Raw genomic sequence first — 42697 nt, 5'->3', positions numbered from 1 at the left:
GAGTTTCTTTAGAACGAAAGACTTCGTCGCCAGCAGCGCCGCCGCCCTCGTTCAGTGAGTGGGCTTATAGAACTAACCCTCCCAAACAGTCAACAGGCCATTTCGAAAAAACTGATTTTTCTTTTATGCAATTGTTTTCAAATGATAATTTTCCAACGACTGGGAAATGCGGTAGTTTCCCGGATTCCGACCGGCCTGACATGGCTCGAAAAATGAACCTTCTTCGACTTTTCCGGGGAAGAATGCTCTTTCGTCTCCTCGGCGCCCCGACATCATCACAATCTGCTGGTCTTAAGAGACACATGATTCACACAGGCAAATGCAGGCAGACTGCCTTTCCCTGGGCGATTTGACTTCCATGCCCAAAATATGCACATCTTTCGCCCCAGCCAGGATGGCCGAGAAATGCTTCCAGAGACGTCGAATGTAAGGACGCGGACCCGACTGCCATGATGACGGAGAAAATGATGATCCGCTCGTTAGGCAACGAGCCTCCGCTTCTGGCCGACGGCAGGCGTGCGCCCGACCGCCGTGAAGTGTCTCTCCGCTGGCTCTCGGGTACGTTCCTCACCGGCATTACATCCTCGGTCCTGATGGGCGTCGCGCTTTTTGCCGCCCTTGACGGCCGCCAGCAACTGGCAATCCCCGCCGAAGCCTATGCAAGTGCTGCGGCAGACGCGCACGAAGATACGACGGTGGTGCGCGGCGGAAGGCTGATCGCGCCTGCCATCGCCGCAAAACCGTCCGACCGGGCCATCATGGAAGTTTCCACAGTCGTCCACGACGGCGAAAAGGAAGTCGTACGCCGCCAGCCCTTCGCGCATGTGAAGATGACGCTGGCCGCCAACCACGTGGCGACCGAGGACTATCCCGACTTCGATCCCCTGGCGATCTTTTCCGCCGACGAACCGCAGCCCGCCCCGCAAAGCCGCACCGGCGCGATTTACGGCTCCGATGTCGAATCCGAAGTCAGCCTGAAAACCGTTTCCTTCCCGACCGGCAAGACGAGCATGAAGATGGCGTCCGGCCTGTCGCTCGAGGAGGTCGAAGAGAATGTGCGCTCCAATGGCTCGGTGCTGACGGACGGCAACACCCAGCTTGCGGCCCTCTATTACGTCGATCCGCGCCGTTTCTCCAACGAGGATGCCGATGTCGATCTGACCGCCGGTCTCTCCGCCCGTGTGCTCGAACAGAACATGACCGTCTCCGCATCGGAATCGATCACGCCGCAGACCGAGGAATTCGCCGACGACATCCTGCCGGTCCGCGCCGACACGCCGATCGCCAAGGCGCTGACGGATTCAGGCTATCCGCAGCAATATGCCGACGGCATTGCCGGTTTTATCTCGCAACAACTGGGTTCCACCGATCTCGACAAGGGCGACGTGCTGCGTATCGGCATCATTCAGAAGGGCGAACAGGCAAAGATCATCCGGGCCAGTGTCTATCGCGGCACCCGCCATCTCGTTACCGTCGCCGTCGACGACAAGGGCAGATACGTGCCCGGCAGCGAACCGCCGATGCTGGATGCCATCGCCACCGCCTTCGATGACAATTCCTTCGCGCCGCCGCCGGGCCAGAACCTGCCGCGCGTCTATGACGGCATCTATCGCGCTGCCCTTTCCTACGGCATGACCAAGGATATGACGGCGCTGATTATCAAGCTGCTTGCCAGCAATGTCGATTTCCAGGCGCAGTTGAGGCCTACCGACAGTCTCGAAGCCTTCTTCTCCGTCGCCGACAGCGCCGGCCAGGCGACCGAGGATTCCGAGCTGCTCTACGTTAACGCCCGTTTCGGCGATACGCAGACACGCTTCTACCGCTTCCAGGATCCGGAGGACGGCACGGTCGATTATTTCGACGAGAACGGTAAAAGCATCCGCCAGTTCCTGCTGCGCAACCCGGTCCCGAACGGCATTTTCAAATCCGGCTTCGGCATGCGCCGTCACCCGATCCTCGGTTTCGCCCGCATGCACACCGGCGTCGATTGGGCGGCACCCCGCGGCACCGCAATCATCGCTGCCGGCAACGGCACTGTGGAAAAAGCCGGCTGGGATTCTGGCGGTTACGGCAATCAGACGATTATCCGTCACGCCAACGGCTATGAATCCTCCTACAATCACCAGAGCGCCATCGCCAAGGGCGTTACCCCCGGCGCCAAGATCCGCCAGGGCCAGGTGATCGGCTGGGTCGGCACGACGGGCGAGTCCACCGGACCGCATCTGCATTACGAGCTGATCGTCAACGGCACCAAGGTCGATCCCCTGCGCATCCGCCTGCCGGGCGGCAAATCGCTGCAAGGTGAGGCGCTGGCGAAATTCGAGGACGAGCGCAAGCGTATCGATACGCTGCTGAACAACCAGACGTCCGACCAGGTGGCGAGCAAATAATCGCTAAAGCGCGTGGCGATCTTTCAGATTCGCTCCGTACACTTTGGCTCTTTGTTTTTACGCATGACGTTGCCGCAAAAAGCGCTGCACACTTTTGCGCGACATGCTTTAACCCTTGCGTGGTTTCGCACCCGCCAGACAAAAATGGCGGCCGAAGCCGCCATTTCTCATTCATCCGGCAAAATCGGCCTATGCCGCTTCGCTCACCGTCTGACCAGTCCTGAACTGCAGCCGGTCGGAACCATTCGTCACCTTCACCGTCGATCCGTCCGGCACCTGGCCGGACAGGATCTGCTCGGCGAGGGGATCCTGCACGAATTTCTGGATAACCCGCTTCAGCGGCCTTGCGCCGTAGACCGGATCGTAACCCTTGTTCGCCAGCCAATGGCGGGCGTCCTCGTCGAGGTCGATGACGATCTTGCGCTCGGAGAGCAGCGCCACCAGACGTTTCAGCTGGATATCGACGATCGCGCCCATCTCCTCGCGCTTCAGGCGGTGGAAGAGGATGATCTCGTCGATGCGGTTCAGGAATTCCGGCCGGAAATGCCCGCGCACGACCTCCATCACCTGCTCGCGAACCGTATCGCTGTCGTCACCGTCGGCGAGCTGCGTCAGATATTCGGCGCCGAGGTTCGAGGTCATGATGATCATCGTGTTGCGGAAATCGACAGTTCGGCCCTGGCCATCCGTCAGGCGTCCGTCGTCCAGCACCTGCAGCAGGATGTTGAAGACATCGGGGTGGGCCTTTTCGATCTCGTCGAACAGCACGACCTGATAGGGCCTGCGGCGCACGGCTTCCGTCAGCGCTCCACCTTCGTCGTAACCGACATAGCCGGGAGGCGCACCGATCAGCCGGGCCACGGAGTGTTTCTCCATGTATTCCGACATGTCCATGCGCACCATCGCCGCTTCATCGTCGAAGAGAAAGCGGGCGAGCGCCTTGGTAAGCTCTGTCTTGCCGACGCCGGTCGGGCCGAGGAAGATGAACGAACCGATCGGCCGGTTCGGATCCTGCAGGCCGGCACGCGCACGGCGCACCGCACGCGACACGGCCTGAACCGCATCACCCTGGCCGATCACCGATTTCGCCAGTTCGTCTTCCATCCGGAGCAGCTTGTCGCGCTCACCTTCCAGCATCCTGTCGACCGGAATGCCGGTCCAGCGGGAAACGACGTGGGCGATGTTGTCGGGGATCACCACCTCCTGCACCATCGCGCCGCGTTCGCCATCCTGCTTTTCGGCGTCGACCAGCTGCTTTTCCAGATCGGGAATGACGCCATAGGTCAGCTCGCCGGCCCGTTGGAATTCACCCTTGCGCTGGGCGATCGCCAGTTCGTTGCGGGCATCGTCGAGCTGCTTCTTGAGATCGGCGGCAAGGCCGAGCTTCTGCTTTTCCGCCTGCCAGCGGGCCGTCAGCGCATCGGCCTCCTCTTCGAGGCCGGTCAATTCGGTGTCCAGCCGCTTCAGCCGGTCGGCCGAGGCGACGTCGGTTTCCTTCTTCAGCGCCTCGCGCTCGATCTTCAGCTGAATGATGCGGCGATCGAGTTCGTCGAGTTCTTCCGGTTTGGAATCCACCTGCATGCGCAGCCGCGCCGCCGCCTCATCCATCAGGTCGATCGCCTTGTCGGGCAGGAAACGGTCGGTGATATAGCGGTTGGAAAGCGTCGCCGCCGCCACCAGCGCCGCATCGGCGATGCGCACCTTGTGATGCTGCTCGTATTTTTCCTTGAGGCCGCGCAGAATCGAGATCGTGTCTTCGACCGTCGGCTCGTCGACGACGACCGGTTGAAAGCGGCGGGCAAGCGCCGGATCCTTCTCGACATGTTTGCGATATTCATCGAGCGTGGTCGCGCCAACGCAATGCAGCTCGCCGCGGGCAAGTGCGGGCTTCAGAAGGTTGGAGGCGTCCATCGCCCCATCCGCCTTGCCGGCACCGACCAGCGTGTGCATCTCATCGATGAACAAGATGATCTCACCGTTCTCAGCCTGAACCTCATTGAGCACGGCCTTCAGCCGCTCCTCGAATTCGCCGCGGTATTTGGCACCGGCAATCAGCGCGCCCATGTCGAGCGCCATCAGCTTCTTGTCCTTGAGCGATTCCGGCACGTCACCGTTGACGATGCGCAGCGCCAGTCCCTCGACGATGGCCGTCTTGCCGACACCGGGCTCGCCGATCAGCACCGGATTGTTCTTGGTGCGACGCGAAAGCACCTGGATGGTGCGGCGGATTTCGTCGTCGCGGCCAATCACCGGGTCGAGCTTGCCCTCGCGGGCCTCGGCGGTGAGATCGCGTGCGAACTTCTTCAGTGAATCGAAACCCTGCTCGGCATTGGACGAATCCGCCGTCCTGCCCTTGCGAATGTCGTTGATGACCTGGTTCAGACCCTGCGCCGTCACGCCTGAATTCTTCAGCGTCGAAAAAGTCGAAGCCGAGGATTCGATTGCCAGCGCTTGCAGCAGGCGCTCGACAGTGACGAAGCTGTCGCCGGCCTTCTTTGCCGCCTCTTCAGCGGTCGAAAGCACTTTGGCGAGTGGCTGAGCCAGGTAGATGTTGCCGTTGCCGCCGGAAATTTTCGGCAGCTTGGCCAGCGCCGCGTCATTGGCAAGGCGGGCAGCCTTGGCATCACCGCCGGCGCGATCGATTAGCGAGGCGGCCATGCCCTGATCGTCGTCAAGCAGGACTTTCAGCACATGTTCGGGCGTAAATTGCTGGTGACCCTGCGCCAGCGCATAAGTCTGCGCCGACTGGATGAAGCCGCGCACCCGTTCGGAATATTTCTCGATATTCATATTCTACCTCCATGGATCGCTCTGCCCTGATGAGGCGCAGACCGATGATTGAGATCGACCCCCTGAAAAGGCAGGCCGCGCTTCACCCATCTCTGATTTGGGCGAAGCAGTCGAGGAGAATATGGTACCCTGTTCTGCGAGTTTAAAGAGCCGACAAAACGAAAATCCCCGACACGAGGCCGGGGATTTTCGTTGCAATTCTAACAGATGGCATGAACCTCGCGCCTCCCTCGAAGGAGAAGCGAAATCCTCATTCCGATGCGGCGTCGGCCAGAACCGGCGCCTCGCCGGAGGCACCCTCGCCCTCGGCGGCGGCTTCGCCCTCAGCGCCGCGACGCGGGCGACGGGGACGGCTGCCGGTGCTGCGGCGGCGGGGCTGGCGCGGCTGGCCGGCGGAGCCTTCCTCGTCCATGGCGACCTCGGCCGGAATGCCTTCGATCTCCGGCTGCGGGCCGGTTCCGTCGATCACCTCGGGCTGGGGCGCCGGTGCAGCCGCCGGAGCAGGCGCCGGTTGCGGCTGCGCCTGCGGCCGATGCTGCTGCCTGTTCTGCGGCGGCTGGACGATAACGACATCGTCGCCGTCATTGTCGTTGTTATCCATATCGTCGCCGTCGCGATCCGCACCGTCGCGGTCTGCACCATCGCGATCATACTCGCCGCGATCGTCGCGCTGGAAGCGTTCCTGCATCTGCGCCTGGGCGCTGGCAATGATACGATTATAATGCTCAGCGTGCTGGAGATAGTTCTCGGCAATCACGCGGTCGCCGGAGCTTTGAGCATCGCGGGCAAGCTGGGCGTATTTTTCGGCGATATGCTGGGCAGTCCCGCGAATTTTCACATCGGGGCCGGAGCTGTCATAAGTCCGGGTCAGCGGATTGCCGCCCTTGCGGTTGAAATTGTTGTTATTGTTATTTCCACCGCCGCCGTTGTTATTATTGTTGTTACCACGCCCTCGACCGCGCTTGTTCTGCTGTCCTGGCCTCATAGATCGTTCACCTGAATTCTCTGTTTGTGATGGATACATGGCACCAACCGCCATGACCGGAAAACCGGGTCAGGACCTTTGTGCCGCGAGCATACTGCGCCTTTGCGCCGACCTGCCGCTTGGTTCTCAAGTCAGTTTGACTGATTCACGCGTTGGGTCGTGTTCAACCGTTGAAACTCTCGTTTAAAAGAGCGGACCCCCGAGGCAAACCAAGTACCGAACGAATCTCGTTCATTCCTATCTGCCCAACACGTGACCGCAACCTATATTGCTTCCCTGGGAAATCCAAGCCTTTTCTTCGCAATAACAAGAATGTCCCGCTCAATGCAGCGATTATCGCCTGTCACGCGAGCGCAAACACGAGCACTCTATCGTTCTGACCATAATCTTTTACGGATTTGAGGCACTTGAAGCCTTTCGCTTCAAAGATCGCCATCACATCGTTGCGCTGATCGTAGCCGATTTCCAGCCCGACGACCCCACCGGGCCTCATGAACCTTGCCGCATCCTTGGCGATGGCGTGGTAGGCGTCAAGCCCATCCGGGCCGCCATCCAGCGCTGCGACCGGATCAAATTTCGTCACTTCGGGAGCGAGATCGTGAATGACATTGGAAGCAATATAGGGCGGATTTGAGACAATCGCGTGAAACGAACCCTGGATGCTCTCGAACCATCTCGACTGCACGGCCTGAAAACGATCCTGCAACTCGTTTTTTTCTGCATTCGATCTTGCTGTGCGAAGTGCATCCGCCGATATGTCGCTTCCGACACCCGACGCATCGGGACATTCGCTCAAAAGCGCAAGGCATATCGCCCCGGTCCCGGTTCCCATGTCAAGGATATGGAGATGGCCTTGTGTCTTTGCAAGGTCCTTGAGATAGGCAAGCACCGTATCGACCAGGATTTCCGTATCCGGCCGGGGTTCCAGCGTTTCCACCGAAAGGACAAGCGGCAGGCCGTAGAATTCCCGCTCGCCGAGAATGCGGTGCACCGGCTCATGGCCGAGCCGCCGCTCGACCGCCTTGGACATCACCTCCGCCTGCTCAGACGAAAGCCTCTCGGCCGATCGCGTCAAAAGCTCGGTCGGCGATAGTTTCAGAAGGCCCGCGACAAGCAAGCGCGCATCGGTTGCCGGGTCGGCGATACCCGCCTCGGTGAAGCGGCGGCGTGCTTCGGCGAGCGTATCGGCAACCGTCGAGCTCATTGCTGCTCGCCGAGCTGCGCCAGCTGGCTTGCCTGGTAATCGGCCATCAGCGCATCGACGACCTCCTCGATTTCGCCTTCCATCATCCGATCGAGCTTGTAGAGCGTCAGATTGATGCGATGATCGGTTATGCGCCCCTGCGGGAAATTATAGGTGCGAATGCGTTCGGAGCGGTCGCCGGAACCGACCTGGCTCTTGCGGTCGGCCGACCGCTCGCTGTCGGCCCTCTGCCGCTCGGCATCGTAGAGCCTGGAGCGCAGCACCTGCATCGCCTTGGCGCGGTTCTGGTGCTGCGATTTTTCCGAGCTGGTGACAACGATGCCGCTCGGCAGATGGGTGATGCGCACCGCCGAGTCCGTCGTATTGACGTGCTGGCCGCCCGCACCCGAAGAGCGCATCGTGTCGATGCGGATATCCTCCGGCCGGATCTCGATGTCGATCTCCTCGGCCTCGGGCAGCACCGCAACCGTTGCCGCCGACGTGTGGATGCGCCCGCCTGCCTCGGTCTCAGGCACGCGCTGCACGCGATGCACGCCGGATTCGAATTTCAGCTTGGCAAAGACCCCGCGGCCGGTGATCGTCGCGATGATTTCCTTGTAACCGCCGGCTTCGCCCTCGCTTGCCGAGAGCACTTCCACCTTCCAGCCTTTCTCCGCCGAAAAACGCTCATACATGCGGAAGAGATCGCCGGCAAAAAGGGCTGCTTCCGATCCGCCCGTGCCGGCGCGGATTTCGAGGATCGCGCTCTTTTCGTCCGCTGCGTCCTTCGGCAGAAGCAGGATCTGCATCTCCTGCTCGAGCGCCTCGATCTGCTCTTTCACCTCGGGCATCTCCAGCTCGGCTAGGTCGCGCATCTCGCGGTCGACCGACTTGTCCTCGAGCAGCGTTTCGAGATCGGCAAGCTCGGCATTCGCCTTCTCATAGGCGCGGATCTTCGTCACGACGGGCTGCAGCTCGGAATATTCGGATGCGAGCTTCACATAGACGTCGGCAGCCGGGCCGGCCGACATGCGCGCTTCGATCTCGCCAAAACGGCGTTCCAGCTCGCGCATCTTTTCAACGGGAAGCTTCGCCACCCTTCACTCCGATTCTTCTTAACGTCTGCCTAAAGGGGAATATTGTGGCTCTCGGCGAAGCGGGCAAGCACCTCGCGCATCGGCGTCGTGGCGTGGACATCGTCCAGCACCTCGGCCATCGCCGTTGCCAGCGCCCCGACATCGAGCCCGAGCAGCATCGCCTTCACCGGTCCGATCGAGGCCGGCGACATCGAGATCGAGCGGAAGCCGATGCCGAGCAGCGCCATTGCCGAGATGGGCTTGCTGGCGAGTTCGCCGCAAAGCGTCACCGGCGTCCTGTTCCGATCGGCGCCGCGCACGATGTCGCGCAGAATGCGCAAAAACGGTTTGCCGAGCGGGTCGAACCGGTCCGAGACCCGCGCATTGCCGCGATCGACCGCCATCGAGAACTGGAAAAGGTCGTTCGAACCGACCGAAACGAAATCCACCGCCTCCATCAGCTCGTCGAGCTGCCAAAGCAGTGCAGGCACCTCCAGCATCGCTCCGAATTGCAGCTTGCGCGGCAGCCCGTGGCCGAAACGCGACAGATGCTGCACTTCCTTCTGCAGCAGCTCGCGCACCACCTTCAGCTCGGAAACCTCGGTCACCATCGGCACCATCAGCTTCAGCTCGGTATCGGCCGAAGCCTTCAGGAGGGCGCGCAGCTGGGTGCGCAATAGCCCCGGCCGGTCGAGCGACAGCCGGATGGCGCGCCAGCCGAGTGCGGGATTTTCTTCCTCGTGACCGCGGAAATAGGGCACGACCTTGTCGCCGCCGATATCGAGCGTGCGGAAGGTGACGGGGCGGCCCGCCGCCTGTTTTATCACATTGCGATAGAACTGCTCCTGCTCGTCCGCCTTCGGCATGGTGGAGGCGATCATGAACTGCAGTTCGGTGCGGAAGAGGCCAATGCCCTCGGCACCCGATTCCGAAAGCTGCGGCAGGTCGACCAGCAGCCCGGCATTCATCATCAGCGCGATCCGCTGCCCATCCTTGGTCACCGGCTCGACGGCGCGCAGCGCCCGGAACTGCTCCTGCCGCCTGGCGCGGAAGCGAACCTTTTCCTCGTAGGAACGTCGGTGATCGGCCATCGGCCTGAGATGCACATGCCCCTCGTCGGCGTCGATGATCACGGCATCGCCGTTCTCGGCGAGCGCCACGACACCGGCCGCCTGGCCGATGACCGGAATACCCATGGCCCGCGCAACGATCACCACGTGGCTCGTCACCGCGCCTTCTTCCAGCACCAGCCCGCGCACATTGGCGCGCGGATAATCGAGCAGTTCGGCCGCCCCCATGGCGCGCGCCAGGATGACCGCGTCGTTGGGGAAACCTTCGGCGGTCGTCCGCCCGGTATACCCGGTCAATTGTCTGAGCAGCCGGTTCGCCAGATCCTCGAAATCATGCATGCGTTCGCGCAGATAGGGGTCGGTCAACCGCATCATCCGCGCCTTGGTGTCGCTCTGCACCTTCTCGACCGCCGCTTCCGCCGTCAGGCCGTTGCGGATCGCCTCCTCGAGCTTGCGGACCCAGCCCTGGTCATGCGCGAACATGCGATAGGTTTCGAGCACCTCGCGGTGCTCGCCTTCCATCGACACGTCGCGGCGCGACAGCATGTCGTCGATCGAGATCCTGAGCGAGCCCATGGCTTCGGCGAGCCGCCGGATTTCCTTCTCCGCATCTTCGTTGAGCAGGTTGGTGACGACGATGCGCGGCTCGTGCAGCACGACGTAACCGAGGCCGATGCCGTCATTATACGTGTCGCCGTCGACGGTTACCGAACGCGTCAGGTCGAGTTCGAGGCCCGGCTTGGTGATCTTTTTCAGCTCGCCGGTGGCGATCATCTCGGCGAGCACCATCGCCGTCGTCTCGAGCGCTTCCAGCTCTTCCTCGCGATAGGTACGGCTCGCCTTGTTCTGCACGACGAGAACGCCGAGCGAGCGCCCGGTCCGAAGGATCGGCACGCCGAGGAAGGAATGGTAGATCTCTTCGCCGGTTTCCGGCAGGTAGCGGAACGCAGGATGCGACTGTGCGTCGGAAAGGTTCAGCGGCTGGGCCGAGGCAGCAATCGTGCCGACCAGGCCCTGCCCCATCTTCAATTGCGCCAGGTGCACGGCTTCGCGGTTGAGGCCTTCGGTGGCATAGAGTTCGAGCACGCCATCGGCGCGCAGCACGTAAACCGAGCAGACCTCGGCCACCATGTTACCGGCGATCTGGCGGACGATCCGGTCAAGACGATCCTGCGGCTCCAGCGGCTCCGCCATCAACTCGCGCAACCGCCTGAGCAGCACGCGCGGACCGCCGGAAAGGTCTCTCATGGCGTCTCAAGCTCCCGAAACAAAGCACTCAGTCCCGGCGGGCCGGCCCTCGTCTCCTCAACCTGAAGGGGCAGGCCGCCCACTGGGAATCAATTCTTATCCAGACCGTAGCAGGAATGCAAAGTCCTGACAGCGAGTTCTGCATAAGGACCGTCGATCAGGATGGAAATCTTGATCTCGGAGGTGGTGATCGCCTTGATGTTGATGCCTTTTTCGGCAAGTGCACGAAATGCGGTAGCAGCAACGCCGGCGTGGCTGCGCATGCCGATGCCGATGACCGAGACTTTCACCAGCCCCGATTCGTTCTGCACGACATCGTAGCCGATCTTCTCCTTATGGTCGCTAAGCACCTTGATCGCCTTCTCGACGTCGCCCGATGGCACCGTGAAGGTCATGTCGGTCTTCGACCCATCCTCGGAGATATTCTGGACGATCATGTCGACATTGATATGGGATTCGGCGAGCGGCCCGAAGATCGCCGCGGAGACGCCCGGCCGGTCGGCAAGACGGCGAAGCGAGATCTGAGCCTCATCCTTGGCATAGGCGATGCCGGTGACTACTTCCTGTTCCACGATTTCATCCTCGTCACAAATCAGCGTTCCGGGCGGGTTTAGCAGATCGCCCATGCCCGGAGCATCGGGATCTTCGAATGACGAGCGCACGAAGGTGCGCACCTTGTGCACCATGGCGAGCTCGACCGAGCGCACCTGCAGCACCTTGGCACCGAGCGAGGCCATTTCGAGCATTTCCTCGAAGGCGATCTTCTTCAGCCTGCGCGCCTTCGGCACGATGCGCGGATCGGTTGTGTAGACGCCGTCGACATCTGTATAGATATCGCAGCGATCCGCCTTGACAGCCGCCGCGATCGCGACGGCCGAGGTGTCCGATCCGCCGCGGCCAAGCGTCGCGAGCCGGTTGTCGGGTCCCAGTCCCTGGAAGCCGGCGATGACGGCAACCTGCCCCTCGCCCATCCGCTTGACGATGTCGGAACCGTCGATCTCCATGATCCGCGCCGCGCCATGGGCGTTATCGGTGCGGATCGGGATCTGCCATCCCTGCCAAGAGCGCGCATTGATATCCATCGCCTGCAAAGCGATCGCCAGCAGTCCCGAGGTTACCTGCTCGCCGGAAGCGACCACCGCGTCATATTCGCGCGCATCGTAAAACGGCGAATTGGCGCCGATCACCTTCGGCATGCCCTGCACCCAGCCGACCAGCTCATTGGTCTTGCCGGACATGGCCGACACCACCACCGCCACCTCGTGGCCGGCGTCGACTTCGCGTTTGACATGGCGGGCGACGTTCTTGATGCGGTCCAGGTCAGCGACGGACGTGCCGCCGAATTTCATTACGATGCGTGCCATATGCCTCTACCACGACTGGCGCCGGGAAAGCGGAAAACCGGACCCGGCATCACGAAAGCTCTGGGGCGGACCGCTTGGCCGGAGAGCCGGCTCCCGACTTCTGGAACCGCTCTAAAAGCCCGGGTCCCCAAGGCCCCAAGTTGCGGCGTCTCTTAGCGAGTTTGGCGGGGGGAGGCAAGCGCGCACGACAAAAGCGGTTGGCGAGCAGCTCCGCGCTCCTCAGTCCTCTGGTCCGCGCCCCTTGACTTATGCCTCCGATCGTCCGACTTCACATCCTGCGAACGAAGGAGTGGACGATGACGGAAGGCGCCAGAAGCACGATCGACCAGGGCGAAGTGGACCGCTTCTCGGCGATGGCAGCGGAATGGTGGAGCCCGACCGGCAAGTTCAAACCGCTGCACAAATTCAATCCCGTCCGCCTCGCCTATATAAGAGACAAGGCCTGCGAGAATTTCGGCCGTGATCCGAAGAGCGCGCGTCCGCTGGAAGGTCTGCGCGTGCTTGATATCGGCTGCGGCGGCGGCCTGTTGTCCGAACCTGTCGCCCGCATGGGCGCTTCCGTCACCGGCGCCGATCCGTCCGAGAAGAATATCGGCATCGCCTCGACCCATGCCAAGGCCTCCGGCGTTTCGGTCGACTATCGCGCCGTCACCGCCGAGGAGCTCGCCGACGCCGGCGAAACCTTTGATATCGTTCTGAACATGGAAGTGGTCGAGCACGTCGCCGACGTCGAATTCTTCATGACGACCTGCGCAAAAATGGTCCGCCCCGGTGGCCTGATCTTCGTTGCGACCATCAACCGCACGATGAAGGCGGCAGCCCTTGCCATCTTCGCCGCCGAGAATATTCTGCGCTGGCTGCCGCGCGGCACCCACCAATATGAGAAGCTGGTGCGCCCAGAAGAGCTGGAAAGGCCATTGACGGCAAGCGGCATCGAGATCACCGACCGCACCGGTGTCTTCTTCAATCCGCTGTCGAACCAATGGAACCTGTCCAAAGATATGGACGTGAATTATATGCTGTTGGCCAAGCGGTCTGCATAACTCCACCGGAAGGCCAGACGCGCGGACGTCAGTTCACATCCTCGGGCAACACGGGAATGGCAGCAATCTCGATGCCCTCTTCGAGCAGCGCCTGCGCCTCGTCGACCGTCGCCTGGCCGATAATGCCGCGGGCATCCGCCTCGCCATAATGGATCTTGCGGGCTTCCTCGGGAAACTGCGTGCCGACATCCTCGGAATTGGCCTTGACCGCCGCGACCGCTTGCTTGAGCTTTTGCAGTGCCTCCTGGCGCATGGCATCCATCGCCAGCGTCTGCCTCTCGTCCTTCCTGCGTGCCGTCGATACCGAAGGTGCCATCAACAGCTTAGAGACGGCGGCGGAATGACAGACCGGGCAGGTCAAGAAACCGGTCGCGACCTGGCGGTCGAAATCGGCGCTTTCAGAAAACCAGCCTTCGAATTCATGGGCATTGTCGCAAGTGAGGGAATAGCGGATCAAGCGGCGACGCCTCCGGCGATTGCTCCCGCAATCTTTTCGACCGAGAATTCCCGGCCGTTCCTGAGGTTCGGGATCTTGTCATGCGCGGCCTTGACGGCGCTGGGGTCGATCTCGGCAATGATGACCGCCTCGCCGGTGGGGCCGGCCGAGGCCAGCACCGTGCCCCAGGGATCGACGATCATCGAATGGCCGAAAGTCTCGCGCCCGTCCTCGTGCCGGCCGGCCTGCGCGGCGGCAATGACAAAGACGCCGTTCTCGATCGCGCGCGCCCTGAGGAGGATCTCCCAGTGCGCCTCGCCGGTCTGCTTTGTGAAGGCAGCCGGAACCGTCATCACCTCGGCACCGGCAACCGCCTGAGCGCGGAAGAGCGCCGGAAAACGCACGTCGTAGCAGATCGCAAAGCCCATTTCGGCAAAAGGCAGCGACAAGACGCGCGCCTCCGAGCCGGCCGTATAGGCGGCACTTTCACGCCAGCTCTCGCCATTGTCGAGGTCGACATCGAACATGTGGATCTTGTCGTAGCGATTGAGGATCCTGCCGTCGGGGCCGAACAGGAAGCCGCGATTGGCGATCTTACCGTCGGCAAGGGCGATCGCGGTCGAGCCGACATGCATATGGATGCCGAGTTCCCGGGCGAGTTCGGAGCCGGTCTTGACGATGATGTCATGCGTCTCGTCTGTGAGCACCGCACGCGCCGCCGCGCGGTCGCGCTGCAGCATGCCGGTCATCTCAGGCGTCTGCACATAGGTCGCGCCCTGGGCGACAGCCTCGCGCACCAGCCGCGCCATGGCGGCGGCGTTCTTAAGCGGGTCGACCCCGGAGCACATCTGGACGGCGGCGGCCTTGAAGCTCATCGGTTCGTCCTCAGGCCGCCAGCATTGGATCGAGCTTGCCGGCCCGATCGAGCGCAAACAGATCGTCGCAGCCGCCGATATGATCGGCGCCGATGAAGATCTGCGGAAAGGTGGTGCGGCCGTTCGACTTGCCGATCATTTCCTGGCGAAGGTCCGGTGAATATGTCGCATCGTGCTCGACGTAATCTACGCCCTTTTCTTCGAGAAGGGACTTGGCGCGGGTGCAATAGCCGCAGAACTGCCGCGTATAGATGGTGACGGGTACCATAATCTCTCCAGACGGATGCCGGGTATTTCTGTCATATAGGCTCGGAGAGAGCCCTTGCAAAGGTCAAAACCGTTATGTCGGCCGCACCTGCCTTGCGCAGCGTCCGGCTTGCCGCGGCGACCGTCGCTCCAGTCGTGTAGACGTCGTCGACGAGGACGATGCGCTTGCCGAAAATGTCGTTTTCGCAACCCTTGGCAATCGCGAAAGCGCTCCTGACATTATCCTCGCGCGCCTTCGCGCCGAGGCCGACCTGCTGGCTGGTGCGCTTGACGCGAATAAGCGTGGCGGCCAGCAGCGGCTTGCCTGACAGCCTTGCCATGTGACGGGCAAGTTCGGCTGCCTGGTTGAATTTGCGCGCCAGCATCCGGGTACGGTGCAGCGGCACCGGGATTAGCGTGTCGCAGCTTTCAACCGTCCCGTCGGAGGCGCGCAGCATCCAGGCGGCCATCATCGGCGCCAGATCGGTGCGATCGCGATATTTGAGCCCATGAACGAGATCACGCACCGCACGGTCGTGCGTTGCCGCCGACCGCAGCCGGTCGAAGGGCGGCGGGCTAGCGATCGCCTCGGCGCTGAGGATGCCGGCGCCGAGATCGTGCGAGAAGGGAATGCCGAGCACCTCGCAATAGGGTCGTTCGATGAAGCGGATGCCGGACCAGCATTTCGCGCAGAGCCCGCGATGGCCGCCGGTGGAAATGCCGCAGACGGAACAGGCTGGCGGATAGAGAAAATCGGCAAGCGCCGAAAACGGCCGCAAGAGCTGCGCCCGCAAGAACTCCACCCGTGTTTCGCCATCGATCGGCCCCATGCGGCAGAGAGTAGCCTGTTCTCCGCGAAAGGAAATCGCCTTGCCGCTGCTACAGAGCGGGATTAAGGACATCGTTATGGAAACGATCTTCGATAAAACCCTGATCGCCGCGCATCGCCATCGCGCGCTTGCCAATAACGACCCGAAAGCCGCCTTCCTGCTCGATATCGCCGCCGAGGAAATGGCCGAGAGGCTTGCTGTGGTCGAGCGGACCTTCGAAACCGGCGTCGAACTGCATGGCACGACCGGAGCCGCCGCCCGTGCCGCGTTGGCGACCGGCAAGATCGGCAGTATGATCCGTGTCGAAAGCGAGAAGGCCTATGCGACCCAAGGCGAAACCTTGACCGAGGCGCCGCTCGAAGATGTGCCGCTCGAGCCGCAATCGACCAATCTCGTCCTTGCGCCACTTAGCCTGCACCTGACCAACGACACGCCTGGTGTTTTCATCCAGATCCGCCGCGCCCTTAAGCCGGACGGCCTGTTCCTGGCTGCGATCCCCGGTGCCGGCACGCTGCAGGAACTGCGCGACGTGCTGCTCGCCGCCGAGGTCGAGATGACAGGCGGCGCAAGCCCGCGCGTTATTCCCTTCGCCGATGTGCGCGATATCGGCAGCCTGATGCAGCGCGCCGGCTTCACGCTGCCGGTGATCGACGCGGAAAACTACACGGTACGCTATGATTCGCTCTTTCCGCTGATGCGGGATCTCCGAGCCATGGGCATGAGCAATCCGCTTGCCGCCCGCAGCCGCATACCGCTAACGCGTGCCTTCTTTCTGCGCGCGGCAGAGATCTACGCCGAGCGCTATTCAGATCCCGACGGACGTATTCGCGCGACCTTTTCGATCATCTATGTCTCCGGGTGGGCTCCCCACGAGAGCCAGCAGAAGCCACTTCAGCCGGGTTCGGCCAAGGCACGCCTTGCCGATGCGCTCAACGTGGACGAGCACAAGCTCAGGCAATAGGGCGCGACGCCGAAAACTGTGAGCGGTTTCGGACAACATCACGCTGCAACAGTTGAGCCAACTGCTGCTTCAGTTGACGGTCATATTGTTGTTGATCACGTTGAAGACGTTCTGCAAGGCGCCGGTGAAGAAGCCAAGGCCGGAGACGAGCGCGGTGCAAATGATAGCGGCGATCAAGCCGTATTCGACCGCCGTCGCACCTGCGTCGTCCGCAAGAAATGCTTTAAAAATACGCATTACCCCAACCCTTAGCGCAAACTGAAAGCAAACGAGCATTCCACGACCATCACGTGATGGCCGGCATTTTCAGCAACCGGCGCCGACGCCGTAGCCCTGGACCACACAGACAGAGCCGGGCGTATCCTGGAGGACGCTGCGGCGGATCGTATAACGCTTGCCGCTTTCGCTCTTCGGGATCGATCCCGTCGTCATCGTATCGAATTCCGCCGGTGCGCTGGCAAAGACGCTCTTCTTCGAGGAATCCGCAAGCATCGGTGTCAGGATAAGCGTCAGGGCGACCACCGCCGTGCCGAACAAAAGGGCGATATTGAGCGCACCCGTCCTGCGCGAGGCAGACGAAACCCGTTCCTTTTCCCGGACAGCTTTCCAGAAATCATCGTCCATGACGTCAAGCCTTTTAATACACGCACGCCAGATGCTTGATTGAGGCCGATCTTTGGCAGAAGGTGTTAAACGATCCATTAATATCCACAGCCGAAAACGCCGTGGCGTGATAATAATCAGGTAACGCTAATGGATGTCGTCCGGAAGTGGGCCGCGGCTCCAGGATAACGACATGCCATGCAATTAAATTTGAACCGCGTCGCGCGAATCAAGTTCAACGAGACGCGGTTTAAAGTAGATCTTGCAGCATCGGGATCAACGGCTCGTCAGCCGGCGGCATCGGGTAATCGCGCAGCGCCTGCGGGCGCACCCATTTCAATGCCTGGCCCTCTTGACCCTGCGGAATGCCTTCATAACGCCGGCAGATATAAAGCGGCATCAAGAGATGGAAGGTTTCGTAGGAATGGCTCGCAAAGGTCAGCGGTGCCAGGCAGGCAATCTTGGTCTTGATGCCGAGCTCTTCCTCAAGCTCGCGCACCAGAGTTTCCTCCGGCGTCTCGCCGGGCTCGACCTTGCCGCCGGGAAACTCCCACAATCCAGCAAGCGACTTTCCCTCGGGACGCTGTGCCAAGAGGATACGCCCATCGGCATCGATCAGCGCACAGGCGGCGACCAGCAATATCTTCCGGCCTGCCTCGCTCATCGCGGCTCCTGCTGCCAATAGCAATAGTGATAGGCGTCGCGAAAACCGAGCCGTTCATAGAGTGTGATGGCCGGACGGTTGGACAGTTTCACCTGCAGCCAGGCCGATCGCGCGCTGCGCATGCGCGCCCAGCGCAGCGCCGAGGTTAGGATCTCGGTGCCGAGCCCCTCGCGCCGCCGCGTTTCGGAGACCGAAAGCGACATGATGCCGGCAAGATCGTTGTCCTGGACGCAGAGCACGGTCGCCAGCGGCCCGTCCGCCGCATTCTCGATCATGAACAGGCCCGATGGCGGCTTGATCGCCGAAATGATTTCGGCAAGCGCCGGCTTCAAACTCAGTGGCGCCCGGTCGACGGCAAGATTGGCGTCAACGAAACGTCCGACATCATGGGTCGGCAGGTGATCGAGCGTATCTGGCAGCTCGGCCTCGGCCAGGTCGCAGGTCATCACCACCGTCTCGTCGAATTGCTTCCAGTTCTGCGCGCGGAGAAGATCGATCAGCACCGGCGAGGCAAGCGGCGTCTGGCGGACCACGGCGGTGCGGCCATAGGCTTCGAATTTCCGGCTTGCCTTTTCCAGGCGGATTTCGACGTCGCGATAGTCCGAGGGATCGAGCGGCACGATCGAATTCAGCCGGTTGGACGGGTGGCCGGCCGTCAGCCGCACCTGCCAGCTGCCGTCATATTGGACGGATGCCGCCGGCCAGGCACGAAAGCCGACGGCCTCCAGCCTGCGCACCAACGGCAGATTCTGAGAAGAGATGGATGTCTGCACCAACGAACGATCAGCTCCGATAGTCGCCATTGATCGCAACATATTCCTTGGTGAGGTCGCAGGTCCAGACGGTTGCCGTGCCGGTGCCGAGACCGATATCGACTTTGACGGGGATATCCTGCGCTTTCATGACATTAGTGGCCGCAGCCTCGGAATAATCCGGGTCACGCTCGCCATTGACGGCGACCCTGACATCGCCGAACCAGATGGCGAGCCGGTCGCGGTCGGCCATCTCGCCGGATTTGCCGACGGCCATCACGATGCGGCCCCAATTGGCGTCTTCGCCGGCGGCCGCCGTCTTGACCAGTGGCGAGTTGGCGATCGACAGCCCGATGCGCTTGGCGGCGGCATCGCTCTCGGCGCCCGTCACGGTGATTTCGAGCATCTTGGTGGCGCCCTCGCCGTCGCGCACCACCTGCAGCGACAGATCCTTCAGCACTTCGTTGAGCGCGGCGCGAAAAGCGGCAAGGCGCGGATCGTCGGCGCGTTCGATACGGGCTTGGCCGTCCTCGGCCGCAGCCCCCGTCGCAAACAGCATCAGCGTATCGGATGTGGAGGTATCACTGTCGACGGTCATGGAATTGAAGGTCGGCCCGACGCCATCCGACAGCAGCACCTGCAGCGCGGCGGGCGCAATATCGGCATCGGTGACGACGAAGGACAGCATCGTCGCCATATCGGGCGCGATCATGCCGGCACCCTTGGCAATGCCGTTGATCGTCACTGCAACGCCGCCGATCTCGGCGCTGCGGGTCGAAACCTTGGGATAGGTGTCGGTCGTCATGATCGCCTTGGCGGCCTCGAACCAGAAGTCGCCGGTGGCTTCGGTCTGCATCCGGTCGAGCACGCCGGCGAATTTTGTGGCGTCGAGCGGCTCGCCGATGACGCCGGTCGAGGCCAGGTAGACCTCGTTTTCGCCGCAGCCGACAGCTGATGCTGCCGACTTCGCCGTCAGTGCAGTCGCCTGGCGGCCCTTCAGGCCGGTGAAGGCATTGGCATTGCCTGAGTTGACGACCACCGCACGTGCACTGCCATGCGGCAGGTTGGCGCGGCAGAAATCCACCGGCGCCGACGGGCACTTCGAGCGGGTGAAGACGCCCGCAACGGCCGCCGGCTTGTCGAAGACCATCAGCAGCACATCGGTGCGGTTCTTGTACTTGATGCCGGCGGAAGCCGTTGCCATGCGCACGCCGCGCAGCGGCGGCATCGAGACGAAGGATTTCGGGGCGAGCGGAGAGACGGAACCGGACATGATGAAACCTGCCAATGGGCATTTCCAGGCGGAATCGAAAACGGTTCGCCGTCCGGAAATGCGACAACAACAACGATATTAAAGGGCCCGGAAAAACCGGGCCCTGATGCGACTATTACTGCTTCGGCGCCGGCGCGACGGGCTCACTGCCCGGTTCCGGCTGTTTGTTGGCCTGGTCGTAACCCTTGCGCAGCGTCTCGTCGCTGATTTCGATCTTGGCCGAGGCCTTCGCCTTATTCAGAAGCTCAAGATACTTGTCGCGCATGACGAGCTGACGAACCTGGTCCTGCACCTGCTCGAAGGGCGGCGGCGGGGCGTCGCGCTTATCCTCGACCTTGATGACATGATAACCGAAATCGGTTTTAACAGGAGTCTTGGAATAGGTACCCTTCTCAAGCGCGAAGGCTGCGTCCTCGAATTCCTTGACCATGCGGCCGCGCGAGAAATAGCCGAGGTCGCCGCCTTCCGACTTGTTCGGGTCGGTGGACTTTTCCTTGGCGAGTTCGGCGAAATCCTTGCCGGCGTCGAGCTGCTTGATGATGTCCTTGGCTTCGTCCTCGGTCTTGACGAGGATATGTCGGGCGTGGACTTCCTCCTGCTTCGGCAGGGCGGCGACTTCCTTGTCGTAGCGAGCCTTGACTTCTTCAGGCGTCACGATGTCGACGACATGCTTCTTGAAGTAGGCGTTGTGCAGCTCGCGGTCCGTGAGATACTGCATGCGCTTCTTGAATTCGTCGGTCTGATCGAGCTTCTCGGCCGCAGCGTCGGCGGCGAGCAGCTTCACGTCGATGGCGGCGGAAAGGGCTGCGACTTTCTTCTGGTCGTCGGGCAGCTGCGCCAGCTGCGGATCGAGATTAGCGACGGCAAGGTCGAGTTCCGACTGGTGAATCTCCAGATTGCCGACCTTAGCGATGACGGCGTCATCGGCATAGGCCGGGGCCTGGAACGCAACAACAGTTGCGAAAGCCAGAACGGCAAGTTTGTTGGTGCTCAACATGAAATACCCTTCACAGTTACATCGCCGGTTTCAGCATCGCCTGAATCGGCCCAAAATAGCCATCAACACCGGATTGTGGCCTTTCTGTATCCGCCAAATCCGTTGACATCATTCGACCCCCCTCTTATCTGTCACGCAACCTCGCGTCCAGAACAGTTTCCGGGCGTTTTAAGTCGCGCGCCTGATTTTCGGCTGGGCAGCGAACAACAAACGCCGGGGATGAATATTGAGAAAGGACCAGTCATATGGTCAGCTTTGGCGGTATAGCCCGCAAGTTATTTGGGTCCTCCAATGACCGCCGCGTGCGGTCTTTCCAGCCGAACGTCGCTGCCATCAACTCTATCGAAGAGAAGACCAAGGCCCTGACGGACGAGCAGCTGGCGGCAAAGACCGTCGAGTTTCGCGCTCTGCTCGCCGAGGGCAAGACGCTCGACGACATCCTGATCCCGGCCTTCGCGGTCGTGCGCGAAGCCTCCCGCCGCGTTCTCGGCCTGCGGCCTTTTGACGTACAGCTGGTCGGCGGCATGATCCTGCATTCGAATGCGATCGCCGAGATGAAGACCGGCGAAGGCAAGACCCTCGTCGCCACCCTGCCGGTCTATCTGAACGCGCTGTCCGGCAAAGGCGTGCACGTCGTCACCGTCAACGATTACCTCGCCCAGCGCGATGCCGCGACGATGGGCCGCGTCTACAGTTTCCTCGGCATGACCACCGGCGTCATCGTCCACGGCCTGTCCGACGAGGAACGCCACGCGGCCTATGCCTGCGACATCACCTACGCCACCAACAACGAACTCGGCTTCGATTATCTGCGCGATAACATGAAGTACGAGAAGAACCAGATGGTCCAGCGCGGCCACAACTTCGCGATTGTAGACGAAGTGGACTCGATCCTCGTCGACGAAGCGCGCACGCCGCTGATCATCTCCGGTCCGCTCGACGACCGCTCCGAACTCTATAATACGATCGACGCCTTCATTCCGCTGCTCGTCCCCAGCGACTACGAGATCGACGAGAAGCAGCGCTCGGCCAACTTCTCCGAAGAGGGCACCGAGAAGCTGGAGGACCTGCTCCGCCAGGCCGGCCTCTTGAAGGGCAACGCGCTCTACGACATCGAGAACGTCGCGATCGTCCACCACGTCAACAACGCGCTGAAGGCCCACAAGCTCTTCCAGCGCGACAAGGACTATATCGTCCGCAACGACGAAGTCGTCATCATCGACGAATTCACCGGCCGCATGATGCCCGGCCGCCGTTATTCCGAAGGCCAGCACCAGGCGCTCGAAGCCAAGGAAAAGGTGCAGATCCAGCCGGAAAACCAGACGCTGGCCTCGATCACCTTCCAGAACTATTTCCGCATGTACGCCAAGCTCGCCGGCATGACCGGCACGGCACAGACGGAAGCGGAAGAATTCGGGAATATCTACAACCTCGACGTCATCGAGGTCCCGACCAACCTGCCGATCAAGCGTATCGACGAGGACGACGAGGTTTACCGGACCTTCGACGAGAAGTTCAAGGCGATCATCGAGGAGATTCTCGACGCCCATAAGCGCGGCCAGCCGGTGCTGGTCGGCACCACGTCGATCGAGAAATCGGAACTGCTCGCAGAGCGCCTGCGCAAACAGGGCTTCGACGACTTCCAGGTGCTGAACGCCCGCTACCACGAGCAGGAAGCCTATATCGTCGCCCAGGCCGGTGTGCCCGGCGCCATCACGATCGCCACTAATATGGCCGGCCGCGGTACCGACATCCAGCTCGGCGGCAACCTCGAGATGCGCATCGAGCGCGAACTCGGCGAAGTCGAAGCCGGTCCGGAGCGTGAAGCCCGGATCCAGGCAATCGTCGAGGAGATCAAGGAACTCAAGCAGAAGGCGCTGGAAGCCGGCGGTCTCTACGTCATCGCCACCGAACGCCATGAAAGCCGCCGCATCGACAACCAGCTGCGCGGCCGCTCCGGCCGTCAGGGCGACCCCGGCCGCTCGAAATTCTACCTCTCGCTTCAGGACGACCTGATGCGCATTTTCGGCTCCGACCGTATGGACAGCATGCTGACCAAGCTCGGCCTCAAGGAGGGCGAGGCGATCGTCCACCCTTGGATCAACAAGGCTCTGGAGCGCGCGCAGAAGAAGGTCGAAGCCCGCAACTTCGATATCCGCAAGAACCTCTTGAAGTATGACGACGTTCTCAACGATCAGCGCAAGGTGATCTTCGAGCAGCGCCTCGAACTGATGGAATCGACCAATATTTCCGAAACCGTTTCCGACATGCGCCGTGAGGTGATCGAGGATCTGGTCGACAAGCATATCCCCGAGCGCGCCTACGCCGAGCAATGGGATGCCGCCGGCCTGAAGACCGGTGCTCTGAACATTCTCAATCTCGACCTGCCGATCGAAGACTGGGTGAAGGAAGAAGGCATTGGCGAAGACGACATCCGCGAGCGCCTGACGCAAGCCACCAACGCCGCCTTCACCGAAAAGGCCGAGCGTTTCGGCGACGACATTATGCATTATGTCGAACGCTCGATCGTTATGCAGACGCTCGATCATCTCTGGCGCGAGCACATCGTCAATCTCGACCATCTGCGCTCCGTCATCGGCTTCCGCGGCTATGCCCAGCGCGATCCGCTGCAGGAATACAAGTCGGAAGCCTTCGAGCTGTTCACGAGCCTCCTTAACAATCTGCGCGAGGCCGTGACCGCCCAGCTGATGCGCGTCGAGCTGGTGCAGCAGGCCCCTGCCGAACCCGAACCGCCGCTGATGCAGGCCCATCACCTCGATCCGACCACAGGCGAGGACGATTTCGCCCCGGCGATCTACCAGGCATCGGAAGTCATCGTTTCGCCGGAGAACCGCAATCCGGACGACCCGGCTACCTGGGGCAAGGTCGGCCGCAACGAGACCTGCCCCTGCGGTTCCGGCAAGAAATACAAGCATTGCCACGGCGCCTTCGAGCAGGTCTGAGGCAAGCCCCAAAGATCGTGAAAATGCCGCCTTCGGGCGGCATTTTCTTTTCCGCGGCCGCGCAGGAAAACCGCGATTTCAGCATCGGTGACAAGCCCGATCCGGAACCGTTTCTTAACCCTGTTCTGTCAAGACTTCGGGACGATTTGCCTGACCTTCAGAGTTTTGCGTGTTCATCATGGCGGTCATAGAAACAGCGGAAAAGATGCTGCCCGCGGGTCTGCGCCCGATCGGCGGCCGTGCGCTGCGCATGCTTGCGGCCGTGCTCACCGAACGTGGTGAGAAGGCGGCCGCTCAGCGCATGGCGCTGACGGCCTTTTCGATCCGAATCCTCAGCGCAGCCCTCGCCTTCATCTCCCAGATCGTGCTTGCCCGGCTGATGGGCGAATATGAATATGGCATTTTCGTTTTCGTCTGGGTGCTGGTCGTCGTCTTCGGCGATCTCTCGTGTCTTGGGTTCCACACGGCGATCATCCGCTTTCTGCCGCAATACAGGGCGGCCGGCGCTTTCGAGGAAATCCGCGGCCTCACCGGCACGGCGCGCATCTTCGCGCTGCTTTCAGGCACCGCGGTGCTCGCCGCCGGCATGCTCGGGCTGCATTTATTCGGCCATATGATCCAAGTCTATTATCTCGTCCCGATATTCCTCGGCCTGCTTGCCATGCCGATGATCGCGCTCGGCGACATTCTGGAAGGCACGTCGCGAGCGAACCATTGGCCGGTCATGGCGCTTAGCCCGGTCTATATCGTCCGTCCGATCCTGATCATCGCCTTCATGCTCATCGCCATTGCCATCGGCGCCGAGCATACGGCCGTCACCGCGATGCAGGCGGCGCTCGTCGCGACCTTCGTCACCGCGCTCGGCCAGTATGCTGCAACGCTCTATCGCCTTCGCCGGCATTATGACGAAGGCCCGCGCAAAATCGATTTCCTCGCCTGGTTCAGCGTCGCTTTTCCGATTTTCCTGATCGAGGGCGTGAGCTTCCTGCTCACCAATTCCGATGTCGTCGTCGTCGGCATCTTCCTCGAGCCGCACGATGTCGCCATCTATTTCGCCGCCGCCAAGACGATGGCGCTGGTGCATTTCATCAATTTCTCGGTCAAGGCAGCCTCCGGCCCGCGCTTTTCCTCGATCATCGCCGAAGGCGACCACGCCCAGCTGGCGACCGCCGCCATCGACGCCGCCCGCTGGACTTTCTGGCCGGCACTCGGCGTCGGCCTTGTGGTACTTGCCGCCGGCCATCTTCTGCTGTCGCTCTTCGGCGGCGTCTTCACATCAGGTTATCTGGTCATGGCGATCCTGCTTGCCGGCATCCTCGCCAAGTCTTTGGTCGGCCCGGCCGAAACGCTGTTGATGATGGCTGGCAAGCAGAACCTCTGCGTCGCGCTCTACGCCGGCGCTCTGACCGCCAATGTCGGTCTCAACCTCGCTTTGATCCCGCATTACGGCATAGAGGGCACCGCGATCGCCACGGCTTCTGCCATGGCGGTCGAGGCAATCCTGCTGCATCTTGCCGTGCGCCGCACACTCGGCATCGTCCTTTTCGCCTTTGCCAGCCCCTCCGCCGCAACGCCAGAAATGAGAGTTCGATAGATGGTGCGTATTCCTCCCGTTACCGAAAGCACCGATAGCATTGCCAACCGCATGGTGCATGATCTCGCCGCGCTGCATTTCGAAGCGCCGCGGGCTGAGGCCCGCGCCGAGATCGGCCGGCCGGGGCGCGAACTCTGCCTCTATCCCGGCAAGCTCGGCTATGAACTGCAGGAAGAACTCGACTTCCTCTCCAACCGGGCGATGGAGCCGAACGTCTTCTTCTCCGGCCGCTTCCTCGCGCCCGCCATGCCGCGGCTCGAAGACCGGCAGGTGAACTTCGCCCTGATCCGCGACCACAATGCCGGCCGCAGCCGCATGCGTTTTCTAATGCCGTTTTCGGTCGACAAGCCGGGGTTTGCCGTCGGCCCATCGATCATCCGCGGCTGGTCGAACAGCTTCGGCCCGCTCGGCACGCCGCTGGTCGACAGCGAGGATGCTGCCGAGACTCTCGACAATCTCTTCGAGGGACTGACCGCGCGCGACCTCAATCTGCCCGGAATCGTGGTCCTGCCCGATCTCAGGCTGAACGGTATCTTCGTGCGGATGATCAAGGCCGTGGCGCTCAGCCGCAATCTTCCCGTCACCGTCACCAATCCCTATTTGCGCCCGATGCTGCAGAGCGAGGAAGAGGCGCCGGCCTATCTCGGCAAAACCATCTCCTCCTCGCATATGCGCGAGATGCGCCGCCAGTGGCGCCTGCTGGAGGAGTTGGGAACAGCGGTCTATGCCGTCGCCCGGCAACCGCGCGAAATCCATATCCGCTTCGAGGAATTCCTGGCAATGGAAGCCGGTGGCTGGAAGGGCAAGCGCCGAAGCGCTCTCGTCACCGATCGTTATCACACGGCCTTCGCCCGCGAGGCGGTGTCGAACCTTGCCGCCGTCGATGCCGTGCGTATTCACACGATCGATCTCAACGGCAAGGCGATCGCCGCCATCGTCGTGCTGATGATGGGTGGCGAGGCCTATACCTGGAAGACCGCCTATGACGAGAACTATGCGCGCTTTTCGCCGGGCAAGCTGCTGATGAGCGAACTCACCGAATGGCATCTCGACGACGCCAATATCGTCCGCTCCGATTCCTGCGCCGTCTCGGACCATCCGATCATGAGCCGCTTCTGGCAGGAGCGCGAGGAAATGGGAACGCTGGTGATCGGCCTGACGCAGAACAGCGACCGCGACATGCGTCAGGTCTCAGCCCAGCTCCACATGTACCGCAGCACCCGCAACATGGCAAAAATGCTGCGCGAGAAGATCATGTCGCTCGCCGGCCGGGGCTAGCACGGCTGACCTTCGGCCGCCGCCCTCTCGCGCAGCAGCCGGCGGATCACCTTGCCGGTGGTCGTCAGCGGCAAGGCATCGATGAATTCCACCTCACGCGGATATTCATGCATTGAAAGCCGCGTCTTCACCCATTCCCTGATATCGGCGGCCAGCGCCTCGCTTGGCTGATGGCCCAGCGACAGAACGATATAGGCCTTGACGATCTCGGTGCGCACCGCATCGGGTTTGCCGACGGCGGCGGCAAGCTGCACGGCGGGATGGCCGATCAGGCAATCCTCGATTTCGGCCGGGCCGATGCGATATCCCGACGAGGTGATGACATCGTCGTCGCGGCCCTCGAAGGCGACGTAGCCATCGGCATCCTGCCGGCCGACATCGCCGGTGAGCAGCCAGTTCTTTGCGAATTTTCGTTTCGTCGCCGCCGCATCGTCCCAGTAGCCGAGGAACATCACGGGATCGGGACTGGCGATGGCGATCTGGCCCGGTTCGCCCGTCGGCAATTCGTCACCGGCTTCGCTGACGATTGCGACGCGGTGTCCGGGTACCGCGCGGCCAATGGCGCCGGCCCTGGTCACGCCATGGGCAGCGCTCGACGAGAGCACGAAATTGCACTCCGTCTGGCCGTAGAATTCGTTGACGGTGATGCCGAGCGTCCTTTGCGCCCATTCATAGGTCTCACGGCCGAGCGCCTCTCCGGCCGAGCCGATGGTGCGCAGCACCAGATCGTATTTCGAGCGCGGATCGGCAACGGATCTCATCAACCTCAGCGCCGTCGGCGGAATGAAGGCGTTGCGCACCCCCATCTCGGCCATGATGCGATAGGCCATGTCGGCGTCGAATTTCTGCGCCGGCGACGAGACGACGGGAACGCCGAGCAGAAGGCTCGGCAGCAGCGCGTTGAGCAGCCCGCCCGCCCAGGCCCAGTCGGACGGCGTCCAGACCTTGTCGCCCGCTTTCGGAAAACCCTCATGAGCAAACTGCATGCCGGGAATATGGCCGGGTAGGACGCGGTGGCCATGCAGCGCGCCCTTCGGCGGCCCTGTCGTTCCCGAGGTGAAAATCATCAACGCCGGATCGTCCGGACCGGTCTTGACGACATCAAAGACGGGAGAATGGCCATCCACCAGTTCGCCGAAGTCGGCCGCATCGGCAGTCGCCCCGTCGATGCTGACGATATGTTTCAGCATCGGCAGGCGCTCCCGGATCTGCCGGATGCGCTCGAGACCGAAGCCATTGGTGACGACGGCCGCCACCCCTGCCGCCTTCAGCCGGTATTCCAGCGCCTCGACGCCGAAGAGCAGCGCCAGCGGCAAGGCGATCGCGCCAGTCTTGTAGATCGACACATGCGCGATCACCGTCTCGAAGGATTGCGGCAGGAGCAGCGCGACGCGATCGCCGCGTTTTATGCCAAGTGAAACCAGCGCATTTGCAAAGGCCGAGGAACGGTCGGCGAGCGCGCGATAGGTCAAACTGCGGTGATGCCCGTCCGGGCTGAAATGTTCGAGGCAGACGCGCTCCGGCGCCCTCGCCGCCCAGTCGTCGCTGACGGCGCGGCCGATATTGAAATCTTCGGGAATCCGCCACGAAAAATCGCGATAGAGATCGTCGTAGCGATTGTGGGACGGCAGTAGCATAGGCGAAATCCAGTGAATGCTGCACCAGCTAACACCTTGTGCTGCAATTGCGCAAGCGACCGGTCCGGACGGCGATGACCGCCCCCTGCTTCAAAGCCCATCACGCATTGTTGTGCGCATCGCCGGACGGATTCTTCGCCCGGCGCCCTGCGACTTTGCCGGTTTCCGCACTAGATCATACAAGGCGGTCCAACGACATCGGATTTGGGGCATCGGATTTGGATCAGCAAATTCATCACGGAGTCGTTTCATGGAATATGCAAAATTTGGGAAAACCGGCCTGGAAGTCTCGAAAATCTGCCTGGGCTGCATGACCTTCGGCGATCCCGGCCGCGGCAATCATGCCTGGAGCCTGCGGGAGGAAGAAAGCCGGGCGTTGATCCGGCAGGCGATTGACCTCGGCATCAACTTCCTCGACACCGCCAACACCTATTCCAACGGCTCCTCCGAGGAGATCGTCGGCCGCGCCATAAAGGATTTCGCCAAGCGCGAGGACATCGTGCTGGCGACCAAGGTGTTCAACCGCATGCGGCCGGGCCCTAACGGCGCCGGCCTGTCGCGCAAGGCGATCTTCGACGAGATCGACAACAGCCTGCGCCGCCTCGGCACAGACTATGTCGACCTCTACCAGATCCACCGCTTCGACTATACGACGCCGATCGAGGAAACGCTGGAGGCGCTGCACGACGTCGTCAAGGCAGGCAAGGCGCGGTATATCGGCGCCTCCTCCATGTATGCCTGGCAATTTGCCAAGGCGCTCTACGTCTCGAGGCTGAACGGCTGGACCGAATTCGTCAGCATGCAGGACCACCTGAACCTGCTCTACCGTGAGGAAGAGCGCGAAATGCTGCCGCTCTGCGAGGATCAGAAGATCGCCGTCATCCCCTGGAGCCCGCTTGCCCGCGGCCGCCTGACCCGCGACTGGGACGAGGCGACAGCGCGCAGCGAAACCGACGAATTCGGCAAGACGCTTTACACGCAGTCCATCGATGCCGATCGCAAGATCGTCGAGGCGGTGGCAGAGATCGCCAAGGCTCGCGGCGTCTCCCGCGCCCAGGTCGCAACCGCCTGGATCCTGCAGAAGAGTGCGGTGACCGCCCCGATCATCGGCGCTTCCAAACCGAACCACCTGACCGACGCCGTTGCCTCGCTCTCGGTCAAGCTCACCAATGAGGAAATCGCCGCATTGGAAGCACCCTATATCCCACACGCCGTCGCCGGCTTCAAATAGCCGCTGGCCGCCTGAGGCATCGGTAAGACAGATCACACTCCCTCTATGGGCAGAAGAGGGAGAGCGAAACATTGTCTTTCCAGATTAAAAACTACTGCTGGGATCGAGCTGCCGGCGCATCGTCACCAGAAACTGCTCTGCAAGCGCCCGGTCTTCCACCGCGCGGGCAAGAATGACGGCGCCCATCATCGAGGAGAGCGTGGTAGCGGCATTGGCGCGGCGTTCCTCTTCGCTCTTTCCGGGAACGATATCGGCGAGCGTGTCGACCAGCACGGAGAGCCCGTCGCTGAAGACGGCGCGCACCGCACCGCGGCTGCGGCTGACCTCCTGGATCAGAGTCGCGAAGACGCAGCTGCCGCCCGGATCGTCGACCGTTCGCCAGTGGATATAGTGGTCGAGAAGCGATTCCAGCGGCCGGTCCGGAGAATCGGCGATATGCTCCTTCCAGCGCGTTTCGACCTTGTCGATCAGCTTGCGGCTGACCTCCAGCGCCAGGTCGTCCTTCGACGCGAAGTGACCGTAGAAACCGCCATGCGTCAGCCCGGCCGCCTTCATGATGTCGGCGACGCCGACGCCGTCGAAACCGTTCTCTCGAAAGAGCACGCCGGCAACGCTCAGGATTTTCTCTCGGTTTTCGGCAAATTTCTCGCGGCTGACCCGCATTTTTAAACTCCAGAAATAGTCGCTTGACAAAATATATGACGTCCATCATCAATAGGCAAGAAATATGATGGCCATCATGTAAAGCATTCCCGTATCTTCCCGAAGCTGAATCCGAACGGAATCTCGCCTATGGTTTCCACAGCCCTTGCCTCCACCCTTGCCCGGCGCAACATCCACTACGGCTGGGTCGTCGTCGCCGCCACCTTCCTCACCATGTTGGTCACGGCCGGCGCCATGGGCGCACCCGGCGTTCTCATCAAGCCGCTGCAGGACGAGTTCGGCTGGGAGACCTCGCAGATTTCCTCGGCCCTTGCGATCCGCCTGATCCTTTTCGGCTTCATGGGACCGTTCGCCGCCGCCTTCATGAATTATTTCGGCGTGCGCAAGGTCATCGTTTTCGCCCTGGCCCTGATCGGCGCCGGTTTCATCGGTTCGCTGTTCATGACCAAGCTCTGGCATCTGTTGGCGCTTTGGGGCGTCGTCGTCGGCTTCGGCACGGGTCTGACGGCTATGGTGCTCGCGGCCACCGTCTCAACCCGCTGGTTCACCAAGCATCGCGGCCTCGTCGTCGGCATGCTTTCGGCGAGCTCGGCTACCGGCCAGCTCGTCTTTCTGCCGCTAATGGCGGAGCTGACGGAACGCTACGGCTGGCGATCGACGGTGTTTTTCGTCTGCGCCATGATCATGGTCGCAGCTCTGGCCGTGCTGGCTTTCATGCGAGACCGGCCGGCCGACCTGAACCTGCCGTCCGTCGGCGAAACGCAGGTGACACCGCCGCCGGCGGGAACCTCTCTCGGCGTTGCGCTGATGACGCCGATCACCGTGCTCAGGGAAATCTCCAAGACCTCGACCTTCTGGATCCTGTTTGCCACCTTCTTCATCTGCGGGCTCAGCACCAATGGCCTGATCCAGACCCATTTCGTCACTCTCTGCGGCGATTTCGGCATCGTGCCGGTGGCTGCTGCCAGTGTGCTCGCCGTCATGGGCATCTTCGATTTCTTCGGCACCATCGGCTCGGGCTGGCTGTCCGACCGCTTCGACAATCGCTGGCTGCTGTTCTTCTACTACGGCTTTCGCGGCCTCTCGCTGCTCTATCTGCCCTTCAGCGATTTCAGCTTCTACGGCCTCTCCATCTTTGCCATCTTCTACGGCCTCGACTGGATCGCCACCGTGCCGCCGACCGTCAAGATCGCCGCCGACCGCTTCGGCCGCGAAAAGGCCGGCCTGGTCTTCGGCTGGGTCTTTGCCGGCCATCAGTTGGGCGCCGCTACCGCCGCCTATGGCGCCGGCCTGTCGCGCACGGAGCTGTCGAGCTACCTGCCCGCCTTCTTCGTCGCCGGCGCTTTCTGCCTGCTGGCCTCGATCCTGGCGATCACGCTGAAGAAGTCCGGCCTGACCAGCCCGGCGCCCGCCGCCGCCCATTAATGCATGTCGCCCGGAAGTGTGCCAGCGGTTCGGGGATAACGACATGCATAAAAATAGAGAGCTTTGATATCGCAAGCATCCGGCCTCGAAACGAGGCCGGATGTCTCTACCGGATCAGTCCGATAACTTCGCTTGCCCGTCTTGCGCGTGCGGGCGCTCGCATGTTAGACAGCCGCCCGTTCACTCCGTTGCCCCATTGGCGGAATTGGTAGACGCGCTCGACTCAAAATCGAGTTTCGAAAGAAGTGCTGGTTCGACCCCGGCATGGGGCACCAGCCTTCGCTCTATGAGCTTCGGCTCAGCAAGCCGAAGCTCATAGAGCGAAGGCTGTCGCGCCGCAGTTCCGTTAGGAAGGATGGCTGACCGGTTTAGACAGTGCTCCGGCCACTAAAACCGTCATCCCGATACGTTCGTCCGCGCCTCCGCATCGACAAGCTGACGCGGAAGCACGAACCGTATTCACATCCGAAACTACTTGTTCTTCAGCAGCCACATCTTGCCGGCCATGGTAATGCCGTAGACGTCTTTCGTGACATCGTCATCGAGGTGCCGCCGCTCGAGGAAACCTGGTTCCTTCAACTCGCCCAGCGTCTTGGCAGTGACCGATTTTATTTTCTGCGGCCGCTCTTTCCAGCGGTCGTTTTTCGCGTAGGTCACCGTTGCGTTCTGATGCGTCCATTTATTGGCCGGCTGAGGGTAAAGGTCTCCATCCCTGGCGAGTTTCAGCGCGGCGATCTGGGACGGCGTAAGTTCAATCATACTCGAAATCCTGTGCAGGCGGTGTTTGCGCTGGGAATGCGCTTCTACCAAAGGCGTGCTCATAACACCGACGGACGAGTTTCACCACTGGATTGCGATATCAGCGCCACGAAAGGCGAAAACCCGGCTCTTCGAACCGGGCTTCGTCATTGTCGCGTAGTTCCAGTTAATTGCAACGCCGGACCGTTTTGGTCACTTCGCCGTCGTCGGTCTGACGGGTGACACTTCTGGTTTCGCAGCCGTTGTCGCGATAGCGGCGGTGTTCACGTTCGCGCACCGCACCGAAAGTGACGCCACGCTCGCTGATGGTTATGCCGGGTCTCACCCGTTCATGACGATAACCGTCATCATAGGTACGTTCCCTAACATAGACGCTGTCGGCGAGAACAGGCGCTGCAAACGAGCAGGCGGCAAGGGCCGCTATAGTACAATTCAGGATGATCTTCCGCATGTCGTTTCTCCTTTCTGGATGAAAGGGCAACGAGATAAGACGCAACTGGTTCCAAGATCGCCGCCCGCCCGGGCTTGGTGCAGACGACAGCAGACCAGTTCTACGCCTGATCGCAAGGATTGCGAACAAGGGCCGCTACCCGCCAAATCAACTGTTTAATTTTGCTTGCACTTCGTACAGAGTGGCCGCCGCCATCACAGGAAGGGTCGGACGTGCATCAGGAAGTAGGGCTTATCGCAACGGTCGCCGTCAGTTTCGTTTTCGCGGCGATCCTGGGTTATGGCGCCGACCGGCTGCGGCTGCCGCCGCTCGTTGGCTATCTCCTCGCCGGCATTCTGATGGGGCCGTTTACGCCGGGTTTCGTCGCCGATACCGCCCTTGCCGGGCAGCTCGCCGAAATGGGCGTCATCCTTCTGATGTTCGGCGTCGGCCTGCATTTTTCCGCCTCGGACCTGCTCGCCGTCCGAGGGATCGCCGTGCCGGGCGCGATCGGGCGCATCATCCTCGCCACCCTGTTGGGCATCGGCCTTTGCAAACTCTGGGGCTGGAGCTTGGGCGCCGGCATCGTCTTGGGCCTCAGCCTGTCTGTGGCCAGCACTGTCGTTCTGCTGAAGGCGCTGGAGGAGCGCAATCTCGTCAACGCGCCAAGCGGGCGCGTCGCCGTCGGCTGGCTGATCGTCGAGGATCTGGTGATGGTGCTGGCGCTGGTGCTGCTGCCGGCGCTCGCAGAGCTTCTTGGCGGCAACGCCGCCGCGACCACCAACCACGGCCTCGGCGAGCTTTCCCTGGCGCTGACGATCGGCCTGACGCTGGCGAAGGTGGCCGGCTTCGCCGCCATGGCGATCTTCCTCGGCCCGCGCATCGTGCCCTGGCTGCTGACGATGATCGCCCGCACCGGTTCGCGTGAACTCTTCACGCTGACGGTCCTGGCGATCGCGCTGGGCATCGCCTTCGGCTCGGCGGCGATCTTCGGCGTCTCCTTTGCGCTCGGCGCCTTTTTTGCCGGCGTCGTCATGAGCGAATCCCAGCTCAGCCACAGGGCGGCCGCCGACTCGCTGCCGCTGCAGAACGCCTTCTCCGTGCTGTTTTTCGTCTCCGTCGGCATGCTCTTCGATCCATCGATCCTGGTCAGCCAGCCGCTGGCGGTGATCGGCGCGCTGGCGCTTGTCATCCTCGGCAAGGCCATCATCACCTTCTTCATCGTCTTACTGCTGCGATATCCGATCGGCCTGGGGCTGACATTGGCCGGCGGCCTTGCCCAGATCGGCGAATTCTCCTTCATCCTCGCCGGCCTCGGCGTCTCGCTCGGGCTGCTGCCGCACGAGGGCCAGGATCTGATCCTTGCCGCTGCAATCCTGTCGATCACGCTCAACCCGATCGTGATCCTGGCGACCGACGGGTTGAAGAAATTTGCCCATTCGAAATGGCCCTCCCTTTGGGAAAGCTACGGCAGGGCGAGGCAGAAGGCGCTCAGCAAGGAACTGGAAAAGATCAGGGCGCTCGGCGAGGAGCGCGAACGCGAGCATCAGCTGAAAATGCAGCAGCTGATCGAGACTTTTCCTTTGTTCTCCGAGGTTAACGAAGACGCGCAGGAGGAACTGCTGCTGCTCTTCAAGGCAAAATCCGCTCCACCCGGCGAACGCGTCATCCGCCGCGGCGACCGCGGCGACGGCATGTATTTCATTTCTTCGGGGGCGGTGGAAGTCCGGCTCGCAAGCGGCGCGATCCGCCTTGAGCCTGGCGCCTTCTTCGGCGAAATGGCGCTTCTGACCGGCGGACGGCGCACGGCCGATGTCATCGCCGTCGATTTCTGCCAGTTCGAAGTGCTCGAACGGCGCGACTTCAACATGTTCATGTCGCGTCATCCCAATCTGCGCGCCGCCGTCAGCGAAATGGCGCAGAAACGCACGGAGATGAACGACCTGCGTCAGCAATGGGAAAAGTCGATGGACCTCTCCTGAGGCAATACCGACGCATGTCTGCGAATGCGATATGCGATTGCCTCAGCCAGCCGGCCAATAGCCGTCGGCGCGGAAATCCTCCGGGATCGGGTCGAGCCGCGACAATGTCTCGGCTGCGAAATCGATCTGCAGCGACAAATATTTAAGCGACGCCAGCATTGGCACGCCGGTCGCAAATTCCCGGATGCGCGACGGATGATAGCCGCTTTCGCTCAGCCGTCGCGCCGCTTCCCGGCGCACATCGTCCCGGCTCGGTCTGCCGCCCTCTTCGGGCCGGTCGGCCATATGCACGGCCTGCCCGCGGCCGCCTTCGATCACTTTGAACATTCTGATGCCACCCTGCACGTCGCCCAATTCAGCTCGAGCTTGATGCCGTCCCAAAACCGCCCACACTTTTCGGCATCACGCTTTGAGACAGCTTGCCGCAGAATGGCCGATTCGCCATCACGTGAAATCTTGGGAGGGCGGCGGGGCCTGTATCACGAAATTTTTAGGCGGCGGGTGGCACGAAGGACACGGGCGGGCATTTACAGCGTCGCGCACGGCCCCTAAAGCTTTTTTGCACCGCAACAGGAAGGGTTCGGAATGCTCCGCAGACTTTACGACTGGACCATGTCTCTGGCCGCGCGCAAATCGGCCGAAGTCTGGCTCGCCGTCATCGCCTTCGTCGAAAGCTCCGTCTTTCTCGTCCCCGCCGATGTGCTGTTCCTGCCGATGGCGCTTTCCAAGCCGGAACGCTCCTATCGCTACGCGGTGATCGCGACCATTGCTTCCGTGCTCGGGGGTATCGCCGGCTGGGCGCTCGGCTATTTCGCCTATGAGACGGTGGCGCGGCCGGTTCTCGAATTCTACGGCAAGCTCGACGCCTTCGAGCAGATGAAGGCCTATGTCACCTACGAGACGATCCTGTTGCTGCTCGTCACTTCGGGACTTGCGCATCTGCCGCCAATCAAGATCGTCACGATCCTCTCCGGCGTCATCCACGTCAATCTGGGGCTTTTTATTGTTTCGGCGATCATCGCCCGCGGCGCGCGTTTCCTCTTCCTCGCCTGGTTGCTGCGCCGCTACGGTGAGCCGATCCGTGACTTCATCGAGAAGCGCCTCGGCCAGATCGTCGGCATCGGTGCAACTGCGGTGATCGTGCTATATGTCGGCTACCGCTCTTTCGCTCACTAAATCTCGCGGAGTTCCGCCATGACTGCCACTTCCTCGCCGCTCGCCCGTCCCGGCTTCGTCTATTCCATATTGCTCGCCATCGGCATGGCGGCCGCGGTCGGCACGGCGCTTGGTTTCCAATATATCGGCGGCTATATTCCCTGCGCGCTCTGCCTGCTGCAGCGGCAGCCCTACTATTACGCCATCCCGATCGCCGTCCTCGCCGCGGTTTCGGAACTCGTCGGCCTGCCGAACTGGATCACCCGCGCGCTCATTCTCGCCGCCGGCATGCTGATGCTGGTCACGGCCGGCATGGGCGTCTATCACGCCGGAGTCGAATGGCATTTCTGGCCGGGCCCGGCCACTTGCTCGACAACGGCAAGCAGCATGACCACCAATGCCGGCGATCTGCTCGGTGAGCTCAACACGATCAAGGGCCCGTCCTGCACCGATGCGGCGCTCCGGGTGCTCGGCCTGTCTTTTGCGGGCTGGAACGTGATTGCCGGAATCCTGCTGGCCGCCTTCGCTTTCGTTGGCGTTCGCAAGACGGCCTGATCAGGGCTGCAGTTCGGTATCCCAGTAGAGATAGTCGAGCCAGCTGTCGTGCAGATAGTTCGGCGGGAACAGCCGGCCGTTATTGTGCAGATCCTGCACCGTCGGCTGATAGGGTTTCTGCGCCGGGAACATGCTCGCCTGCTTGGGAAGCTTGCTGCCCTTGCGCAGATTGCAAGGCGAACAGGCGGCCACGACATTCTCCCAGGTCGTCTCGCCGCCATGGGCGCGCGGGATGACGTGATCGAAAGTCAGATCGTCATGGGCGCCGCAATACTGGCACTCGAACCGGTCGCGCAGGAAGACGTTGAACCGGGTGAAGGCGGGATTGCGGGACGGCTGGACGTAGGTCTTGAGGCACACGACACTCGGAAGCCGCATCGAAAAACTCGGCGAGGAAACCGAATGTTCATATTCTGCGATGATGTTCACACGGTCGAGAAATACCGCCTTGATCGCGTCCTGCCAGGACCACAGCGACAAGGGGTAATAACTCAGTGGCCGGTAGTCAGCGTTCAGGACGAGCGCTGGCAGGGCCTGGGGGGAGACTGCAATCGTCAAGGGACTCTCCTGATCGATTCGGCATCTGCACCTGTATATTAGGCCGGTTGTTACAGGATTGTGAAGTCCAATAAATTCAGAGGATAAAGGCAATTTGAAGAGTGTTGCCGATCAGCCGGTCGGCACCATGTCACGCCGTGTTTTCGTAGCGTAATAGGCCCAGAAAAGCCGTGCCGCCACCGAGCGCCACGGCGACCAGGCTTCCGCCAGCGCCGTTAGCGCCTTTGCCTGAGGCCATGCCGCGAGACCGAATGCCGCACCGACGGCGTTCTGCAGCGCGACATCGCCGGCCGGAAACACATCGGCATGGCCGCCGCAGAACATCAGATAGACTTCTGCCGTCCACGGACCGACGCCCTTCAGCGCGGTGAGTTCTCCAAGCGCTTCACCAGGCGGCATCAGGCAGAGCCCGGAAAGATCGAGGCGGCCGGAGGCAACGGCTTCGGCGATCCGCGACAAGGTCTCGGCCTTGGCGCGCGACAGGCCGAAGTCGCGCCAGGCCTCGGCGTGAAGCAGCGTATAGCCTTCCGCGGTCAGGAGACCGTCCGCCGGCTGCATGCGCCGCCAGATCGCTTCGGCGCTGGCGCGCGACACCATCTGCGAGACGATGATATGGGCAAGGCCGGCAAAACCCGGTTCACGCAGCCGCAGCGGCACAGGCCCGGCATCCGCCGCGATCGGCACAAGGCGCGGATCGAGGCGAAGCAGCGCTTCGAGCCCTTGCCTGACGTCGTCTTCGTTGCGGATGATCTGCACATCGCCTCGCAGTGGTTCGAAACCTAAATCCATGGCAGAAGAAAGCATGACCACGAGCGAGCGTCAAAAACCTGTCTTTCGTTTTGCGCCGAGCCCCAACGGTGAGCTGCATCTCGGTCATGCCCTCTCGGCCCTCTTGAATCACGACATGGCGGAGGCCGAACATGGCCGCCTGCTGCTGCGCATCGAGGATATCGACCAGACGCGCTGCACGCCCGAGTTCGAGGCCGGCATCCTCAGGGAGCTCGACTGGCTTGGGGTCGGCTGGGAAAGCCCGGTGCGGCGGCAGTCGGAACATTTCCCCGAATATCGGGCGGCACTGCACGCACTGATCGAACGCGGCCTGGTCTATCCGGCCTTCCTGACGCGCGGCGAGGTGAAGACGCGCGTCACCGCCTATGAGGCCGCTGGCAAGTCCTGGCCGCGCGATCCCGACGGCACGCCACTTTACCCCGCAACCGATCGCGAGCGCCCGGAAGACGAACGGCAGGAGATGCTGACCTCGGGGAAGAAACATGCCTGGCGGCTCGATATGCGCAAGGCACTCGACCTGATCGGCGAGCTGCTGTTCTGGACGGAAACCGGCGACGGCAGATCGGGCGAGATCGCCGCCGAGCCGGAAGTCTGGGGCGATGTCATCCTGTCGCGCTCGGACGCTCCGTCGAGCTATCATCTTTCGGTGGTGGTCGACGATGCGCTCCAGGGTGTCACCCATGTGGTGCGCGGGCTCGACCTCTTCCCGGCCACCTCGGTGCACCGGCTGCTGCAGGTGCTGCTCGGCCTGCCGCAGCCGGTTTATCACCATCATCGTCTCATTCTCGACAATGCCGGCCGCAAGCTTTCGAAAAGCCAGGGCGACAGCGGGATTGGCGAGTTGCGCGCCAGCGGCATGTCAGGGGCCGACATTCGCCGCCTTGTCGGGCTCTGATGGCCTTTCGACACGCTCCCTGCCGACAATCGAAAGGGTGTGGGAGAACATCCGGAAGACGCGGAATTTGATCAGCGCCGCATTGATCTCGGCGCCGATGATGAAAATGACGCCGACCATATAGAGGAAGATCAGCACGATCATGACCGAGGCGAGACCGGCATAGGTTGCGGTGTAGTTGGCGAAGGTCGCGAGGTAATAGGCAAAGATCAGCGCTCCGGCAAGCCAGAGCAGCAGCGTCAGCAGCACGCCCGGAATGACGTCGAAGACCCGCCGTTTGCCGGCCGGCAGCCAGAGATGCATGACCAGCAGCCCGACGGTCAGCACGACAAGCGTGCCGTAAATGCGCCAGCTGAAGACGATGTCGAGCGTATCGGCAAACAGCGGAAACCAATTCCTGGCATAGTCGAGCGCCAGCGGTACGGCGACCAGCAGGATGCTGATCGCCGCAAAGATGATCACCGCGATCAGCACATAGCCGAGGCTGGCGAGGCGGGTGAAATACCACGGCCGCGTTTCCTGCACCCGGTAGGCGCGGTTGAGCGAGATGCGCAGCGCCTCGACGCCGTTCGAAGCAAAATAGGCAGCCGCCAGCACCGAGATCGTCAGCAGCCCGCCGCGCGGAATGGTCAGTACTTGCAGCACCTGGTCGGCGAGCGGCTTGGCGATCGCCTCGGGCCAGGTGTCGAAGATCAGATGGATGGCGGTCGAGGAAAACTGATCGGCGCCGAGGAAGCTTGCGAGCGCCGTGCCAAAGATCAGGAAGGGGAAAACCGCAAGCAGGCTCGACAGCGCCACATGGCTTGCCATGGCGAAGCCGTCATCCTCGACCATGTGACAGATCGCGTCGTAGACCACGTCGTAGATCGTGCGCAGCGCCTTCGGCATTCCGTCTCCGGCTTTCCAGATTGTATCCTCTGGCCGAATATGGGAAACGAGTCCCATTTTGTACAGGAATCATTCCATGGCGGCAGAGCGCAGCATCGTCGTGACTGGATGCTCGTCCGGTATAGGCGCTCATTGCGCGCGGGCGCTGAAAGCCGATGGCTGGCGCGTCTTCGCGACGGTGCGCAAACCGGAAGATCTGCCGGGCTTGGAAACCGACGGCATCGAAGCCTTCCTGATGGATTATGCCAGGCCCGAGACGATTTCCGAGCTGGTCGACACCGTCTTGCAACGTAGCGGCGGCCGCATCGACGCGCTCTTCAACAATGGCGCCTATGGCCAGCCGGGCGCCGTCGAGGATCTTTCGACGGCAGCGCTGCGCGCCCAGTTCGAGGCGAATTTCTTCGGCTGGCACGAATTGACGCGGCAGGTGATCCCGGCGATGCGCAAATGCGGTCAGGGTCGGATCGTGCAATGCTCGTCCATTCTCGGTGTCGTGCCCTATCGCTATCGCGGCGCCTATACCGCCTCCAAATTTGCGCTCGAAGGCCTCAGCATCACCCTGCGCATGGAACTGCAGGGCAGCGGCATCCATGTAAGTCTGATCGAGCCCGGCCCGATTGCCACCCGTTTCACCACCAACGCGCTCGCCAAGATCCACGAACATATCGACGTCGAGAACTCGCCGCACGCAGCCGACTATGTCAGGCAACTGGCAAGACTCGACGGATCCGGCCCGGTCAACCGCCACAAGCTTGGCCCGGAGGCGGTCTATTCCGTGTTGAAACACGCATTGAACTCGAAAAATCCGAGGCCACATTATCCTGTAACGACACCGGCCAAGCAGGGCATGTTCCTGAAGCGGCTGCTTCCGGCAGACCTCTTCTACCGCCTGATGCGCTGGACGGACTGAGAAAGCTGAATGCCATGTCCACCGTCACCTATATCCTCGCGATCATCGTCATGGGCTGCGTCGCCCTCGTCTTGATCCGCGGCCTCTTCAACATGATGAAGGGCGGCGACGCCAATCGCTCCAACAAGCTGATGCAGCTGCGCGTCCTCTTGCAGGCCATCGCCGTCTTCCTGATCATGCTAACACTCTGGTTCACCGGCGGCGGCCGGCCGACGTGAGAAGACCGTGGGGGCATTTTTGATGATGAACGCCGAAACATCCTCCCTCATTCCTGTGCTCGTAACAGGAATGAGGGAGGTGAGGTAAGCGGCTTGAGGAAACACCCCAACGCGGTGTGTGTCAGTATGACTGCGCGAGTTTGGCAACAATGCCAACCCCACTCTCCGTCATCCTCGGGCTTGACCCGAGGATCCATCCCCCTAGCCGCTGCTGGATGCGGTCTGGATGCCCGGGTCGAGCCCGAGCATGACGGAGGGTGGGGTGGTTCAACCCTCCCCCTATCAGGCGGTGCAACATGGTGAAACTCAACAAGATCTACACCAAAACCGGCGACGACGGCACGACCGGGCTGGTGTCCGGCCCGCGCCGGGCAAAGGACGATCTGCGCGTCGAGGCCTATGGCACGATCGACGAGGCCAATTCCGCGATCGGGCTGGCGCGGCTGCACACATCAGGCCTGCCCGAACTCGACGCTATGTTGATGTCGATCCAGAACGATCTCTTCGATCTCGGCGCCGATCTCGCCACCCCCGATACCGGCGAGCCACCGGCCTATGAGCCGCTGCGGATCGTCGAGGCGCAGGTCGCCCGCGTGGAGCGCGACATCGACCAGTTGAACGCCGGCCTGGAGCCCCTGACGTCCTTCGTCCTGCCGGGCGGCAGCCCGGCCGCCGCGCAGTTGCATCTGGCCCGCACGATCGCGCGCCGCGCCGAGCGTTTGATGGTGGCGCTTGCCCGCACCGACGGCGAGATCGTCAGCGAGCCGGCGAGGAAATATGTCAACCGGCTCTCCGATTTCCTCTTCGTCGCCGCACGTCATGCAAATGACCGCGGCCATGCGGATGTGCTTTGGGTTCCGGGAAAAAACAGATAGGCTTGCCGCGATCACGATTGCCGGGGGGCTTGATGTTCATACCTTTTCATGACGCCAACACGCTGAAATATATCAAGGTCCAGTGGGTGACGCTCTTACTGATCGCATTGAATGTCGCCGTCTGGCTTTTCACCAGCCTGGAGAGCGAGCAGGCAGCGCAGGCAACGACCGTCGGGCTCGGCTATATCCCGGCGATCGCCTTTGGCGACGCGGTGCTGGCCCAGGGGCTGGAAATCGTGCCGGAGCCGCTGACTTACCTCACCTATGCCTTCGTCCATTCCGGCTTCTGGCATCTGGCCTCCAACATGATCTTCCTCTGGGTCTTCGGCGACAATGTCGAGGATGCCATGGGACATCTGCGTTTCCTGATTTTCTATCTGCTGTGCGCGGCCGCCGGCGCGCTCTGCCACGGTCTGCTGAGCATGACGTCGCAAGCGCCGCTGGTCGGCGCCTCGGGGGCGATTTCCGGTGTGATTGCCGCCTATGTCTTGCTGCATCCGCGCGTCAAGGTCTGGGTTCTGGTCTTCTTCCGCGTGCCGCTGCCGCTGCCGGCCTTCGTGCCGCTGCTTTTGTGGATCGGCCAGCAATTCTTCATGCTGGCGGTCGCACCCGACGGCGACGTTTCCTGGGGCGCGCATGTCGGCGGCATTCTTGCCGGTGCCCTTTCGATCCTGGTGTTGCGCCGGCCGGGTGTGCCGCTCTTCGACCGAGAGATCGTCACGCCCCGGGCTGTGAGAAGCGATCCCGGCACCGGTCCGGCCATCACTGTCGACGCGGCCGGGCGCAAGGTTCAACGCCTTCCTTGGGGTCGACGCCGACAAGAATATTGACGTGAACGTAAACGTCAATATATTGCCCGGCAAATCGCCCGCCGCTAGCATGGAAGCGTTGTAATTGGAGGAAAAGCGCGTATCCATGTCGCCATTCGACAATCGAAATGGCGCGCGAGCGCGCATTTTCGCTGAAGCCAATTTCCCCTGAAGGAAGGACACCATGAAGATTCTCGTGCCCGTCAAGCGCGTCGTCGATTACAACGTGAAGATCCGGGTGAAGCCGGATGGTTCCGGTGTCGAGCTTGCCAATGTGAAGATGTCGATGAACCCGTT

40 protein-coding genes, 1 tRNA gene and 1 pseudogene are annotated in these 42697 nt (G+C 61.8%); 18 read left to right on the top strand and 24 right to left on the bottom strand.

Features of this window, described 5'->3' with window-relative positions:
- Window positions 1-449: 449 nt before the first annotated feature.
- Complete coding sequence (locus FHX03_RS33830; protein ID WP_097629789.1) at window positions 450-2390, top strand: M23 family metallopeptidase; 1941 nt, start codon at window positions 450-452, stop codon at window positions 2388-2390.
- Between the two features lie 189 nt (window positions 2391-2579).
- Here the strand turns inward: FHX03_RS33830 and clpB are convergent, their stop codons facing one another.
- From clpB to FHX03_RS33800, 6 genes are all read right to left on the bottom strand, one after another.
- Window positions 2580-5180: an ATP-dependent chaperone ClpB gene (clpB, locus tag FHX03_RS33825; RefSeq protein ID WP_097629790.1), complete on the bottom strand. Its 2601-nt coding sequence runs from the start codon at window positions 5178-5180 to the stop codon at window positions 2580-2582.
- A 250-nt stretch (window positions 5181-5430) separates the two neighbouring features.
- A complete protein-coding gene (locus FHX03_RS33820) occupies window positions 5431-6165 on the bottom strand; it encodes a DUF4167 domain-containing protein (RefSeq protein WP_183857512.1) in 735 nt (244 codons plus the stop codon).
- Window positions 6166-6508: 343 nt separating this feature from the next.
- A complete protein-coding gene (gene prmC / locus FHX03_RS33815; protein WP_183857510.1) occupies window positions 6509-7369 on the bottom strand; it encodes a peptide chain release factor N(5)-glutamine methyltransferase in 861 nt (286 codons plus the stop codon).
- Window positions 7366-8445 (bottom strand): peptide chain release factor 1, encoded by a 1080-nt coding sequence (gene prfA / locus FHX03_RS33810; protein WP_183857508.1) that lies wholly within the window; start codon window positions 8443-8445, stop codon window positions 7366-7368. The genes prmC and prfA overlap by 4 nt, the downstream gene beginning before the upstream one ends.
- Window positions 8446-8474: 29 nt before the next feature.
- Window positions 8475-10742 carry a phosphoenolpyruvate--protein phosphotransferase gene (ptsP, locus tag FHX03_RS33805; protein WP_097629794.1) on the bottom strand — a complete coding sequence of 756 codons (2268 nt, stop codon included), beginning with the start codon at window positions 10740-10742 and terminating at the stop codon, window positions 8475-8477.
- A gap of 89 nt (window positions 10743-10831) precedes the next feature.
- Window positions 10832-12106, bottom strand: a complete 1275-nt coding sequence (locus FHX03_RS33800) for an aspartate kinase (protein WP_012559094.1) — start codon at window positions 12104-12106, stop codon at window positions 10832-10834.
- A 296-nt stretch (window positions 12107-12402) separates the two neighbouring features.
- On the opposite strand from FHX03_RS33800, the gene ubiG reads away from it, so the two are divergent.
- Window positions 12403-13149: a bifunctional 2-polyprenyl-6-hydroxyphenol methylase/3-demethylubiquinol 3-O-methyltransferase UbiG gene (gene ubiG / locus FHX03_RS33795; RefSeq protein ID WP_097629795.1), complete on the top strand. Its 747-nt coding sequence runs from the start codon at window positions 12403-12405 to the stop codon at window positions 13147-13149.
- A gap of 28 nt (window positions 13150-13177) precedes the next feature.
- On the opposite strand, the gene FHX03_RS33790 is transcribed toward ubiG, so the two are convergent.
- From FHX03_RS33790 to FHX03_RS33775, 4 genes are read right to left on the bottom strand one after another with little or no spacing between them, the layout of a single operon-like run.
- Complete coding sequence (locus tag FHX03_RS33790) at window positions 13178-13606, bottom strand: DUF1178 family protein (protein ID WP_097629796.1); 429 nt, start codon at window positions 13604-13606, stop codon at window positions 13178-13180.
- Window positions 13603-14460, bottom strand: a complete 858-nt coding sequence (locus FHX03_RS33785; RefSeq protein ID WP_183857507.1) for a carbon-nitrogen hydrolase family protein — start codon at window positions 14458-14460, stop codon at window positions 13603-13605. The genes FHX03_RS33790 and FHX03_RS33785 overlap by 4 nt, the downstream gene beginning before the upstream one ends.
- 10 nt (window positions 14461-14470) lie before the next feature.
- A complete protein-coding gene (gene grxC, locus FHX03_RS33780) occupies window positions 14471-14728 on the bottom strand; it encodes a glutaredoxin 3 (RefSeq protein WP_097629798.1) in 258 nt (85 codons plus the stop codon).
- Window positions 14729-14759: 31 nt separating this feature from the next.
- Window positions 14760-15536: a ComF family protein gene (locus FHX03_RS33775; protein ID WP_183782372.1), complete on the bottom strand. Its 777-nt coding sequence runs from the start codon at window positions 15534-15536 to the stop codon at window positions 14760-14762.
- A 76-nt stretch (window positions 15537-15612) separates the two neighbouring features.
- On the opposite strand from FHX03_RS33775, the gene FHX03_RS33770 reads away from it, so the two are divergent.
- Window positions 15613-16497 (top strand): methyltransferase domain-containing protein, encoded by an 885-nt coding sequence (locus FHX03_RS33770; RefSeq protein ID WP_097629820.1) that lies wholly within the window; start codon window positions 15613-15615, stop codon window positions 16495-16497.
- Between the two features lie 69 nt (window positions 16498-16566).
- Here the strand turns inward: FHX03_RS33770 and FHX03_RS33765 are convergent, their stop codons facing one another.
- The 6 genes from FHX03_RS33765 to FHX03_RS33740 form a co-directional block, all read right to left on the bottom strand.
- Window positions 16567-16734: a Flp family type IVb pilin gene (locus tag FHX03_RS33765; protein WP_003590018.1), complete on the bottom strand. Its 168-nt coding sequence runs from the start codon at window positions 16732-16734 to the stop codon at window positions 16567-16569.
- Window positions 16735-16803: 69 nt separating this feature from the next.
- Entirely contained in the window at window positions 16804-17121 is a 318-nt protein-coding gene (locus FHX03_RS33760) for a hypothetical protein (protein WP_003582564.1), read from the bottom strand.
- 229 nt (window positions 17122-17350) lie between these two features.
- Entirely contained in the window at window positions 17351-17764 is a 414-nt protein-coding gene (mutT, locus tag FHX03_RS33755) for an 8-oxo-dGTP diphosphatase MutT (RefSeq protein WP_064840864.1), read from the bottom strand.
- Window positions 17761-18567, bottom strand: a complete 807-nt coding sequence (locus FHX03_RS33750; protein ID WP_097629801.1) for a GNAT family N-acetyltransferase — start codon at window positions 18565-18567, stop codon at window positions 17761-17763. The genes mutT and FHX03_RS33750 overlap by 4 nt, the downstream gene beginning before the upstream one ends.
- Entirely contained in the window at window positions 18548-19789 is a 1242-nt protein-coding gene (gene argJ / locus FHX03_RS33745) for a bifunctional glutamate N-acetyltransferase/amino-acid acetyltransferase ArgJ (protein ID WP_183857514.1), read from the bottom strand. Before argJ ends, FHX03_RS33750 begins: the two co-directional genes overlap by 20 nt.
- A gap of 115 nt (window positions 19790-19904) precedes the next feature.
- Window positions 19905-20786: a peptidylprolyl isomerase gene (locus FHX03_RS33740; RefSeq protein WP_097629802.1), complete on the bottom strand. Its 882-nt coding sequence runs from the start codon at window positions 20784-20786 to the stop codon at window positions 19905-19907.
- 245 nt (window positions 20787-21031) lie between these two features.
- Between FHX03_RS33740 and secA the strand changes: the two genes are divergently transcribed.
- The 3 genes from secA to FHX03_RS33725 all read left to right on the top strand — a co-directional run bounded on the left by secA (window position 21032) and on the right by FHX03_RS33725 (window position 26621).
- On the top strand, window positions 21032-23749 hold the full coding sequence (secA, locus tag FHX03_RS33735; RefSeq protein WP_097629803.1) for a preprotein translocase subunit SecA: 2718 nt from the start codon (window positions 21032-21034) through the stop codon (window positions 23747-23749).
- A 178-nt stretch (window positions 23750-23927) separates the two neighbouring features.
- Complete coding sequence (locus FHX03_RS33730) at window positions 23928-25343, top strand: lipopolysaccharide biosynthesis protein (RefSeq protein WP_097629822.1); 1416 nt, start codon at window positions 23928-23930, stop codon at window positions 25341-25343.
- Window positions 25344-26621, top strand: coding sequence for a GNAT family N-acetyltransferase (locus FHX03_RS33725; protein WP_097629804.1), 1278 nt, complete (start codon window positions 25344-25346; stop codon window positions 26619-26621).
- Here the strand turns inward: FHX03_RS33725 and FHX03_RS33720 are convergent.
- Window positions 26618-28258 (bottom strand): AMP-binding protein, encoded by a 1641-nt coding sequence (locus FHX03_RS33720; RefSeq protein ID WP_097629805.1) that lies wholly within the window; start codon window positions 28256-28258, stop codon window positions 26618-26620. The genes FHX03_RS33725 and FHX03_RS33720 overlap by 4 nt on opposite strands.
- Window positions 28259-28508: 250 nt before the next feature.
- On the opposite strand from FHX03_RS33720, the gene FHX03_RS33715 reads away from it, so the two are divergent.
- The gene (locus FHX03_RS33715; protein ID WP_183857505.1) at window positions 28509-29489 is read left to right on the top strand and encodes an aldo/keto reductase; all 981 of its coding nucleotides are present in this window, start codon (window positions 28509-28511) and stop codon (window positions 29487-29489) included.
- An 84-nt stretch (window positions 29490-29573) separates the two neighbouring features.
- On the opposite strand, the gene FHX03_RS33710 is transcribed toward FHX03_RS33715, so the two are convergent.
- Window positions 29574-30152 carry a TetR/AcrR family transcriptional regulator gene (locus FHX03_RS33710; protein WP_097629807.1) on the bottom strand — a complete coding sequence of 193 codons (579 nt, stop codon included), beginning with the start codon at window positions 30150-30152 and terminating at the stop codon, window positions 29574-29576.
- Between the two features lie 129 nt (window positions 30153-30281).
- Between FHX03_RS33710 and FHX03_RS33705 the strand changes: the two genes are divergently transcribed.
- Window positions 30282-31577, top strand: coding sequence for an MFS transporter (locus tag FHX03_RS33705; RefSeq protein ID WP_097629808.1), 1296 nt, complete (start codon window positions 30282-30284; stop codon window positions 31575-31577).
- A gap of 190 nt (window positions 31578-31767) precedes the next feature.
- Window positions 31768-31852, top strand: a tRNA-Leu gene (locus FHX03_RS33700).
- Between the two features lie 196 nt (window positions 31853-32048).
- Here FHX03_RS33700 and FHX03_RS33695 read toward each other — a convergent pair.
- A complete protein-coding gene (locus FHX03_RS33695) occupies window positions 32049-32336 on the bottom strand; it encodes a hypothetical protein (protein WP_049732769.1) in 288 nt (95 codons plus the stop codon).
- Between the two features lie 166 nt (window positions 32337-32502).
- Complete coding sequence (locus FHX03_RS33690; protein ID WP_097629809.1) at window positions 32503-32787, bottom strand: hypothetical protein; 285 nt, start codon at window positions 32785-32787, stop codon at window positions 32503-32505.
- Between the two features lie 212 nt (window positions 32788-32999).
- On the opposite strand from FHX03_RS33690, the gene FHX03_RS33685 reads away from it, so the two are divergent.
- Window positions 33000-34748 carry a cation:proton antiporter gene (locus FHX03_RS33685; RefSeq protein WP_183857503.1) on the top strand — a complete coding sequence of 583 codons (1749 nt, stop codon included), beginning with the start codon at window positions 33000-33002 and terminating at the stop codon, window positions 34746-34748.
- Window positions 34749-34790: 42 nt separating this feature from the next.
- Here the strand turns inward: FHX03_RS33685 and FHX03_RS33680 are convergent, their stop codons facing one another.
- A complete protein-coding gene (locus FHX03_RS33680; RefSeq protein ID WP_097629811.1) occupies window positions 34791-35075 on the bottom strand; it encodes a hypothetical protein in 285 nt (94 codons plus the stop codon).
- A gap of 258 nt (window positions 35076-35333) precedes the next feature.
- Here FHX03_RS33680 and FHX03_RS33675 point away from each other — a divergent pair, with 258 nt between their 5' ends.
- Window positions 35334-35924 (top strand): YqaA family protein, encoded by a 591-nt coding sequence (locus tag FHX03_RS33675; RefSeq protein WP_097629812.1) that lies wholly within the window; start codon window positions 35334-35336, stop codon window positions 35922-35924.
- A gap of 18 nt (window positions 35925-35942) precedes the next feature.
- The gene (locus tag FHX03_RS33670) at window positions 35943-36458 is read left to right on the top strand and encodes a disulfide bond formation protein B (RefSeq protein WP_097629813.1); all 516 of its coding nucleotides are present in this window, start codon (window positions 35943-35945) and stop codon (window positions 36456-36458) included.
- Here the strand turns inward: FHX03_RS33670 and FHX03_RS33665 are convergent, their stop codons facing one another.
- Window positions 36459-37016, bottom strand: coding sequence for an HNH endonuclease (locus FHX03_RS33665; RefSeq protein ID WP_003567029.1), 558 nt, complete (start codon window positions 37014-37016; stop codon window positions 36459-36461).
- Window positions 37017-37127: 111 nt separating this feature from the next.
- The gene (locus FHX03_RS33660; protein ID WP_183857501.1) at window positions 37128-37820 is read right to left on the bottom strand and encodes a DNA-3-methyladenine glycosylase family protein; all 693 of its coding nucleotides are present in this window, start codon (window positions 37818-37820) and stop codon (window positions 37128-37130) included.
- Here FHX03_RS33660 and gluQRS point away from each other — a divergent pair.
- On the top strand, window positions 37819-38700 hold the full coding sequence (gene gluQRS, locus FHX03_RS33655; protein WP_097629815.1) for a tRNA glutamyl-Q(34) synthetase GluQRS: 882 nt from the start codon (window positions 37819-37821) through the stop codon (window positions 38698-38700). The two genes, FHX03_RS33660 and gluQRS, sit on opposite strands and share 2 nt — an antisense overlap.
- On the opposite strand, the gene FHX03_RS33650 is transcribed toward gluQRS, so the two are convergent.
- Window positions 38665-39588, bottom strand: a complete 924-nt coding sequence (locus FHX03_RS33650; protein ID WP_097629816.1) for a YihY/virulence factor BrkB family protein — start codon at window positions 39586-39588, stop codon at window positions 38665-38667. The genes gluQRS and FHX03_RS33650 overlap by 36 nt on opposite strands.
- Before the next feature lie 76 nt (window positions 39589-39664).
- Here FHX03_RS33650 and FHX03_RS33645 point away from each other — a divergent pair, with 76 nt between their 5' ends.
- The 5 genes and pseudogenes from FHX03_RS33645 to FHX03_RS34855 all read left to right on the top strand — a co-directional run.
- On the top strand, window positions 39665-40498 hold the full coding sequence (locus tag FHX03_RS33645; RefSeq protein ID WP_097629817.1) for an SDR family oxidoreductase: 834 nt from the start codon (window positions 39665-39667) through the stop codon (window positions 40496-40498).
- A 14-nt stretch (window positions 40499-40512) separates the two neighbouring features.
- Complete coding sequence (locus tag FHX03_RS33640; protein ID WP_097629818.1) at window positions 40513-40716, top strand: twin transmembrane helix small protein; 204 nt, start codon at window positions 40513-40515, stop codon at window positions 40714-40716.
- Window positions 40717-41012: 296 nt separating this feature from the next.
- Entirely contained in the window at window positions 41013-41591 is a 579-nt protein-coding gene (locus tag FHX03_RS33635) for a cob(I)yrinic acid a,c-diamide adenosyltransferase (RefSeq protein ID WP_097629819.1), read from the top strand.
- 32 nt (window positions 41592-41623) lie between these two features.
- Entirely contained in the window at window positions 41624-42421 is a 798-nt protein-coding gene (locus FHX03_RS33630; RefSeq protein WP_097629823.1) for a rhomboid family intramembrane serine protease, read from the top strand.
- 163 nt (window positions 42422-42584) lie between these two features.
- Window positions 42585-42697, top strand: a pseudogene (locus FHX03_RS34855) (electron transfer flavoprotein subunit beta/FixA family protein); the annotation flags it as partial.

Source organism: Rhizobium sp. BK456 (genome assembly GCF_014194045.1).
GTDB classification, from domain to species: domain Bacteria; phylum Pseudomonadota; class Alphaproteobacteria; order Rhizobiales; family Rhizobiaceae; genus Rhizobium; species Rhizobium redzepovicii.
The sequence above is the reverse complement of the archived record's forward strand: the minus strand, read 5'-3'. Positions and strand labels throughout refer to the sequence as shown.

What these genes read in the sequence shown, in the direction of transcription:
- FHX03_RS33830 (WP_097629789.1), top strand. Translation starts at nt 450, where the DNA reads ATGATGACGGAGAAAATGATGATCCGCTCGTTAGGCAACGAGCCTCCG.
- clpB (WP_097629790.1), bottom strand. Translation starts at nt 5,180, where the DNA reads ATGAATATCGAGAAATATTCCGAACGGGTGCGCGGCTTCATCCAGTCG.
- FHX03_RS33820 (WP_183857512.1), bottom strand. Translation starts at nt 6,165, where the DNA reads ATGAGGCCAGGACAGCAGAACAAGCGCGGTCGAGGGCGTGGTAACAAC.
- prmC (WP_183857510.1), bottom strand. Translation starts at nt 7,369, where the DNA reads ATGAGCTCGACGGTTGCCGATACGCTCGCCGAAGCACGCCGCCGCTTC.
- ptsP (WP_097629794.1), bottom strand. Translation starts at nt 10,742, where the DNA reads ATGAGAGACCTTTCCGGCGGTCCGCGCGTGCTGCTCAGGCGGTTGCGC.
- FHX03_RS33800 (WP_012559094.1), bottom strand. Translation starts at nt 12,106, where the DNA reads ATGGCACGCATCGTAATGAAATTCGGCGGCACGTCCGTCGCTGACCTG.
- ubiG (WP_097629795.1), top strand. Translation starts at nt 12,403, where the DNA reads ATGACGGAAGGCGCCAGAAGCACGATCGACCAGGGCGAAGTGGACCGC.
- FHX03_RS33785 (WP_183857507.1), bottom strand. Translation starts at nt 14,460, where the DNA reads ATGAGCTTCAAGGCCGCCGCCGTCCAGATGTGCTCCGGGGTCGACCCG.
- grxC (WP_097629798.1), bottom strand. Translation starts at nt 14,728, where the DNA reads ATGGTACCCGTCACCATCTATACGCGGCAGTTCTGCGGCTATTGCACC.
- FHX03_RS33775 (WP_183782372.1), bottom strand. Translation starts at nt 15,536, where the DNA reads ATGGGGCCGATCGATGGCGAAACACGGGTGGAGTTCTTGCGGGCGCAG.
- FHX03_RS33770 (WP_097629820.1), top strand. Translation starts at nt 15,613, where the DNA reads ATGGAAACGATCTTCGATAAAACCCTGATCGCCGCGCATCGCCATCGC.
- FHX03_RS33765 (WP_003590018.1), bottom strand. Translation starts at nt 16,734, where the DNA reads ATGCGTATTTTTAAAGCATTTCTTGCGGACGACGCAGGTGCGACGGCG.
- FHX03_RS33760 (WP_003582564.1), bottom strand. Translation starts at nt 17,121, where the DNA reads ATGGACGATGATTTCTGGAAAGCTGTCCGGGAAAAGGAACGGGTTTCG.
- mutT (WP_064840864.1), bottom strand. Translation starts at nt 17,764, where the DNA reads ATGAGCGAGGCAGGCCGGAAGATATTGCTGGTCGCCGCCTGTGCGCTG.
- FHX03_RS33750 (WP_097629801.1), bottom strand. Translation starts at nt 18,567, where the DNA reads ATGGCGACTATCGGAGCTGATCGTTCGTTGGTGCAGACATCCATCTCT.
- argJ (WP_183857514.1), bottom strand. Translation starts at nt 19,789, where the DNA reads ATGTCCGGTTCCGTCTCTCCGCTCGCCCCGAAATCCTTCGTCTCGATG.
- FHX03_RS33740 (WP_097629802.1), bottom strand. Translation starts at nt 20,786, where the DNA reads ATGTTGAGCACCAACAAACTTGCCGTTCTGGCTTTCGCAACTGTTGTT.
- secA (WP_097629803.1), top strand. Translation starts at nt 21,032, where the DNA reads ATGGTCAGCTTTGGCGGTATAGCCCGCAAGTTATTTGGGTCCTCCAAT.
- FHX03_RS33730 (WP_097629822.1), top strand. Translation starts at nt 23,928, where the DNA reads ATGGCGGTCATAGAAACAGCGGAAAAGATGCTGCCCGCGGGTCTGCGC.
- FHX03_RS33725 (WP_097629804.1), top strand. Translation starts at nt 25,344, where the DNA reads ATGGTGCGTATTCCTCCCGTTACCGAAAGCACCGATAGCATTGCCAAC.
- FHX03_RS33720 (WP_097629805.1), bottom strand. Translation starts at nt 28,258, where the DNA reads ATGCTACTGCCGTCCCACAATCGCTACGACGATCTCTATCGCGATTTT.
- FHX03_RS33715 (WP_183857505.1), top strand. Translation starts at nt 28,509, where the DNA reads ATGGAATATGCAAAATTTGGGAAAACCGGCCTGGAAGTCTCGAAAATC.
- FHX03_RS33710 (WP_097629807.1), bottom strand. Translation starts at nt 30,152, where the DNA reads ATGCGGGTCAGCCGCGAGAAATTTGCCGAAAACCGAGAGAAAATCCTG.
- FHX03_RS33705 (WP_097629808.1), top strand. Translation starts at nt 30,282, where the DNA reads ATGGTTTCCACAGCCCTTGCCTCCACCCTTGCCCGGCGCAACATCCAC.
- FHX03_RS33695 (WP_049732769.1), bottom strand. Translation starts at nt 32,336, where the DNA reads ATGATTGAACTTACGCCGTCCCAGATCGCCGCGCTGAAACTCGCCAGG.
- FHX03_RS33690 (WP_097629809.1), bottom strand. Translation starts at nt 32,787, where the DNA reads ATGCGGAAGATCATCCTGAATTGTACTATAGCGGCCCTTGCCGCCTGC.
- FHX03_RS33680 (WP_097629811.1), bottom strand. Translation starts at nt 35,075, where the DNA reads ATGTTCAAAGTGATCGAAGGCGGCCGCGGGCAGGCCGTGCATATGGCC.
- FHX03_RS33675 (WP_097629812.1), top strand. Translation starts at nt 35,334, where the DNA reads ATGCTCCGCAGACTTTACGACTGGACCATGTCTCTGGCCGCGCGCAAA.
- FHX03_RS33670 (WP_097629813.1), top strand. Translation starts at nt 35,943, where the DNA reads ATGACTGCCACTTCCTCGCCGCTCGCCCGTCCCGGCTTCGTCTATTCC.
- gluQRS (WP_097629815.1), top strand. Translation starts at nt 37,819, where the DNA reads ATGACCACGAGCGAGCGTCAAAAACCTGTCTTTCGTTTTGCGCCGAGC.
- FHX03_RS33660 (WP_183857501.1), bottom strand. Translation starts at nt 37,820, where the DNA reads ATGCTTTCTTCTGCCATGGATTTAGGTTTCGAACCACTGCGAGGCGAT.
- FHX03_RS33650 (WP_097629816.1), bottom strand. Translation starts at nt 39,588, where the DNA reads ATGCCGAAGGCGCTGCGCACGATCTACGACGTGGTCTACGACGCGATC.
- FHX03_RS33645 (WP_097629817.1), top strand. Translation starts at nt 39,665, where the DNA reads ATGGCGGCAGAGCGCAGCATCGTCGTGACTGGATGCTCGTCCGGTATA.
- FHX03_RS33640 (WP_097629818.1), top strand. Translation starts at nt 40,513, where the DNA reads ATGTCCACCGTCACCTATATCCTCGCGATCATCGTCATGGGCTGCGTC.
- FHX03_RS33635 (WP_097629819.1), top strand. Translation starts at nt 41,013, where the DNA reads ATGGTGAAACTCAACAAGATCTACACCAAAACCGGCGACGACGGCACG.
- FHX03_RS33630 (WP_097629823.1), top strand. Translation starts at nt 41,624, where the DNA reads ATGTTCATACCTTTTCATGACGCCAACACGCTGAAATATATCAAGGTC.